Source organism: Microbacterium sp., from assembly GCF_040394595.1.
Classification (GTDB): Bacteria; Actinomycetota; Actinomycetes; order Actinomycetales; family Microbacteriaceae; genus Microbacterium.
Genome location: NZ_JBEBSA010000003.1, coordinates 1 through 55,227, shown reverse-complemented (window position 1 = coordinate 55,227; position 55,227 = coordinate 1). Strand labels below are relative to the sequence as shown.

Below are 55,227 nucleotides of genomic sequence, written 5' to 3'. Positions count from 1 at the left end.
GCTGCTCGTCGTACTCGCTGTAGGCGTCGACGATCCTGCCCACCAGCGAGTGCCGCACCACGTCGTCGCTCGTGAGCCGGCTGAAGTGGATGTCGTCGATGTCCTTCAGCACCCGTGTCACCAGCCGCAGCCCGGACGCCCCCTGCGGCAGGTCGATCTGGGTGATGTCGCCCGTGACCACCATCCTGGTGCCGAAGCCCAGACGGGTGAGGAACATCTTCATCTGCTCCGGCGTCGTGTTCTGCGCCTCGTCGAGCACGACGAACGAGTCGTTCAGCGTCCGCCCGCGCATGTAGGCGAGCGGGGCGACCTCGATCGTCCCCGTCGCCATCAGGCGCGGCACGATCTCGGGGTCCATCATCTCGTTCAGGGCGTCGTAGAGCGGGCGCAGATACGGGTCGATCTTGTCCGTCAGCGTGCCGGGCAGGAACCCCAGACGCTCCCCCGCCTCGACGGCGGGACGGGTGAGGATGATCCGTTCGACCTCTTTGCGCTGCAGGGCCTGGACGGCCTTAGCCATCGCCAGATACGTCTTCCCCGTTCCGGCGGGACCGATGCCGAACACGATCGTGTTCTCCTCGATCGCGTCGACGTACTCCTTCTGCCCGAGCGTCTTCGGGCGGATCACCTTCCCGCGGGTGGAGAGGATGGCCTCGCCGAGAACCTCGCTCGGACGCGGCCCCTCGTCGCTGCGGAGGATGCGGGCGGAGCGCTCGACATCGCCGGGCGCCAGATGGTGCCCGGCCTTCGTCATCGCGATCAGCTCGTCGACGAGCGACTTCGCGGCCGCGACGTCCGCCGCCGCGCCGGTCAGCGTGATCTCGTTCCCCCGCACCAGCACCTCGACGCCCGGATGCTGTTTCTCCAGCATCCGCAGCAGGCGGTCCTGCGGGCCGAGCAGCTGCACCATCGCGACGCCGTCGACGTAGACGCGCTCGGTGATCGATCCCTGCGATTCGTCAGAAGCCAACGAGCTTGTTCTCCTCGATGTCGCCGAGCACGTGCGCGTGGACGTGGAAGACCGACTGCGCAGCACTCGCTCCGTTGTTGAAGATGAGTCGGTACTCGCCGTTCGCATGATCGACGGCGATCTGCTTCGCCATCGCGACGACCTCGGCGAGCAGCGCCGGGTCGCCGGCGGCGAGCTCGGTGACGTCGCGGTACTGCTCGGTCTTCGGGATCACGAGCACGTGCAGCGGGGCCTGCGGGTTGATGTCGCGGATCGCGAAGACGCGCTCCGTCTCCGCGACGATCTCCCCGGGGATCTCCCCGTTCAGGATGCGGGTGAAGATGGAGGGTTCCGTCATGCTCATCAGTCTAGTGATCACGTCCGCCGCGGGCCTCGGAGGGAGGCGGCGTTCACCAGCGTCCGAGGATGCCCGACAGCACCGCGATCGCGGCGGGACCGGCCGTCGACGTGCGCAGCACCGTGTCGCCGAGGCGCACGCGCTCGGCGCCGGCCTCCACCAGCCGGGCGATCTCCTCCGGGGCGAACCCGCCCTCCGGCCCGACGACGAGCACGAGATCGCGGGAGTCCGCCGTCAGCTCGGTGAGACGGGTCTCCGCAGACGGGTCGAGGAGCAGCATCCGCGCCGTCGCCGCCCGTCTCGCCAGCTGTCCGGTCGTCTCGACCCCGGCGACCTCGGGGACCCAGGCCCGGTGCGCCTGCTTGGCGGCCTCCCGGACGATCGACGCCCAGCGCTCCCTGCCCTTCGCCGCCTTCGCGCCCTCCCAGCGGGAGACACTGCGTGCGGCCTGCCAGGGAACGACCTCGTCCACGCCCAGTTCGCACGCGGCCTGGACGGCGAGCTCGTCGCGATCGCCCTTCGCGAGCGCCTGGGCGAGCAGCATCCGCACCTCGGGGCGCGCATGCACGACGCGCTTCAGGATGCGCACCCGCACCTCGGCGGCGGAGACGTCGCTCGCCTCGCCTTCCAGCCAGACGCCCGCACCGTCGCCGATCGTGATGGTCTCGCCCACGCGCACCCGGCGCACGACGGCGGCGTGCTTGGCTTCGGCCCCGGTGAGCACGACGGTCTCGCCCTCACGCGCGTGGGTGGTGGTCGGACTGACGAAGTGGAGAGCCATCGCCGTGCCGATCAGTGACCGCGGAAGCGGTCGCGGAGCTTCGAGAAGAGCCCCTGCTGGAACTGCGTCAGCTTCGGCCCCGGTGCCTTCGCGCGCTTCGCGAAGTCCTCGATGAGCGTCCGCTGGGCCGAGTCGAGCTTGGTCGGGGTGACCACCTGCACGCCGACCCGGAGGTCGCCGCGCTGGCTTCCGCGCAGCGGGGTGATCCCGCGGCCGGCGATCGTCAGCACGTCGCCGGACTGCACACCGGGGCGGATCTCCAGGTCGACGGCGCCGTCGAGCCCGTCGATCGTGGTGCTGGCGCCGAGGATCGCGTCGGTCATCGATACCTCGAGGGTCGCGAGCAGATCGTCGCCGTCGCGGCTGAACGCCGCATGGGGCGCCACCGTCACCTCCACGTAGAGGTCGCCGTTCGGACCGCCGGCCCTGCCGACCTCGCCCGACCCGGGGAGCTGCAGCCGCAGCCCCGTCTCGACCCCCGCGGGGATGTCGAGCGACACCGTCCGGCGGGAGCGCACCCGCCCCTGGCCCGCGCAGGCTGCGCAGGGGTAGGGGATGGTGGTGCCGTAGCCCTCGCACGCCCCGCAGGGCTGGGTCGTCACGACGTTGCCGAGCAGGCTGCGCACCTGGCGCTGCACGTGCCCCGAGCCGCCGCACACGTCGCAGGTCACCGGCGACGTGCCCTCCTGACAGCAGGAGCCCTTGCAGGTCTCGCAGAGCACCGCGGTGTCGACCTCGATGTCGCGATGCGCGCCGAAGACGACGTCGCCGAGGTCGAGCGTGACCCGCACCAGCGCGTCCTGTCCGCGTTCCCGGCGCGACCGCGGACGCGCGTTGCGCGCCCCGCCCGCCGCGCCGAAGAACGTCTCGAAGATGTCGCCGAACCCTCCGAAACCGCCGAACCCGCCGTTCTCGTCGCCGCCCATGTCGTAGCGGCGCCGGGACTCCTCGTCGCTGAGCACGTCGTAGGCGTGCGTGACGAGCTTGAAGCGCTCGGCCGCGTCCTCGCCCGGATTCACATCCGGGTGCAGCTGCCGCGCCAGTCGGCGATAGGCCTTCTTGATCTCGTCCTGTGAGGCGTCGCGAGACACCCCGAGGACCTCGTAGTGGTCGGCCACAGTCACCTTTCCGTGTGCGTTCGTGCGCGGACGGCCTCAGCGGCCCGCGTCGTCCTCTTCGAGCATCCGCGAGAGGTAGCGGGCCACGGCCCGCGCCGCTGCGAGGTTGCTCGGGTAGTCCATGCGCGTCGGGCCCATGATGCCGACGCGCGCCGTGCCGCCGGGAGCGACGTAGTCGCTCGCGACGATCGACGCCTCGCCGAGGCCGAACGGCGCGTTCTCATTGCCGATGCTCGCCGCGAGACCGTGCTCGTCGACGACCATCTCGCTCATCAGCCGCAGCAGCGTCACCTGTTCCTCGATCGCCTCGAGCAGCGGATGGATGCTGCCGCGGAAGTCCTGTTCCCGTCGAGCCAGGGTCGCGGCGCCCGCCATCACGAGCTTCTCCTGACGGAACTCCTCGAGCTCCTCCCCGATCACCACGGCGAGGGCCGCCAGCGCGGGGTCCTGCCGCACCCCGACCGGTTCGTGCAGCGCGCGCACGCGGTCGAGCGCTTCCGCGACCGACCGCGCGACGATGAGCGCGGAGAGCCGCGCGCGCAGCACGGCCACGTCTCCCTCGTCCACGTCGACGGGAAGCCCGGCGATGCGCTGAGAGACTCCGCCCGCGTCGGTGACGAGCACGACCAGCAGACGGTTCGACGCGATCGCGACCAGCTCGATGTGCGTGATGCTGGCGCGGGCGAACGACGGGTACTGCGCGAGCGCGACCTGCCCGGTGAGCTGGGTGAGCACGCGCACGGTGCGGGCCATCAGGTCGTCGAGATCGGCGGGATCGGCGAGGAAGGTCTCGATCGCGGAGCGCTGTGCGGTCGACAGCGGGCGCACCTGAGCGAGGTGGTTCACGAAGACGCGGTAGCCCTTGTCGGTCGGCACGCGGCCGGACGACGTGTGCGGGGCCGCGATCAGCTCCTCGTCCTCCAGCTGCGCCATGTCGTTGCGGATCGTCGCCGCGGACACCCCGAAGGCGTGCCGCTCGACGATCGACCTGCTGCCGACCGGCTCGTGCGTGGCGACGTAGTCCTGCACGATCGCACGGAGCACCTGGAGCCCTCGTTCCGAGACCATGACGCTCCCTTCGATCTGGCACTCACCTGTACTGAGTGCCAATTCTACTCGCGGCCCGCGCGGATCGCCCTCAGGCGACCCTCGTCGCGTCGCACACCCTACGATGACCGGTATGGACAGGTCACCGCGGATCACGACCGGCTCGGGCATCGTCGAAGGCTCCGCCGATGGCGGCATCCGTCGTTTCCTCGGCATCCCGTACGCCGCTCCGCCGTTCGGCGGCGACAGGTTCCGCGAACCGCAGCCGGTGCGCCCCTGGGACGGGGTGCGCCCGGCGTCCGCGTTCGGGCCGACCGCACCCCAGGTGCCGTACGGCGCCGCGATCGGCGCGCTCCTCGGGCACGTCATCATCGACGGCGAGGACATCCTCACCGCGAACATCTGGACGCCCGAGAACGCCGCGGACGCCCCCGTCGTGCTGTGGATCCATGGCGGAGCCCTGGAGCGCGGTGCGGCGGCGCTCCCCGGGTACGACGGCTCCTCCTTCGCCCGTGACGGCATCGTCTTCGTATCGGTCAACTACCGTCTCGGCGCCGAGGGATTCTCCGTGCTCGACGGCGCGCCCCGCAACCTCGGCCTGCGCGACGTCGTCGCTGCGCTCGAGTGGACCAGACGAGAGATCTCCGCGTTCGGCGGCGATCCCGCGCGCATCACCGTCATGGGCGAGTCCGCCGGCGGCGCCCTGGTGGCCGCACTGCTCGCCCGCGACGACACGCGCCCGATGATCGCGCGGGCGATCATCCAGTCGGGCCCGCTGAACGCGCAGGACGCGAAGAAGGGGGGACGCGTCACGGCGCAGACCGCGAAGCTGCTCGGCGTCGCAACGGACCGCGACTCCTTCGCCGCCCTGACGCCGGCACAGCTGCTCGACGCCCGCGCCCGGCAGTCGGCGGGATCCTCCCCGCTCGGCGGCGCACCCGGATACCAGCTGGTGATCGATCCCGACTCCCTGCCGCGTTCGCCCCACGAGGTGCTCGGCGAGGTCGGCACTCCGCTGATCATCGGGACGAACACCGACGAGTACCGCCTCTGGTTCGCGCCGGAAGCCCTCGCCGCCATCCGTCCGCTCACGCTCCTCCTCGCCCGGCTCGCCCTGCACATCCCCGGTCGGGCGGTACGCGCCTATCGCGAGGACGAGCCGGGCGCCTCGACCGGTGAGGTCTTCGGACGGCTCGCGACCGACGTGATGCTGCGCTCCCCCGCGACCCGTGTCGCGGCCGGCCGTTCGGCGCCGGCCCACGTCTACGAGTTCGCCTGGCACAGCCCGGTGCGGGATCTCCGGGCCGCCCACGCGGTCGAGCTCGGATTCGTGTTCGACACGCTCGGCGACGGCGGCTGGGAGACGCTCGTCGGCGATCAACCGCCCTCCGCACTGGCGCAGGAGATGCACGCCGCCTGGTCGGCGTTCATCCGGGACGGCGACCCCGGCTGGCCCGTCTACGGCTCGGAACGGCTCACCCGGGTGTTCGACCTGACGAGCACCACGGTGCCGCAGCGGAGGACGGAGGGACTGGACCTGCTCCCCTGACGGGGCGTCTCAGTCGGTCAGGGCGCGCACGACGGCGTCCGCGAGCAGCCGCCCCTGCAGCGTCAACCGCAGGCGCCTCTCCCGCAGCGCCGAGGCCCCGTCGACGAGGCCGTCGGCGATGAGCCCCGCGACGACGTCCCTGTTGTCGACGGGCAGGTCGTCGAGGGCGATGCCCTCCGAGAGCCGGCTGCGCAGGAGCACCTGCTCGAGCACCCGCGCCTGCTCATCGGGGCGCTCACGACCCGCTGCCGGAGACTCCCCCGCCGCCAGACGCTGCGCATAGGCGGCCGGGTGCTTCACGTTCCACCAGCGGAGGCCCGCCACGTGACTGTGCGCGCCCGGTCCGAAGCCCCACCAGTCCGATCCCCGCCAGTACGCGAGGTTGTGCCGCGATCGGTGCTCCTCGCCGCGCGCCCAGTTGCTGACCTCGTACCACCCGTAGCCCGCGGCCGCGAGCCTCTCGTCCGCGAGCTCGTACATGTCGGCCTGGAGATCGTCGTCCGGCCCGGGCACCTCGCCGCGGCGGATCTGGCGGGCGAGCTTGGTGCCGTCCTCGATGATCAGCGCATATGCGGAGATGTGATCCGGTTCGAGCGCGAGGGCGGCGTCGAGGGAGGCCTCCCAGTCGGCGAGCGACTCGCCGGGGGCACCGTAGATCAGGTCGACGCTCACATCCAATCCGGCCCCGCGCGCCGCGCCGACCGCGGTGCGCACGTTCTCCGGCCGGTGCGTGCGGTCCAGAGCGGCCAGGACGTGCGGGACCGCCGACTGCATGCCGATCGAGAAGCGCGTCACCCCGGCGCGCGCCAGGTCGTCCGCGACCTCTGCGGTCACGGTGTCGGGGTTCGCCTCGACGGTCACCTCCGCGCCGTCGACGATCCCGAACGCCGCGACGGTCTCGGCGAGCATGCGCGCCAGGTCGCCGGCCGGCAGCAGCGTCGGCGTCCCTCCCCCGAAGAACACGGTGTGCAGCGGGCGGACGCCCCCCGCCGCCGTCAGCACCTCACGGGCGAGACCGACCTCCGCGGTCAGCGTGGACGCGTAGTCCTCTTGTCGCGCTCCGCGCAGCTCCGTGGCGGTGTAGGTGTTGAAGTCGCAGTACCCGCACCGCACCCGGCAGAAGGGCACGTGGAGGTAGGCGGAGAACGGCGTCGCGGGATCGACGGCCAGGTCAGCGGGGAGACGGCCGTCCGCGGGCGCGGGGTCGCCGAGCGGCAGCGGTCCCGCCATCAGATCGGGGTCGCGTACAGCGGGGAGATCGCGCGCAGGTAGCGGGCGAACAGCTCTTTGCGACGCGCCTTCACCAGCGCGGGGATCGTGCGGTACAGCATCGCCACCGGGGCGTCGAAGGCACGCACGGTGAACCAGACCTCGTCGTTGTCCTCGCGCCACTCCAGGTCGAACGACTCCTCGCCGCTCACGACGGAGTCGCCGACCGTGCCCAGGACGAAGCCGATCCGCCGGGGCTGCTCGGTGACGGCGATGACGCGCAGCTCGGCGTCGACGCTGAGCAGGCCTTTCACCCTGCCGTGCACGCGCAGGGTCATCCCCGCTCCCGCGTACGGCGTCCCCTCGGCGTCGAAACGCTGCTCCTGCTCGTGCTTTCCCGGGGCCACGGCGTTGCCCTCGGCATCGAAGCTGACACCGGCATAGCTCGGGCCCGCCGCCGGGCGCACATCCTCCAGGGACAGACCCGCCGCGCGCTGGGCAGTCCACGAGAGCAGGGCGTCGCCCGCAGTGCGGAAGCGGTCCTCCCCGCTGCCGATCCGCCACGACTCCTCGGCGGGGAGGCTCCGCTCCGGTGGATACTGCATCAGGTCGGGCGCATGAGTCGCCCCGACCGCGGCATAGTCCACCGTGCCTTCTCGGAATGTCCCGCGACGCATGGCGTCAAGCCTACGGGACCCGCCTGGACGGGTCCTGCGCGGCTCGCCCTACTTCTTGTCCTTGCCCTCGACATCTCCCGACAGCGCGGCGATGAACGCCTCCTGGGGGACCTCGACACGTCCGACCATCTTCATGCGCTTCTTCCCCTCCTTCTGCTTCTCGAGGAGCTTGCGCTTGCGGGTGATGTCGCCGCCGTAGCACTTGGCGAGCACGTCCTTGCGGATCGCCCGGATCGTCTCGCGCGCGATGATCCTCGCGCCGATCGCCGCCTGGATCGGCACCTCGAACTGCTGGCGCGGGATCAGCTTGCGCAGCCGCTCGGCCATCATCGTGCCGTAGGCGTAGGCCTTGTCACGATGCACGATCGAACTGAAGGCGTCGACCTTCTCACCCTGGAGGAGGATGTCCACCTTCACCAGGTCGGCCTCCTGCGAGCCGTTGGGCTCGTAGTCCAGCGACGCATACCCCTGGGTCTTCGACTTGAGCTGGTCGAAGAAGTCGAAGACGATCTCGCCGAGCGGGATGTTGTACCGCAGCTCGACGCGCTCCTCCGAGAAGTACTCCATTCCCAGGAGGGAGCCGCGGCGCGACTGACAGAGCTCCATCACCGTGCCGACGTAGTCCTTCGGCAGCAGGATGGCCGCCTTGACCATCGGCTCCGACACCGACCCGATGCGCCCGTCCGGGTACTCGCTGGGGTTGGTGACCGTGACGGTCTCGCCGGTGTCCGAGGTCAGCACCTCGTAGATCACGCTCGGGGCGGTGGTGATGAGGTCGAGACCGAACTCGCGGGACAGGCGCTCGGTGATGATCTCGAGGTGCAGCAGCCCGAGGAAGCCGCAGCGGAAGCCGAAGCCCAGCGCGACCGAGGTCTCCGGCTCGTACTGCAGCGACGCGTCGGACAGCTTCAGCTTGTCGAGGGCCTCGCGCAGCTCCGCGTAGTCGCTGCCGTCGATCGGGTAGATGCCGGAGAACACCATCGGCTTCGGATCCGTGTACCCGGCGAGGGCCTCCGTCGCGGGCTTCCGCGCGGTGGTCACGGTGTCACCGACCTTGGACTGGCGCACGTCCTTCACGCCGGTGATGAGGTAGCCGACCTCGCCGACGCCGAGGCCCTTGGTGGGGGTCGGCTCCGGGCTCGACACGCCGATCTCGAGCAGCTCGTGCGTGGCGCCGGTCGACATCATCTGGATCCGCTCGCGCGGGGAGAGGCTGCCGTCGACCATCCGGACGTAGGTGACCACGCCGCGATACGCGTCGTAGACCGAGTCGAAGATCATCGCGCGGGCCGGGGCATCCGCCGCGCCGGTCGGCGCCGGGATCTCCTGCACCAGCCGGTCGAGCAGGTCTTCGACGCCGGCTCCGGTCTTCCCCGAGACGCGCAGCACGTCCTCGGGGCGTCCGCCGATGAGGTCGGCCAGCTCCTTCGCGTACTTCTCCGGCTCGGCCGCCGGGAGGTCGATCTTGTTCAGCACCGGGATGATCGTCAGATCGTTCTCGAGCGCGAGGTAGAGGTTCGCCAGCGTCTGCGCCTCGATGCCCTGCGCCGCGTCGACGAGCAGGATCGCGCCCTCGCACGCCGCGAGCGAGCGGGAGACCTCATAGGTGAAGTCGACGTGCCCGGGGGTGTCGATCATGTTGAGGGCGAACGTCTCGCCCTCGATCTGCCAGGGCATGCGGACCGCCTGGCTCTTGATCGTGATGCCGCGCTCGCGCTCGATGTCCATCCGATCGAGGTACTGGGCGCGCATGTCGCGATCGGCGACGACGCCGGTGATCTGCAGCATGCGGTCGGCGAGCGTCGACTTGCCGTGGTCGATGTGGGCGATGATGCAGAAGTTGCGGATCTGCGCAGGCGGCGTCGAGGCCGGCTGAAGCGGGGTGAGGGCACGAGGTGACATGTCCGCTCGATTCTACGGGGAGCGGACGGGATACCCGATTCCGGAAAGGTCGGTGATAGTCTCGCCCAGTTGCCCCGGGGGCTCCGGTGAGACCGGATGCCACGAAGGGGAAGACTCCGTAACAGCCCGCACTCGTCGAGTTGCTTCGCATCACTGGTCGGATGATGCTTGAATGAATCCGACTCAGCGCTGCGTCGGCAGATCCCGTGCGCGCCTGTAAAGAGAAAGAATCATCACCTTGATCAAGTATCTCGTGCGCCGGACAATCGGCTGGCTGCTCATGATCGTGGTCGCGACCAACCTGACGTACTTCCTGGCCTGGGGCTTCCTCGATCCCCGCAGCAACTACGTGGGCAGGAAGCCGCCGCTCTCCCCCGAGCAGATCGACCATCTCCTCGCGCCGCGCAACCTCAGCGACACCACCCCTCTCCTCGAGCGCTGGTGGAACTGGTTCAGCGGCATCATCCTCCGGTGGGACTGGGGGGTGAGCCCCACCGGCGCGTCGGTGAACAGCGAGGTCGCCTACCGCATGTGGGTGAGCGCGGAGCTCGTGTTCGGCGCCACGGTGATCATGACGGTGCTCGGCATCTGGCTCGGCGTCTACACCGCCTCGCGCCAGTACAAGCTCGCCGACCGCATCGGCCAGGCGACGTCGATCATCACGATGAACATCAACATCATCGTCGCGGCGCTCGGCGTGGTGCTGCTCGCGATCAACTTCAACCAGTGGGTCGGCACCCGCGTCTTCTTCGTGACCGGATCGGCCAGCAAGGACGTCGAAGGCTTCTTCCCGGTGTTGATAGACGCCCTGCAGCATCTCATCCTCCCGACCGTCGCCCTGGTGATCATCGGCTATGCGCAGCTGCACTTCCTGCAGCGCTCGCTGCTGCTGGACAACATCAAGGCCGACTACGTGCGCACCGCACGGGCGAAGGGCCTCACCAAGGAGCAGGCGATCCGCAAGCACGCGCTGCGCACCTCGCTCATCCCGGTCGCCGCGCAGGTGGCCTTCACGATTCCGACGGTCTTCACCGGCGCCGTCCTCACCGAGCGCATCTTCGCGTGGCACGGCATGGGCAGCTACTTCCTGGAGACCATCAACGCCAACGACATCCACGGAGTCGTCGCCACCGCCGCCTTCGGATCGGTGCTGACGGCGATCGGCGCACTGCTCGCCGACGTCTCCGTCGTGATCCTCGACCCGCGAGTGAGGGTGAGCTGAAATGACCGACTCGATGATCGACCCCGCGGTCCAGCCGCCCGTCGGCCCCGACACCACCGCCGAGCGCACGGTGGGCAAACCGCTCTCGAAGTGGACCCTCTACCGTCGCCGCTTCATGCGGAACAGGCCGGCGGTCGCCGGAATCGTCATCTTCGTGCTGCTGGTGCTGTTCGCCATCATCGCGCCGATGCTGTCCCCCTACTCCCCCAGCGACCTCGACTTCCTGAACCTCAACACCGGCCCGAACGCCGACCACTGGTTCGGAACGAACAACGCGGGCAACGACACCTTCACGCAGACCGCCGTCGGCCTGCAGCGCTCGCTGATGATCGCCGTCACCGTCTCGGTGGGCACGACGATCATCTCGGCGCTCGTGGGCACCGCGGCCGCCTACTTCGGCGGGTGGACCGAGCGGATCATCCTGCTCGTCATCCACTTCATGATGGTCGTCCCCAGCTTCCTGCTGCTCTCGATCATGTCGAACGACGCGGGCGGCGACTGGCGCGTGATCTCCCTCGTGATGATCTTCGTCGTCGGCTGGTACTTCCCGGCCCGCGTGATCTGGACGATGGCCCTCTCCCTGCGCGAGCGGGAGTACGTGCAGGCGGCCCGCTACATGGGTGTCCCCGGCTTCAAGATCGTCGTCCGGCACCTTCTTCCCAACATCGGGTCGCTCCTGGTGATCAACTTCACCCTCGGCGTCGTCAACGCGGTGATGTCCGAGACCGGCCTGTCGTTCATCGGCTTCGGTGTGAAGATCCCCGACGTGTCGCTCGGCTCGCTCATCGGCGAGGGCAGCGGCTCGATCAGCAGCGCCTGGTGGCTGTTCGTCTTCCCCGCTCTCGCGCTGACCCTGCTGACCGTCTCGATGGCCCTCGTCGCCGACGGCCTGCGCGACGCCCTCGATCCCACTTCGGCGGCAGGAGGCCGCGCATGAGCACCGTACTCTCCGTCCGAGACCTCAAGGTCAGCTTCGCCTCCGAGGCCGGCCGCGTCGACGCCGTCCGCGGCGTCTCCTTCGACCTGGAGGCCGGCCGCACGCTCGGCATCGTCGGCGAGTCCGGCTCCGGCAAGTCCGTCACCTCGCTGGCCATCATGGGCCTGCTCGACGACAACGCCAAGGTCACCGGCTCGATCGTGTTCGACGGCCAGGAGCTGCTGGGCAAGAGCGACAAGCAGATGTCGGTCATCCGCGGCAACGGCATGGCGATGGTCTTCCAGGACCCGCTGACGTCGCTGACCCCGGTCTACACGATCGGCGACCAGCTCATCGAGGCGCTCACCGTGCACCGCAAGCTCTCCGACGAGGAGGCGACCGCCCGGGCCATCGAGCTCATGCGCCTGGTGGGCATCAGCAGCCCCGAGAAGCGGATGAAGTCGTTCCCGCACGAGTTCTCCGGCGGTATGCGCCAGCGCATCGTCATCGCGATCGCGATGGCGAACAACCCCAAGCTCATCATCTGCGACGAGCCGACGACCGCGCTCGACGTCACGATCCAGGCGCAGATCCTCGATCTGATCGAGAAGGCCCAGGACGAGACGGGCGCGGCGGTCATCATGATCACGCACGACATGGGCGTGGTCGCACGCACCGCGGACGACGTGATGGTGATGTACGCCGGCCGTCCTGTCGAGCATGCGTCGGCGGACGAGCTGTTCCACCGCACGCGGATGCCGTACTCGATCGGCCTGCTCGGCGCGATCCCGCGCGTCGACAAGGCGGTCAAGGAGCCGCTGGTGCCGATCAAGGGCAACCCGCCGCTCCTGATCGATCTCCCGGACGCCTGCCCCTTCGCCTCCCGCTGCCCGATCGCGATCGACGCGTGCCGCACGCGCGAGCCCGACCTCGTCGACATCGCCACCGGCAGCGGCGAGTTCCACCAGGCCGCCTGCATCCGCGCCGATCAGATCGACAACGACGGCCTCATCGGCGGCCTTCCGGTCTATCCGGTGCGCGAGCTCCCCGAGAGCTCGCTGACGAAGACGCCCCGCGAGGAGCGCCCGGTGACCCTCGAGGTCAGGAACATGGTCAAGACGTTCCCGATGCTCAAGGGCGCGCTGTTCAAGCGCAAGGTCGGCGAGGTGCAGGCCGTCAAGGGCATCAGCTTCGACGTCCGCGAGGGCGAGACGATGGCCATCGTCGGCGAGTCCGGCAGCGGCAAGACCACGACCCTGCTGCAGATCATGGACTTCGTCACGCAGGAGGACGGCGACATCATCATCGGCGGCACCAGTGTCGCCGACATCCGCAACATGCGCGCCGAGCGCGCGCTGCGCCGCGACATCCAGATCGTGTTCCAGGACCCGATGGGCGCGCTCGACCCGCGTCTGACCGTCGCGGACATCATCGCGGAGCCGCTGCGCACGATCGGCAAGACGAAGGCGGAGGCCCAGGCCCGCGTCGAGGAGCTCATGGAGCTCGTCGGCCTCAACCCGGCGCACCGCGACCGCTTCCCCGGCGCGTTCTCCGGCGGTCAGCGGCAGCGCATCGGCATCGCCCGCGCGCTGTCGACCAACCCCAAGATCGTCGTGCTCGACGAGCCGGTGTCCGCGCTCGACGTGTCGATCCAGGCGGGCGTCATCAACCTGCTCGACGAACTGAAGGTGAAGCTGGGACTGTCGTACCTCTTCGTCGCGCACGACCTCTCCGTCGTGCGGCACATCGCCGACCGCGTCGCGGTCATGTACCTCGGCGAGTTCGTCGAGCACGGCGATGTGGACGACGTCTTCGACAATCCGCAGCACCCCTACACCCAGGCGCTGCTCTCGGCGATCCCCGTTCCGGACCCGAGCATCGAGCGCACCCGGCAGCGTGTGGAGTTCGACCCGGCGACCATGTCCACGAGGCCGGTCTCGATCTGAGGAAGCCGCGGGTCACCGTCCGATAACAGTTGGGCGGCATTGACCCGCGGAGTCCCCACCGCGGGGAACTCCGCAACTATTCTCCCTAATGACACGCCGCAAGGCGAAAGGAGCACCATGAAGCAGCAGAAGCTGATCGGGACGCTGGCGATCACCAGCGTCCTCGCACTCGCCCTGGGCGGGTGTGCTGCCACCGGCGACAACGGTGGCGGCGACAAGGGTAACGGCGGAGACAAGGGTCCTGAGACCAAGGCCGCCGACTACAACCCGCAGCCCCGTGAGAACCTCAAAGAGGGCGGCAAGGTCAACTTCCCGATCAACCAGATCCCGGAGCAGCTGAACGCCTTCAACAGCGATGCCACTGCCGACACCGCTCGCATCGCCGCCTGGTACATGCCCCAGGTCATGCTGATGAAGCCCGACGGCACGCCGTACAAGAACGACGCGTACCTCGACGAGTGGAAGCAGGAGGTCAAGGACGGCAAGACCGTGCTGACCTTCACCTTCACCAAGGACGCGCACTGGAACGACGGCACGGACATGGACTGGACGGCCATCGACGCGACGTGGAAGGCCAACCGCTCTTCGGAGGACGGCTTCAACCCGAACGCGACCGACGGCTACGCCGACATCGAGTCCGTCAAGCAGGGTGACACCGCGAAGACCGCCATCGTCACCTTCAAGAGCGAGTTCGCCTGGCCGCAGATGCCGTTCCTCACGGGCGTCATCCACCCGAAGCTCGCCGAGGTGAAGAACTTCAACGAGGCGATGATCAAGAACCCGCACCCGGAGTGGGGCGCCGGTCCGTACACGATCAACAAGTTCGACGCGAACGCGCAGTTCGTCTCGTTCAAGCCGAACCCCGAGTGGTGGGGCGACAAGCCGCTGCTCGACGAGGTCACCTTCACGGGCATGGACGCCCAGGCCTCGATCAACGCCTTCAAGAACGGCGAGATCGACACCGTCGGCGCCAACACCAAGGACCGCCTCGCACAGCTCGCGGACGTCAAGGACACCGTGACCTACCGCGCTCAGCAGACCGCGAAGACGATCATGATGATCGACTCGAAGAAGCCGAACCTCAGCGACGTCAAGGTGCGCGCGGCGTTCGTCAAGGCGATCGACGTCGAGCAGCAGAAGAAGATCGCGTGGAACGGCCTCGACTACAGCGAGGCGCCCACCGGCTCGCTGTCGCTCTACCCGTTCCAGGACGGCTACAAGGACTCCTTCAAGACCGCCGGGTTCGTGCACGACCCCGCCGAGGCGAAGAAGCTCCTCGACGAGGCCGGCTGGAAGGAAGGCAAGGACGGCTACCGCGAGAAGGACGGCAAGACGCTCGAGATCGTCTACCCGGTCTTCAGCGACGACCCGACCCAGTCCGCCCTCGCGAAGGCGCTGCAGGCCCAGGAGAAGGAGGTCGGCATCAAGCTGACCATCGACGTCCGGCCCTCCGCGAAGTTCGCCGATGACCTGAACACCAAGAACTGGGACGTCATCGGCCTCCGCCTGACCGACTCCGACCCGTTCGGCGTCGCGTGGTTCTGCCAGATCTACTGCTCGGACTCGGGCCTGAACACCTCCGGTGTCGGCACCCCTGAGTTCGACAAGAAGATCAAGGAGATCCAGGCGATCAGCGACCCGAAGAAGCAGATCGAGGCCGCGATGGAGTACGAGCCGACGATCCTCAAGCAGTGGGGCATCATCGCGCTGTACAGCGGACCGTCGATCACGGTCGCGAAGAAGGGTCTCGCCAACCTGACCCCGGAGCCCTACGTGGGCCTCGACCTCTTCGGCGTCCAGCCGGTGGAGAACGTGGGCTGGGAGAAGTAAGAACTCCTCGTTCTGATCCTCAGCGGGGTCGGTGGTTCGCCACCGGCCCCGCTGTCGTCGTCCTGGGGAGCACGCGGGGGAACGGCGATTACCCTGGGAGCATGACCCCCCACGTCGTCCTCGTGCACGGCATCCGCACCTCGGCGACCATGTGGCGAGCCCAGCAGGAGCATCTCGGCGCGATCGGCGTACCGGTCACCGCGGTCGACCTCCCCGGCCACGGGTCGAGGATGGCCGAGGACTTCACCCTGCACGAGGCGCTGCACACCATCGATGCGGCGGTGCGCACGGCGGCCGCATCGGCACCTGTGCTCCTCGTCGGGCACTCGATGGGCGGCCTGCTCTCGCTCGCGATCACGGGCGGTGAGAAGCCTCCGCCCGTCGCCGCCCTCATCGCGGCCTCCTGCACCGCGCTCCCCCGCGGTGCAGCACTGGCCGCCTACCGTCTGATCGCCGGGGCGATGGACGCGCTACCGGATCGCGGCGCCTGGATCGCGGAGCGGATCCTCACCGCCACCATCCCCGAGGACACCAGGGCCGACTTCGGGATGGGGGGCTTCGCCCTCGACGCGCAGGATCCGGCGCTGCGGAGTCTCTCCGCCCTCGACCTGGAGTCGTCCGTCGCCCGCATCGACGTCCCCCTGTGGTTCGTCAACGGGCAGTACGACCAGCTCCGCGTGAACGAGGGGCTGTTCCGTCGGCTCGCCCCGCACGCGGAGCTCATCGTGGTCCCCCGAACGACCCACCTCGTGACCGCGATGCGTCCGCGGGTGTTCAACGCCGTGCTGGACCTCGCGCTCGCGACCATGCGGGTCCCGGAAGAGATGGCGTCACGGACGCGGACGCGCGACACCGGTGAGCAGTCCGCCGGCGACTGAGAGCACCGCCGCCGCCGCCCAGACCAGCCAGAACCCGCCGACCAGCGCGACGAACGCCGCTCCGAGCATCGGTCCGATCAGCTGGCCGAGCGCCGCGGTCACGTTGACGATGCCGAGATCGCGGGCGTGATCCTGCTCATCGGGAAGCAGATCGGTCGCGAACGCGAGTCCGACCGTGGAGAAGGCCCCGTACCCCACCCCCATCAGCGCGGCCGCCACCATGGTCATCTCGAAGGTCGGCACGAGCACGATGGCGAGACCAGACGCCGCCTGCACGAACGCGGCGACGACCGTCAGGCCACGGCGCCGTCCCGTACGGTCCGACACGATGCCGGTGACCACGGACGCCGCGACGACGAACACCGTGTAGACGACGATGAGCAGCAGGAGGTTGTCCTGCGCGACGTCCTTCGGCTGCCCGAGTCCGTGCCAGAGGAAGAAGAGGAAGAGCCCGGTGCCGAGCGCGTTGCCGATGTTGGCGACGAGACGGCCGGAGAGCATCCAGGCGAAGTCGCGGTCCCGCAGCGAGGCGAGGCGGGGGCGCCCGGCCTTCGGCACGTCGATCTTCTCGGCCGGTGGATCGGGCAGCATCAGCGCGGTGGCGGTGCCGATCACGGCGATGATCCCGGCCAGCATGAGGTAGCCTTCGAGCACCGCGAGCCCCAGCAGCACCACCAGCCCCACTCCGAGCACGATGCCAACGGCCTGACTGGAGCCGACGGCCGAGGAGGCCGCTCCGCGCTGCGACGGCGGGAGCTGGTCGGCGATGAGCGCGGTGAACGATGCGGAGGCCACCGCGATGCCGACGGAGACGCCCACCCAGGCGGCGCCGACCGCCCAGGGCCCCTCCGCGAAGCCCGTCAGCACCAGGCAGACCGCGGTGAGCCAGACGCCGATGAGCGCCCACGGGCGCCTGCGGCTCCGCCCTTCGCCCGCGCGGTCGGAGAGCGCGCCCGAGAGCGGTCCGGCGACGATGCCCGCCAGCCCGCCGATCCCCAGCACGAGCCCGGAGGACACGACGCCGCGGATCCAGTCGTCGTGCCCGGTGTCGAGCTGCTCGGGCAGCAGCAGCTGCACCGGGGTGAGCTGCACCGTCCAGAGGGCGAGCCAGGCCAGGGTGAAGAGGATCATCCAGCGCGCACCGACGCGCGTCGTGGCGGTCACGCGGTGACCTCCGCCGCGCGACGGGCATCGGTGATGAGGTTCCGGTACCAGTCGTAGGAGGCCTTCGGCGTGCGCTCCCCCGTCGCGAAGTCGACGTGCACGAGTCCGAACCTCTGGGTGTATCCGTCGGCCCACTCGAAGTTGTCCAGGAGCGACCAGACCGTGTACTCCTCGACGTCCACGCCGTGGTCGATCGCCTCGGCCACGGCGGCGATGTGTCCGGCGAGGTAGGAGATCCGGTCGTCGTCCTCCACCCGGCCCGCCTCGTCCGGCTCCGGGAAGGACGCGCCGTTCTCACCGATGATCACCGGTGGCAGCCCCGGATGGCGTCCGGCGAGATCGATCAGGAAGTCCCTCAGCGCCCCCGGCATGATCGGCCACTCGGGTCCGAACCCGGTGAAGGGCACGCCCGGCGTCGGCACGATGTCGAACGGGATCTCCCCCGCCGACGCGGTGACGGTGGTCGGGTTGTAGAAGTTGATCCCGTAGAAGTCGATCGACGACGAGATCGCTTCGAGGTCGCCGGGATGCACGGGCATCGCAGGGAGCCCGAGCGCATCGAGGTCGGGATAGACGCCCGCGAGCAGGGGCTCGCTGAACACCCTGTTGTGCACGAGGTCGTACAGCGCCACCGCCTGGTGGTCCTCGGGCGTGTCGTTCAGGGGCAGCACGCGGGTGTGGTTGTTCACCAGCCCGACTCGGCCGGCTCCCCGGGCCCGGAGCGCCTCGGCGGCCAGCGCGTGCGCGAGGAGCTGATGGTGCACGGTCGGCAGGGCGCCGAACAGCAGCTGCCTCCCCGGTGCGAGCTCGCCGGTGCCGTACCCCTGCAGCGTCGTCATCGCCGGCTCGTTGAGCGTGTACCAGTCGACCACCCGGTCGCCGAGGTGGTCGCCGACGATCGCGGCGTAGTCCGCGAAACGCTGGGCGGTGTCGCGGGAGAGCCAGCCCCCCGCCGCTTCGATCGCACTCGGCATCTCCCAGTGGTAGAGCGTCGGGAAGGGCGTCACGCCACTCGCCAGCAGGTCGTCCACGAATCGCGAGTAGTGATCGAGGCCCGCCCGGTTGAGCGGCCCGGAGCCGTCCGGCTGGATGCGCACCCACGGGATGGAGAAGCGGTAGCGATCGACGCCGAGCCCCGAGGCCAGCGCGACATCGTCCGCCGTGCGGCGATAGCTGTCGCACGAGGGCTCGGCGTCGGAGCCGTCCTTCACAGCGCCGGGAGCGTCCACGAAGTCGTCCCAGATCGATCTCCCGCGCCCTTCCGCGGTGCGGGCCCCCTCGATCTGGAAGGCCGAAGTAGCGGTCGACCAGCGGAAACCCGCGGGAAAGGGGCGGGTCGTAAGCTCGGGTCGCATGCGTCCTCCTCGACGTCTCTGTCGGCGATATTCTCGATTGTGCACCGAGTACCGCCCGTGGCGCGACGGAGTGCCATGGATTCCCCGAAGATTCCTCCGTGCACGGCGCGTTTCGCGGCGGATGCCCCGGTGCTGGTAGACTCTCTTCTTGGCTTGCGTGTGGGTTCTTCCCTCACGACCGCCGCTCGGGCCCCTCTTCCCCGACGGCACTCCATCACTCATCCGAAAGAAAGCACCCGCACGTGGCAAACATCAAGTCGCAGATCAAGCGCAACAAGACCAACCTGAAGGCGCAGGAGCGCAACAAGGCCGTCAAGAGCGAGCTGAAGACCCTCGTCCGCAAGACCCGCGAGGCCGTCGTCGCCGGCGACAAGGAGGCCGCGGAGGCCGCCCTCAGCGCCGCGTCCGTCAAGCTCGACAAGGCCGTCAGCAAGGGCGTCGTGCACAAGAACCAGGCGAACAACCGCAAGTCGGCCATCGCCAAGCAGGTCGCGTCGCTCTGAGCGAAGACTTCTCCGGAAGCCCGTCCCGATCATCGGGGCGGGCTTTCGTCTTTCCCGTTGCTGTGCTCAGCCGCCGAAGGGCTCGCGGGTCGCGACGACCGAGATCATCCGCTCCAGGGCGAACACGGGATCGCGCGACGCGCCCTTCACCTCGGCGTCCGCGCGCGCGGTGGCCTGGATCGCCATTCCGAGCGAGCGCTCGTTCCATCCCGCGAGGTCGCGCCGTGCGCGATCGATCTGCCAGTCCTTCATGCCGAGCCGGGACGCCAGTTCACGGCTCGACCCCCGGAGGCCGGCGACCTTCGCCATGGTGCGGAGTTTCATCGCGAACGCCGCGACCAGCGGCACCGGATCGGCACCGGAGGCCAGCGCATGCCGCAGGGCGATGAGCGCCTCGCCGTAGCGTCCGGCGATCGCCGTGTCGGCCACCACGAAGGCGGACACCTCGACGCGGCCTCCGTAGTACTTCGCCACGACCTCGTCGGTGACGTCGCCCTCGACGTCGCCGATCAGCTGCTGGCAGGCCGCCGCGAGCTCGGTCAGATCGTCGGCGAAGGCCGACACCAGGGTGCGGAGCGCGGTCGGGGCGATCCTCTTCTTCGCCGCGCGGAACTCGCCCGCCGCGAAGTCGACACGGTCGCCGTCGCGCTTCACCGCGGGGCACGGGATCTCGATGCCGTCGCCCTGACCTGCGCGCACGGCGTCGAGGAGCTTCTTCCCCCGTACGCTCGCGCCCGTGTGCCTCAGCACGACCGTGGCGCCCTCCTGAGGAACGGAGAGGTAGGAGACGGCTTCCTGGATGAACGCATCGGTGGCCTTCTCCACGCCCGCGACGCGCACGAGACGGGGCTCCCCGAACAGCGAAGGCGACGTGAGAGCCAGCAGGGTGCCCGCCGCATAGTCGTCGGCGCGGACATCGCTGACCTCGAGAGCGGGGTCCTCGGCGCGCAGGTAGTCGCGCACCCCGGCGATCGCCCGCTCGGCGCAGATCTCCTCCGGGCCGGAGACCAGCACGATCGGTGCCGGGCGCGGTTCGCGCCAGGAGACCTGCGTGATCTTCACGCCCTTCGCCGCCGCTCCGGAGCCACGGGCGGAGGAACGGGGAGCAGCCATGCTCTCAGCCTAGCGGCGGCCGCCGACAGACCGCCCGCTCCCCGCCCCCTCGATGCTCAGCCCGCGAGCGACGCCAGCTTCCGCCAGGCCAGGGTCGCCAGCGCGGCCGCCTGATCGCCCAGGACCTCATCGTCGAAGAGCACTCTCGGCGAGTGGTTGAACTCCGCGGTGGCGAGGTCCACGTCCGGCGGCGTGGTCGCGAGCATGATGAAGGTCCCGGGGACCTCGTTCAGCACGAAGGAGAAGTCCTCCGACCCCATGCCGGGGTCGGGCAACGTCTGCACGCGCTGATCGCCGAACTCCTCGCCGAGCCAGGCGAGCGTCTCCTCCGTCGCCCCGGGGTCGTTCAGCGTCACCGGGTAGAGCACGTCGAACTCGACCTCCGCGGTCTGGCCGTGCGCGGCGGCGATGTGCTCGGCGAGCCTCGGAGCCTCCTCCTGCACGCGACGGAGGGACTTCTCCGACAGCGTCCGCACTGTGGCGCGGAGCGTCGCGGTCTCGGGGATCACGTTGACGGCGTCGCTGCCTTCGAGCTGCGTCACCGAGAGGATGATCGGGTCGAAGGCGTCGAAGCGCCGCGTGACGAACGTCTGCAGAGCGAGGATGATCTCCGCGGCGACGGGCACCGGGTCGAGCACCTGGTGCGGCTGAGAGCCGTGACCGCCCCGCCCGCGCACCGTGACCGTGAGCTGGTTCGAGCCGGCCGCGACCGCTCCGGGTCGCGTGACGAACATCCCGCGCGGGCCAGGGGCGACGTGGATCCCGTAGGCCGCGACGGGTCTGCTCCCCGAGGCGTCGAGCAGCCCCTCGTCGATCATGACCTTCGCACCGCCGTACCCCTCCTCACCGGGCTGGAACATGAAGATCACATCGCCCGCCAGCTCCTCCCGGTGAGCGGCGAGCAAGCGCGCCGCGCCGACGAGCCCCGCGGTGTGCAGATCGTGGCCACAGGCGTGCATGCGCCCGTTGGCCGAGGCGTAGGCCAGTCCGGTCTGCTCGACCACCGGCAGCGCGTCCATGTCCCCCCGCAACAGCACGGACGAGCCGGGCCGCCCTCCGTGCAGCACGGCGACGATCGACGTGAGGCCCTCCCCCGTCGTGATCTCGAGTCCGAGCGGCTCGAGATCACGCAGCACCCGCTGCTGCGTCTCGGGCAGCTGCAGGCCGAGCTCGGGGTTCGCGTGGAGATCGCGCCGCAGGGTCTGCAGCTCCGGCAGGATCGCGGTCGCCTCGGCGGCGAAGGCGGGAGTGGTCATGGTTTCTCCTCTTCGATGGTTCGGGTCAGTGGGCGGCGGCGGCCGCGGTCTCCGGCGCGTCGGCCGCCGAGTCTCCGCGCGGCAGGAACAGCAGCGCGAGGAAGCAGACGACGAACGCCGCTCCGCAGAAGGTCCAGATGGCGATGTACCCGCCGATCGACGAATGCGTCGTACCGGGCACCAGGGCCGCACCGAGCATCGCGGCGAAGATCGCGCCCGCGAGCGAGCCGCCGAGCGTGCGCAGGGAGTTGTACACCCCCGTCGCGATACCGGTGGAGTCTGCGGGCGCCAGCTCCGCGAGGCGGGCCGGGAGCGCGCCGAGCAGCAGTCCGTAGCCGAGGCCCTGCACCACCGCGGCGACGAGGTATCCGGCGAGCGATCCGTGGAGCGGCAGCACGAGGAAGTTCCCCACCGCGGACAGGACGGCACCCGAGAGCAGCACGGTCCGGATGCCGATCCTCGCCGCCAAGAAGCTGAAGATCGCCGCGCCGACCGTGGCGAGGATCGTGATCGACCCGATCACGAGCGAGATCACGCCGGCGCTGGCCGAGAAGCCGTAGCCCTCGACCTCGGTCCGGGAGCCGAGGAACGTGGAGATCGGCGCCTGGGCACCGAACATCACCATGCCGAAGCACAGCGCCGCGAGGTAGATCGGCCCGACGCGACGGGATACGACCAGCCGCACATCCACCGCCGGAGCGGCCGAGCGGAGCTCCCAGACCACCCAGAGTGCGAACACCACGACGGCGACCCCGAGCAGCACCAGCGTGGAGGGCGCGAGGAAGCCGGCGGTCCCGGCGTTGCGGAGACCGATCAGCGCCGCGATCATGAACACCGCGATGCCCGCGAAGCCGAGGTAGTCGATCCTGGTCGCGGTGCGCGATGACGACTCGGGGACCTTGAAGAACACGGCGTAGGCGGACACCAGCACGAGGACGACCGGCGCGAGCATGGTGATGGTGATGTCGGGCGAGATCAGCGAGATGCCGCCCGCGGCGAAGGTGCCGAGGATCGCGCCGCCGGTGAGGAAGGTGACGAGGAACCCGATCGCCTTGCGGGCCTGGTCGCCGGTGATGCGATTGTGCACGAGCGCGATCTCCAGCGGCAGCCAGACCGCCAGCGGTCCGACGAGCACGCGGCCTGCCAGAACGACCGGATAGCTGGGCACGAGCGCCGTGATCAGCGTGCCGACGAGCACGGACACGATCGCGATCCGGAGCAGTCGGCGGTGCCCGAAGATGTCCCCGAGCTTGGAGAGCAGCGGCACGCACACGGCGGCCGCGAGCGTCTGCACCGTGAGGAACCAGGTGATGTCGGCGTCGGTGACGCCGAGGTGGATCGCGAAGTCCTTCAGCAGGGGCGGGTAGAACCCCTGCGTGAAGCCGCTGGCGAGCTCGCAGAAGATGAGGAAGCCCACGACGCTGCGGGCTCGGGTGCCGGCGATGGGCATGCCGGTCGTTTTCGGGTTGTTCACGGTGGGTCAGGTCTCCGGGGTCGGGTGGAGCGGCGGGGTGCGGATGAGCGCGTCGATGACCGCACGGTAGTGCCCGGCGGTGACGCGGTGGCCCTTCACTGTCTGGTGGTACAGGGTGAGGCCTGCGACGGTGTCCAGGATGATGTCCAGCGCCGCATCGGAGGGGAGCTCCCCGCGGGCGATCGCCCGTTCGAGGATGCGGACACCGGCGTCGCGCCGGTGCGAGAGGAAGCGCTCCCAGATGAGCGGGAACACCTCGGGGTCGAAGAGCACGAGGCCGATCGCGCGGCTCTCGGACGAGGACTGTGTCTCCTGGTTCTGCTGCGCGTGCAGGAGGAGGTCCTCGCGGACGGAACCCGTGTCGGGGACCTCGCCGAGAGCGGCCACGTGGACGATGGCGGCGGCGACCAGGGACGCCTTGTCGGGGTGGCGGCGGTAGACCGCGGACTTGCCACACCCCACGGCACGGACGATGCGGTCGATCTTCAGACCCGCGTAGCCGTCGCGCACCAGCTGCGTGCGCGTCTCGGTGAGGATGCGCTCGGTGAGCTCCTCATCCGTCGGACGCCCCATTGCCTCACGATTCTGAGCCATACGGGGAACTTATGGGACGAACCGTCCGTATGTCAAGGAATCGGCGGCGAAGAACCGACCTCGCCGCGCTCGGCCCAGACGGCGAGCCCCTCCGGGCGGATCCCGACGAGGACACGCCCGTGCAGATCGGTACGGAGCACCGGGATCCCCTCCGCGGCCAGGAAGGCGAGGGTCTCGCTCCTCGGGTGCCCGTAGCGGTTCCCCTCGCCCACCCCGATCAGTGCGAGCCGAGCGTGGAGTGCGGCGTAGAGACGCGGATCCTGGTCGCGACTGCCGTGGTGGGAGACCTTGACCACCGCGTACGACCCCCGGACCCGCCCGCTCGCGAGGAGCGGCGCCTGCGACGCCGCCGACAGATCGGCGAGGAAGAGGGAGCGCGGAACACCGCCTCCCGAGAACTCGACGACCACTCCTGCGTCGTTGCCGGGCGGGAAGGCCGAGGAGGCTGCGGAGGGCCAGAGCACCCGCCAGGACGCGCCGCCCAGCTCACCGTGGACACCCGCCGCGCCGAGGACGATCCGCGCGCCGCCGCCGGCGAGCTTCCCCAGCAGACGGAGGTCGTCCTGACCGGATTCCGGACCGTGGAGCACGGTGGACACCCTCCCCTCCAGCGCGGCGGCCCCGCCGGCGTGATCGAGGTCGAAGTGGGTGAGCACGAGCAGATCCACCCGGCCGACCCCGAGCCCGGACAGGCAGGAGGCGAGCGCGGCGGGCTCCGGTCCGGTGTCGATCACCGCGATGCGTCCCTCCGACCTCACGACGAACGCGTCGCCCTGGCCGACGTCGCATCCGGCGATCGCCCAGTCGCCCGGCGCCGTCATGCCCGCCAGCGGGCCGCCCAGGAGGACGCGCGCTCCGGCGAGGGCGAGGAGGACGCTCATCGTCAGTGCCGCGGAGAGCCGGAGCCACCGGCGCCGAGGCCGGATGATCAGGACGGCGACGGCGGTGTCCAGCGCCGCGATCACGAGCGCCGTCACAGGACCCACCGGCACCGCCGCGGTCGCCCCGGGCCACGACGACGTGGTCGTCGCCGTGGCGGCGATCCATGCCGAGGGCAGCCAGGCCACCGCGGCGAGCAGGTCGGCGAGGGGCGGCAGTGGTGCCGCGAGACAGGCGAGCAGCCCGATCACCGTTGCGACCGGCGCGGCGGGCTCGGCCAGCAGGTTCGCCGCCACCCCGATCACGGACTGCTGCGCCGAGAACAGCGCGATGATCGGCCCGCAGACGAGCTGCGCGGACAGCGGGACGGCGAGGAGGAACGCCGGGGTCCGCGGCATCCAGCGCGACAGGCCGGTCGCGAGCGGACGCGACAGCAGGAGGAGCGCAGCGGTCGCCGCGGCGGAGAGCGCGAACCCCGGAGAGGTCGCCAACCACGGATCGGCGAGCAGGATCACCGAGACGGCGAGGGCCAGCATCGCGACCCCCGCCCGGGGGCGACCGAGGAGGAGGGTGATCATCGCGAAGGCAGACATGACCGCGGCGCGGACGACGCTCGGCTCCGGCGTGACGAGCACGACGAAGGCGGCGAGGGCGGCCAGCGAGACGACGACCCTCGTCCGGCGCCCGCCCCCGCAGATCGCGACCAGCCAGAACGCCGCCGCCACGACGATCGCGCAGTTGGCTCCGCTGACTGTAACTTTCAGTGGTGGGTCGAATAGTTCCTGATCAGCTGTGTTTTACGTGGCTGCGGGGCCCCAGTTTGGACCCTACTCAAGCACTTCGACGCCGACCATGCGGAGCGCCTCGAGCGTGGCTGCGGTCAGATCGACGCTCGTCAGCTCACCACTTGGCGCGACACTCTCCCCGAGGATGAGCGCTGGACCATTGATCGTGTCGTCGGGGTAAAGACCGGCATGGAGGCGATGAGCGATCTTCGTTGCGAGCAGGTTCGTTGCAAGCCCCTTGCTCTTGCCGGACTCGTCGATCCACAGCACCGATTCTCCGTCGAGGTCGAGTGCCTGGATCATTGCCCCATCGAGCACGCCGCTGATTCCAACCGGAGCACCGACTGCGATGAGACGCAACGTAGCGACGGTGTCCCCTGGAGTGATCAAGAGTCCGCGAACGACCTCCGGCTTCGACGTACTCATTGCTTCATCCTCGCACCTTGTCTTACCCCAGTCGTGCGCCCGTGTCGCGGCTACGCACCAACCCGGAAGTGATCAGCAGACCATCACGTAACGTAAGGGTCTCGCCACGCGTGCCAGAACGAGTCTTCACCCCGTGCGTGGTAGCAAGAGGCATGGTGCAGATTGTCGCAACGAAGCGCACGACCCTCTATCGGATGCTAGATGGATGCACGCTCGAGACCGGGCTCACTCCGTCGCGCCGGGAATCGGACGACAACTTCGAAGTCACCGATCTCAAGGTTGACGGGCGGTCGGCGCGGCTTGTGGCCGGGTCGATTACTACGAACACGAAGTGGGCGACCGATTTGAAGCTCCTCACCGGGAAGTCAGTCCAGCTCACGAACCGCTCCCCCGGTGCCGCGTTGCTGATCGAAGACGACAACCAAACGATCTGGGCCGTCACCTGGGGTACGGGGTTTCATTTCCTAGACCAGGATCAAATAGATTTCGGCTTCGGCTCAGGCATCGTTGCCAGGTCCGCGCTCCCGTCTGAAGTGAAGTCTCTGACGAAGACCATCCTCGACCACCGAGCACGCGTGGATCGCAGCTCGATGCCCAACGGAAGTACGATCCGGGATCTGGGCGTCGACGGCTACGGCGAGGTCGTCAGCAGAATCGAAGCGAAGGCGAAGATCAGCGCGTTGAGCGTGGGCGACAAGGTCGTGCAGCTGAGCGCCGCCGACTCACTGAAAGTTCCACTCGCAAAGTCGGCGCGGAATCTACTTTCCGACCTCAACGTTCTAGATGAGCTTTCACGTCTGCCCATCCTTCCAGGTCTCGAAAGTCTCGAACAGCTCGTCGCGTTGAAGACCAGGGACAGCCGTGTTGCCGCGCTCGACGACAAGCTTGCCGATGCACTTCACAGCGGCTTGACGCATCGCCTAGGCGTCTCCTGGCCGCACGAGCGCCTCGATAGTCACGGCCCCGCTATGAGCGTCAAGGTCAACGGACTCGGAGACCGGAAGCGGCGATTCTTCGATCAGGCTCCAGACATTACCGAAGTCGTCGAGTGGTTCAGAGCGGTTCCACGCGAGGCGATCCTCGATCGCCTCAAGTCGGTGAAGCTCGAACTCCATAGCGAGGCGGAACCACAAGGACACACGCTCGTCTCAACCCCCGTGTCGCTGCGGCGATGGCTAGCCTTCGAAGTCGAAGAAGATGGCCAGCGGTTCTGCCTACACGATGGCAACTGGTATCGCATGGATGACCAGTACCTTGCCCGTATCGACGAGCGCGTACGAGAGATTCTGGCTGAGCCGCCCTCTCTGACGCTGCCGCCTTGGGGCGACGAGCACGAGGCTGTCTACAACCAGCGGGCTGCTGCTGCTCTCTCCGGCATCTGCATGGACAGGAAGCTGATCACCACACCGCTGCATTCGCGCGGTGGGATCGAACCGTGCGACATCTTCGTCTCCCCGGGAACGTTGATTCACGTGAAGCGGGGCCGTGGATCGGCGGACCTCAGCCACCTTCTCGCGCAAGGTCTAGTTTCGACGGATGCGTTGGCGCGTGACGAGAATGCCCGCCTGGCTTGGAAAGCTCGCATTGCGGAAGAGAGCGGCGGAGCGGTCTCGTCTGCCGAGCTCAATGAAGTCATACTCGCAATCGGCTCTGACAAGCCCGTGACGGTAGACACGCTATTCACGTTCACGAAGGTGAACTTGGTGAAGCAGTTCGACGCACTTCGCTATCTCAACGTGAAGGTACATGTGGCGACGATCGGTCGCCCCTCATAGTACGAGGCCGGCCACGACATTGACGACACTGACCGCGCCAAATATGGCGTGTGAGGTGGCTAGCATCGAAGCCATGCCGGCCAACCATGACCCGCGATTCCACGCCGCTGATGATCCTCTGCTCGCGCGCGAGTACCTACGAGTGTCGCAGGACCGCTCAGGCATCCAGCGGTCACCCAACGAGCAGCACGACGACATGGCGGCCTTGGCTGAACGTCGGGGCTGGAAGCTCGACCCTCGTCAGTACCGCGATCCTGACCGCAGCGCGAGTCGCTACGCCCGGAAAGAGCGCGAGGGCTTCACGGCGCTCATGGAAGACCTCGAGAGCGGCGCATTCGACGCTGATCTGCTGGCCATGTGGGAGTCGTCGCGCGGTACCCGCAAGACGTCGGAGATGATCGAGCTCGCCGAGCTTTGCGCAAAGCGCGGCGTGCGTATCTGGGTATACACCCACGACCGCATCTACGACCCGCAGAACTCACGTGACCGCAGGTCACTGCGCGAAGACGCATCTGACTCCGAGTACGAGAGCGACAAGAACAGCGCTCGTGCACTCCGGTCTGCGCGTGCAAACGCCTATGACGGGCGGCCGCATGGGAAGAATCTCTACGGCTACAAGCGGGTGTACGACGACGTCACGAAGAGACTCGTGAAGGTGAAGAAGCATCGCGCACAGGCCGCCATCGTCAAGGAAGCCGCGAATCGGGTACTCGCGGGCGAGTCGTTCTACGCGATCGCCGCTGATTTCAACAAGCGGGGCATCGAACCGCGCCGGCCGAAGCGCAGCGAGAAGACCAAGGATAAGGGCTGGACCGCTGTCGCCGTGAAACAGATGTTGACGATGCCGGCGTACGCGGGGCTCCGTCAGCACCAGGGCGAGATCCTCGACAAGGTCGAGGTGACGTGGAAGCCGATCATCAAGCCAGAGAAATGGCACAAGCTGCAGGCTGTGATGCAGTCACGCGGCCGTAGACGCACGAACGACTGGCCGGCGGCACATCTGCTCTCGGGGATCGCCATCTGCGGCGTGTGCGGCGCTGGGATGATCGTCGGGAAGCAGAACGCTGGACGGAAGCAGTACGACGAAGATGGTGCGCTCCTCCCCCGCAAGACCTACACGACGTACGTGTGCCGTGGCACGCCTGGGAAGACCGGCTTCCACGTCGCGATGCGCGAGGCACATCTTGATCTCGCGGTCTCCGAGGCGGTGTTCGCGCGGCTCGGCATGCCCGACTTCCTGGCCCGCATCAACCAGGCGGAGGGGCACGTCGATGACGAGCGTGCGGAGCTGCTCGAGACCATCCGGAAGCATCGCGAGTACCTTGACCAGGTCCGTGAACGGGCGTCGGAGGAGATGAACCTGACCCTGCTGTTCGATCAGGAGGCGCGCGTGAAGCCGAAGATCGACGCCGCGCAGCAGAAGCTCGAAGCTCTGGCTGCCACCGACCCTCTCGTTGTCAGGCTCGCGGATTCGGATGACATCGAGGCCACGTGGAAGACGTTCTCGCTGCCCGAGCAGCGCCAAGTAGTACGGAACCTCGTCGTCGTGGAGATCGACCGCGTGAGCCCCGAGGACAAGGGCAAGAAGGGTCTCAACCTGGAGCGGCTGCGCTTCACCTGGCTCTGAGGTCCCTATGCGTTCTCCGAACACTGCCGGGGGCGGTCAATCGTGGGGGTGCGGGAGCTCCGATGGAGCGGTCGACGGAGTTGAGCGCCGGTGCCTGGCTCAGATCGGCCTCCGGCCGACGATGTCAGGCGGTGGGGCGTGAGGGCTGGGAAGCGAGTGCTGCAGCGCCACGTCAGCCAATAGGCGTGTGCACGCTCTTGCGTGTCTGACGCAGTCCTCGGGGAGCCGAGCATGAAGCCGGCCAGCGCAGCGGCCGGATCAGGCAGGCACCGGGCTCCGCCCGGCCGCCCATGTCAGCCAAGGAGGCGGGATGAGGGGGCGCTGGGTGTGTGTTCCACGGTTCCAAGGCACCGGTGGAACATGCGAAATCCCTGCTCAGAAGCTGATTCACATATCCTGTTCCACTGTTCCACCCTTTTCTCAAATTAAGATATGGAATATATACGTCTTCCTCCCACGTGCACGCATATATCTAAAGTGAGAAAAGGGTGGAACACTGGCCCAGCCTAGCTAAACTGTCAGCTGACCAGGGATTTTATATGTTCCAAGGCGTGGAACATCCGTGGAACACCCCTCCGATCCACCCCTCACTGAGCGCCTCGCGCCGCCTCCAGCGCCTTGATCCGCCGCTCGATCGCCCTCTGCGATGCCCGCGACTCGTCGAGATCCTGCCGCGCCTGCATCTGACGCTGGTACTCCATCGAGAGATCTCGCTGCAGCTCACCGATCTCCTCATCGACGGCGTCACCGACAGGCAACAGCTCGATGCCGATCTTCAGCACTTCGGCGATAGCGACAGCTTCGTTGAGCCTGACCGCCCGATCCCCTGTCTCGATCTTCGTGATGGCCGTCGGTGAAAGCTGTTCTCGCAACGCGACCGAAACAGCTTGAGCGAGCGACGCTTGGCTGATGCCGAGCCGCTTGCGCGCCTCTCTCATCCGCAATGCGAACGCTTGCTCGGGCGTCGAGGTCGGACCTGCCTGCTGATCTCTCATACTTCTAATCTCTCATATTTTGCTCAACTTGCGCTTTTCGCAACACCTCGATAGGCTTGAGTTATCAGGCACCGAACGTGAGTAGGTGCCGACACCCCACGGGATCGCAGGATCCGTCGTGAGGCGACCGGATCAGATTCGGGCTGAGCTCCACCTCGAGGTAGTGGAGACACCATCTCGATCTCCGGGAGCCCGACATGGATCACCCCACGGCATTCACTTCCGCCGACGCCACACCTTGCACCGCTGAAGCCAGCGCTTCACCCGCCACCTCTGCGTCCGGCGATTTTCCTCTCGAGCGCCTCTACGCACTGAGCGACCTCGCCGAGTACGGCTACGGCTCCGCACAGAACCTGCGCCTGCGGATCCTTGCTGGCAAGCTGCCCGGCGTGCGCGTCGGGTCAGTGTACAAGATCCGTGAGAGCGACCTGCACCTTCTTGCTGTGCCGGTTGTCCCGAACGTCGAGGCCGCCTGATGGGTGCCTCGGCTCGCAAGCTCCGTCCTGTCGTGCTCACGCGCACGACCCGTGGTGACGTCGACCTCAAGCAGTGGGCACGCGGTATCGCCGCCAGCGCCTCACCCATGAGCGACGACCGGTTCGCGCAGGTCTCTGCGCCGTTCCTCAGTGCTGCTCGCGCGCAGCGGCAGAACGTCACCAAGGCCGCATAAGCGGCTCTCCCCCACACATACAAGAAACCCCCGGCGAACCGGGGGCTTCTTAAAACTCAGGCCGGTTGCAGCCGGTGACTGAAAAGAAAGGACGTGAAAACCTTCATGTCTATCGTACCCGAAAACCAGCATAATCTCGACGCCGATAGCGTCGATGATGACCTTATTCCTGAATTCGACGGTGAAGCCGCGGATGCATTCTTCGGCACCGGCAAGTCGGATGATTCGGAAGCCACTCAGGCCAAGGCCTCTGGCCTCACCGCAACGCAGGTCGTGCTCCACGAGCTGCAGCTGTACTTCGACAGTCAGCGTGACGGCATGGTGGCAGCTTCACACAACGAGATCATCGCCCGCTGTACCCGGGCGTACCTCGCGGCACTCGACGTTGAGAACCCGCCCGCGCCAAACATGCTCGAGCAGCAGCTGCTCGACATCACCAACGCGACCATCAAGCAGGAGAACCAGAAGATCGCCAAGGAGGATGGACGCGCCGGTCGACTCCGACAGCTGACCTACTGGCAGGTCGCCCAGGTACTCCTCAAGCTGCACCACGTCGTGCGAATCGCACCCAGCAGTGCGAACACCGACCGCGAGTACGACGTGCTCGGATTTTACGTCAACGAGGGATCTGACAACGGAACTTACAGCACGAGCGAGGATGACGTTCGCACCGTGGCCCGCAGGTACAACACCGCGCTCACGCTGAACGAGTTCAAGGAAGTTCTGGCTGTGCTCCGTGAAGACGCACCTCGCGTGCACAAGTGCTCGCACCCCGACCTCGTAGCTGTCAACAACGGCGTCGTGTTCTACGGCGTGACAGACGCTGAGATCGAGGTCGGAGGAAAGCAGTTCTCGTTCAACGCGAAGCGGCTGCATCCGTTCGATCCGGCAATGATCTTCACGTCCAAGGCGCGTGTCGACTATGTCGAAGACGCACCGGAGCAGATCATCACCCACCCTGACACTGGCGAGAAGTGGGACGTTGTCTCGTGGGTCAATGACCTCTCGGATGATGAGGGCGTACCGGAGCTCCTGTGGGAGATCCTCGGTGCGATCGTGAGACCGCATGTGCGCTGGAACAAGTCGGCTTGGTTCTACTCCGATCGTGGCAACAACGGCAAGGGTACGCTCTGCTCGCTCGCTCGTGATCTTCTTGGCGGGGCGTCTGCAAGCATTCCACTGGCGTTGTTCAACAAGAACTTCGCGCTCGAGCCCTTGCTGCACTCGAACGCCATCATCGTCGACGAGAACCCTGTGGGCTCGTTCATCGACCAGGCTGCTGAGCTCAAGGCTGTTGTGACCGGAGACCTGATCCAGATCGACCGCAAGCACCGTACGCCGGTGGCATTCCAGTTCTCGGGCTTCGTGATTCAGTGCCTGAACGATCTCCCGCGCGCCAAGGACAAGTCCGACTCGTTCTATCGCCGGCAGCTGTTCGTGCCGTTCAAGAAGTGGTTTGGCGGCGGCGCAGAGAAGAAGTACATCAAGGGTGACTATCTCAAGCGCCGCGAGGTGCTCGAGTACGCCCTCTGGTACGTCATCAACCGCGCAGGTGCGGCGACGCCCGGCAATTACTACGAGTTGTCAGAGCCGCCAGCAACAAAGGCCCTCGGCGAGGAGTACAAGGAAGCGAACGACCCAGTGCTCACGTTCTGGAACGAGTTCCGCGAGGAATTCGAGTGGGACCTTCTGCCGTTCGTATTCCTCTACGACTTGTACAAGAGCTGGTTCCAGCAGATGTCGCCGAATGGCAAGTGCTTGAGTTCACAGGTGTTCATCGGTGATCTGATGACGGTCCTGCGCGACGACAACACGTGGGAGTGCCCCGACAAGACCGCGAAGCAGCGCCCAGGACAGCGGATGTCTCGCGGCGAGCCGTTGATCGCCGAGTACAACCTCGACCAGTGGAAGGACCCGACCTACACGGGCAAGGATCGCCACCTGATCGGCCGTCCGTTGCTCAAGGCTGCGTATCGCGGCGTGCAGCGCCGCCCGAACGCACCTGCGGCAGGTACCTGGGTTGCCGTTACCACCCCCACCGACACCGAGCACGAAGGAGCCCTCTGATGTGGGGCTGGAAGAAGATGCGTACGCCGGATCCCGCCACCAAGATCGACCAGCGGGCTGTGCGCGCAATTGATCGCGACATCGACACCTATGAGGGCTTCCTTGAGGAAGACCTCCAGATGTTGCGATTGGCGCAGCTGGCCTGGTCGATCGACGCTGATGATCCCGCTGTCGCAGACGCACTGGTCGAGGTGATCGAGTCCCAGGAATCCAACGTCACGCGCAACGAGGCTCGAATTGAGGCGTTGAAGCGCATGCGTTGCTTGGCGACAGATCCCGAGATCTCCCGTCGCCTCAGCGATGACGCAGCGTTCGACCAGCTGATCGAAGAGGCCACACAGAGCACCACGACCGATGATGAAGAGGAGCCAGACGATGCTCACCACCCCTGACACCTACACCCGTCTGAGTTGCTGGGCTGCTGGATCGCTCACCGACACGGCTGCTGTCGAACTGCTCGGCAGCGCTCTCGGCGGCCGGCTGCTCAATGGCCCGTGGATCCGCCACGACGAGCACGGCAACGCCTGGTTCGACCCGCAGAGCGCTGTTGCTGACTCTGGCTACCTCAGCGGCGGTGAACGTCGCGTGCTCGCCATTGCGGCAAGCCTCATCGCTCCTGACTCCCCCGTCGACCTCGGCGACGCGATCACCGGCATCGACTCTGACACCGCGCAGCACGTCCTGCACACCCTGGCCCTCGCGGCTGGGCTCCCCACCCCTGACACCACTACCGACGAGGAGCACTGATCATGCGAAAGAAGAAGGGCGAGTCAGATCTGACTCTGAAGCCGAAGAACCCAGTCTGGGTGCTGCTGGTCGTTCTCGTCTCGGTGCTCATCGCGGTCGCGTTTGCCGCGTCGTTTTGGGCCATGTACGAGATGGCGCTTCTCGCTGGTACTCATCCGGGGCTCGCGTGGTGGCTTCCGGTGCTCATCGACGGCACGATCATCGTGACGATCTTCGGTGGTGCCGAGATGAGCAAGCGGAGCGGCAAGAACAAGTGGTTCGTTTGGCTCGTGTTCGGCTTCTGCACCGTCATGTCGATGGTCTTGAACGGCATCCACTCGGGGATCAACCACGATCCTGACTCGGGCTTCGCCCCGGGATTCACCGTCATCATCGGCATGCTCCCGCCGACGTTGATGCTCATGCTGACTCGCGTGCTGGAACTCGCGACGATCGGTGCGTCACAGTCAAGCGACGCAGCTGACGGTGCTGAAGCAGTCACCAGTCTCGACGTCGAAGCGGCTGGTCCAGCGCACGCTGACTCGGTCACGTCACTTCGTGACGCTGACCTTGTGACTGACCTCGCGACCGCAGCTCGTGCTGATGCAGTCATCGATGGGGTGACGCAGCCCCAGTCAAGTCAAGCGGTTTCGCATCACGACGTGACTGACCACATCACCAGCAACCCCGTCATTGACGAGACGTCAGTGTCATCGGCGCTGACTGATTCGCGTGACTTCACCCGTGACTTCGGCGGAATCACGCCGAAGTCAGGCTCAGTCATGAGTCCCGCAGTCATCGAGTCACACGCTGATGACTCGGGCTCTTCGCCTCACGTGACTGACGCAGAACTGATGACGAACGTCAGTCATGACGGTGACGGCGTGACTCTGCTGCCTCACGAAGCGCCCGTGACTGAAGCCCCTCTCGCAGTCATGACTCCGCCCGACCAGGCCGGCCGTCACAGTCACGAGGCTGAGGATGACGTCGCTGCAGCTCCCGCCGTCATGACCTCGGTACCTCGCCTTCACGCAGTCATCACCATCCCTGATGACGCTGAGGGTCAGGTGACCTGGATTGCCAGCCGCGCTCGAGCAGGTCACGACGTCACGAAGAAGACGCTGCTGCAGGTGTTCGCTGACGCTGGCTTGGACGTCAGCGACAGCACGATGCAGCGCCGCCTGCGTGCCGCCAAGGATCTCGATCCCGAGGCATTCGCTGCAGCCTGACCGACTCCCTATCCCACCACTGACAAGGAGAACCCTGATGACAGTCAACCCGTTTGACACCCCGACGTTCACGGAATGGATGCTGACCCACCATCCCGACATCGTCGCCGACTACCACTGCGAGATCATCGAGGCGAGCGCTGGGGTGGTGGCCTCAATCGCTCGCTCTGGAGGTCTCACCCCAGCGGATGACACCAGCGCACCCGTGCCGTTCCCCAGCGACTACGACGCGCAGATCGACTGGATCATCGCGGAGTACCGCGCAGGCCGGAAGATCAGCGTGGGCGAGCTGATGCTGCTCGGACACATGGCCCGTCGCACCGCCTACAAGCGTCTGGAAGTTGCGCGTGAACGCGATCCCGACGCATTCGCCGCCTGACACTCCCCTCCCTCCACCACCTGACATGAACCCCGGTCGCCTCGCGGCCGGGGTTCCTTCGTTGTGCTGCACCGACATCGCCGTTGCGCTCCTGGCTCCTTGCTTCGCGGCGTCACTGGCGTCGCTCCACGGCAACACCTGACGGCCCCCGCCTGGCTCCTTGCTCCTTGCTGCGCGGCGTCACGGCGTCGCTGGCGTTGGGGACCAGCAACAGCGGTGCGGCTGAGCCCTCACTCCTGGCTCCTTGTTCCTTGCTTCGCGGCGTCACTGGCGTCGCGGCGTCGGGAGGGCAACAGATCGTGAAACGCGATACTGGGTCGCACCTGCAGCACCCAGTATCGCGTCGCCGAAACGGGTCGAACTCGATACTGGCTTTCGCCCAGTATCGCGCCTTCCAGCACCGTGCTCGAGGGTGGAACTCGATACTGGAAACTACCCAGTATCGCGTCGGCTGAGCACCATCGTTGGTGGTCAGAACCACGCCTCAAGGGGTGAGCGTGCGGAGCACGCGAGGGGCTTCGCCCCTGGTCCGAACGACGAGCTTGCGAGGAGTGAGGCAAGCAGCCTGACAATCCCGCGAAGCGGGGCCCGAAGGGCTTGTTAACTTGTCAGACTGCTTGCCGTACTGCACTTTGTGTGGGAGAATTGCTACATCCCGACGACAGTTTCACTGTCTATATGACATGTAGGTGAACTGTGCGTTGGGAGGTGCTGTGTCATGGACGCAGCGAATGGTCGCGATTTCGGAGCTGGCAATCACGCCACCTCGTCGCAGCCCCAGCGGGCCGCGAAGGTCGACACGAAGCGCGCTGCTGTGGTCGGCGTCTCGTTCAAGTCGCACGAGCTCGCAGAGCTTGATCGCCAGCGTGATGCCCTCGGTGGGATCCCCCGCTCCAGCGCTCTGAAGCTGCTGTGGGAGCACGCCGGCGACGCCGCCGCGCAAGCGGCCAAGGAGCAGGCCGCCGAGGCGGCCCAGCAACAGGCTGCAGCGGCAGCCGTTGCCACTTCGTCGCAGCCGCTCATCGACTCGCTCGATGCAGCGACGAAGGCGTGGAATGATCGTGCGCACCAGCGTCGGATGATCGGTGCGAACGTCAACCAGATCACTCGCTACGCGAACACGTTGCGACTCATCGACACAGACATCGTCGATCAGCAGACGCTCGGCGACCTCGTCGCAGCGCTGCAGGGCATCGAGCGCCGGCTGGATCATCAGGCGGCATTGGAGCAGGTCGACGAGTACATCGTCATCGATGCACGCGCCATCATCGATCAGATTGAACGCGCGTGAGTACCGTCACGAAGGGCGGCATCGTCCGCACTGTACTTTCCGGTCGCTCGGCGATCGGGCTCTTGGCGTATGAGCGGAACCTCAAGGAGGGTCAGGAACCTCCCCTCTTCTCTGCATCCCGCCACTGCTCTGGCTCCTTCTCGATGCAGGTCCGAGAGTGGCAGGCGACGCGCGAGAAGCACGGCACCGACGGTGCCGTGCGCGCGGCGCGTGGTCGGAACGAGACGGTGGATCCCGAGACCGGGCTGCACGCCAACGGGCAGTTCGGTGACACGGTCGAGTACTTCGACGGCAAGCGCAACCGCACTCGTCCTGTGCGCGCCGGCGAGATGCCGACGCACCTCTACATCCCGCCGGCGGCGCTCACGGAGAAGCAGTCGGAGGCCGTGCACACGATCTATGCCGCCGGCATCGACTCCGTGAACCCCGAGAGCATCGAGGACTGCGAGCGGTTCTTCAAGGCCGTGCAGGCCGAGCGTGAGGAGCTCTACGCCGGGCTGCAGGAGAAGCTGTGGCTCGAGCGGAATGGCGAGTCTGGTCTTGTCCACGTGCACGTCGCATCGAACGCCACGATCTATCGCGACTTCACGCTCAACGGCGTGGAGTACAAGGCCGGTCAGAAGATGGCCGGCGACCTCACCAAGGTCAACGAAGTGCGCGGCCGTGGCGACCAGTTCCTGGACGAGCACCCCGAGCTCGGGTTCTCACAGCGCCTCGCTCGGGTTGGGTCACAGGAGTACTCCGACGCGCAGAAGCGCGACGGGCAGAAGTCGTACTGGGAGAAGCAGCGCGGTAAGGAGTCGAACCAAGACCGAGCTCGCCGCGAGATCTACGCGGCACTCGTCTCGGGCAGCGTTAGCGACCGCGACACATTCATTGCGGAGCTTGCGGCGCACGACGTGAAGGTCGTCGAGACGGGCCTGCGCCGCGGCAAGCCCGGTAAGAATCACGACTACAGCTACCTCGTCGGAGATGCCAAGCAGGGCATCCGAGGCACGACGCTCGGCGTCGAGTACAGCTACAACGCTGTCGGCGCGCAGCTCGACCTCAAGGCGCTCGGTCAGGAGATCGAGATGCCGGCGGGCAAGCAGCACGTCGGCGAGGCGAAGCCGCTGCCGTTTGAGGAGCGGCCGCTGTCGGACGCCGAACAGGCTGAGTATGACGAGATGGTTGGTGACGTCCAGGAGCTTGCACGTCAGGAACGCGAGGCGCAGGGCATCACCGTCGAGCAAGTCCAGGTGCAGCAACCAGTGACGCAGCAGCAGCCTGAGCCGGAGGCTGCGCCGAAACTCTCGGTCGAGGAGCAGATCGCAGCAGTGAAGGGCGACTACTCGCGGTTCGACATGGACATGTCGTGGATGGATGAGCACCGGCCGAAGCGGAATGCTCCGGCCGCAGCCGAGGTCGAAGAGCCCGCAGCTGTCGAGACAGCGCCGGTGGAGACGCTGAAGGCGCATCAGCCGGATCCGAAGATCGCCGCTGATGCACTGATGGCTGCCGCATGGGACGAGCACCCGGAGGAGATGGGCGAGCTCGAGGCCGGCATCATCGCCGAGCTGCGCGCAGTGGATCCCGAGATTGACCAAAAGGTCGCCGAGATCAAGGCAGACACTCGCCTCCGGACGCGCGCGTTCAATGGCGAGCTCAGCGCTGACATCAAGGCGGCTCGTGAGTCGCTGCAGGAGCGTGCCGAGCAGGCGCGTCAGGTCCGTGAGCAACAGCAGGCTGCTACACCCGAGCAGGACGCTTCTGCGCAGCAGAGCAACGGCACCGCCGAGGCTGAGTCGAAGACCGAGGCACGCGCTAATGACGCTGAGGCTCCGACGCCGCAGGCGAAGCGCCGCGAGCGTCAGCTCAAGCCGGGCCTGGACCGAGATGGTCGCGGCAAGGGTGTCGAACTCATCGCGGTCGTCATCGAGCGCCAGGATGGCGGCGCGCACGTGGACTACCAACTCGCCGCAGCGGATCCTGCCGCAAAGGACCAGGTGGGCCTGCACCTGTACGCCGAGGAACAAACGCGCCGGAACGCGAACGGGAGTGAGCGCACGATCACGCGGCGTGATCGTCAGCTGAAGCGCGCTGAGTATGAGCAGCTCAAGCTCGCTGCCGGCGACAACTCGGTAGAGAACGGCAAGTACAAGATCTACGGTCTGCGCGGCAACCTGCAGCGGTCGCTGAAAGACAACGGCTACACCGTGCCTCCGAACAGCTACCAGGGCTCGACACTGCCGAAGGTCCAGCCAGACGTGCTGCATCAGCAGCGCGTAGCGGAGAACAGTGCACGTGAGGACTCCGCAGCGGCGCACGAGGCCCTCAAGGCTCGTGTCAAGCAGTCCGCGGCTGAGATGCGCGAAGTCAACCAGCAGAACCGAGACCGTTCCATGTCGCACGACAGCGGCATGGGGATGTGACGAGAGGAGGTGACCATCATGACTGACTACACGCGCCGCATCGAGATGCTGGAGCGGCACGCGCGAGAGATCCGTGCGTTCGCGGATGAGCGCGAGGCTACCGCCATCGCGCGCATGAGCCCGCGCAGCCGCCCGTTCTGGGACACGATGCACGACGTCGAGCAGATGCGGCGGAAGGCCTCGGGGCTTGCTCGCGAGGCCATCCAGCTGCGGATCAAGTCGAAGCGCGCGGCTTAGCCCCCACCACCGATACCACCACCACCGAGAGGACCAAGATCATGGCCGACAAGAACATCGACACCGAGCGCTCCGAGCAGATGATGCGGTTGCTTGCCGACAAGGGCGAGGCCGCAGTGCGGCAGCGCTACGGCGAGCACGCGCTCAAGAGCGCCGAGTACCAGCAGGCGAAGCGGAACCTCGCAGCCCGCCAGGCGAACGCGCGCGGTCGCTACGATCAGGCGATGGCCGAGTCCGAGGGACAGGGAATGTCACAGCGTCGCGAGGCTGAGCTGGGTCAGGACCGGCAGGAGCGCGCTGAACAGCAGGCGCGGGAGCAGCAGGCACAGGAACAGCAGCAGGTCGACGAGCAGGCGCAGCAGCAGCGCCAGGAGGAGGCTCAGCAGGCTGAGCAGCAGGAAGCCGAGCAGGCCGAGGCTCAGGAGCAGGCTCAGGCCGCCGAACAGGCTGAGACGCAGGAGCAGGAGCAGCACCAGTCCCAGGGACAGGAGCGGCAGACGCCGAAGGCTCACCAGACTCAGAGCCAGAGTCAGGATCAGGCAGCATCCGCACCCGCTGCACAGAACAGCCAGCAGCGGTCGGGCAACGCGCAGGATGGTCAGCAGCGCCAGGGCGGTGCGCAGAGCACTGAGCAGCCCCACCAGCGTGCCCCGCGCCAGGCGCAGGCCGCGAGCGACAATAGCGCCGGCTCTAGCTCTGGCTCCGCGAAGCAGGCTGAGATGCGGGCGCGCATGGCTGCGGCTCGTGCTGACATCCGTGCGACGAACGCACACGTTCGTGCTCGTGCTCAGCAGCAGAGCCAGAACCAGAGCTCCGGCATGAGCATGTAGCTCACGCTGTACGCACGATAAAGGGGTGGGCTCCAGCTCGGCTGGACCCCACCCCTTTATCGTGCCCGCGCTACGCGGCGCGCAGGTTCGTCGCGTCGATGTCGGGGAGGTCGACGAGGATGCCGGGGCCACCATCGGTGAGCAACCTAGCCTGGCCGCGGCGACGTGGCAGCAGCTCTGCGGCTGTCTGCGCCTCGACGCGATCGTGCGCGTGCGAGACGTTCCCGACATTGTCGACGGACGACGTCGAGCGCTCCTCTTCGCCGGTGCTCCACGCTGCAGCCTCGAGCAGTTCCTTCTCCGCACCGCCGACACCGGGCATCAGCAGGTACGCCGGGAAGTTGTCGCGCAGCACCTTCATCTGCGCGCTCCCCCAACGAGGCTCGAACTGACTCGACGACTGGAGGCCCACGAGCAGACGGATTCCGAGACCACGGGCCTCGCCGACGATCTGCGGGAGGGCAGGAAGCGGCGCGCCGTTCGCGAGCTCGTCGAGCACCAGGAGCAACGGCTCGAGCTGGCCGACACGCTTACGCCAGTGGGTGATGCTCTGCATGATCACGGCGGTTGCAGCAGGCGCAGCCGAGCCGTCGAACGGCGCGACGATGTAGAGCGTCGCACCCCGCGCTTCGAGCATGCTCGGGTGGAACGGCGTACCGGTGCCGTCGCCAGCCACCGCTTCCATCGCCCACGGCGTAAGCGCCATCATGCAGTTGATGCCGATGCTGTCACGCTGCTTCGGGTCCATCTTCTTAGCTGCTCGCAGCGCCTGTGCGTGGCGGGAGCCAAGCAACCCGTTCGCGCGGAAGTAGGCCGAGTCCCAGTTCGGCGAGTCCATGTCCTCGTCGGCTTCAGCAGCAGCCGAGGCATTGATGTCGTCTCCGATGTCGAGCGTCGCATCCTGCGCCCAGAGCACGCCACCGCCCCACACCGGGTCGCCGTCGGGGTCCTCGAAGTTCGGCAGCCAGCCGCCAGCGCGCAGGAACGCCGCAAGGGGCCTGGTCGCGAGCGCCTTCCACTGGGCGCTGTCATCGCTCGAGTTGCCAGTGCCGCCAGCGCCGAGCGTGCCCACGGCGTGCAGCAGGCTCGCCATGTTCATCGCGTTGTCGTCGGTGTCGGCGAACGCGCAGGGGTCGGAGATCACGCGAGTGACGGGCACGTTCTTCAGCTCCGACTCGCGGACCTCGCCGGAGAGATCGAGCAGGTAGACCGGCCCGTTCTTCGCGCGCTGGCGGATCGTCAGCTCCGCGAGGTCGCCCTTCGACGCCATGACGATCGCCGGGCGGTCGCCCCACATCACCGCAGCAGGCGCGAGCACCGAGCGGGTCTTGGACGAACCGGTCTTGCCAACGACAGCGAGGTGCGGAGCGCTCAGCGCCAACTCCCCCGCCTGCTTGCCCGCGTTGGTGTTCATGCGGCTGCCGTCGTCTGCGGGCTGGTTCTCTGCGACAAGGCCGGCGTACGGCAGATCAGAGCGTGCTTGTGGGGCTGCAGGAGCCGCCTTCTTCTTGATGAGGGACATGACAGTCCTCGCTTTCGGAGTTCGTCGTTCACGAGGCATCGGGGATCCGTGCCTCGGTGTACGCCGTTCGTGGCGATTACGCCCCGTCAGTTTCGGGGTCGGCAGCCGTGCTGCCTTCGGGTCTCTTGGGCCGCCCTGCTCCGGGGCGGTAGCCGCCGTGAGCTACTTCAGGTGCTGCGGCGGCAATGCGATCGGCGAGCTGGGGATCAGCGTCAGCGCTCCGGATCGCGGCGCGGACCCAGCGCGAACGCGACAGGTCAGCGTCTTTGGCCAGCCGCGTGAGCGCGGCGGCGTCGGGATTCGGAATGTCGATCTGCATGTAATTAATCATGTCACGATACTTGATTATATTCAAGACTCGTGACATGATTATTTGTACCGGAGCAATCCTTGATCGCTCGCAATCGCACTTGTTTCCATCCAGGTGCCTGCGCGAGCGTGCGAGCTCCCGGGTACCGCACCTGAAGGGCAGTACCCAATGGGCGTCTTCGCATTCAAGGCCATCGGCCTCTTCGTCGTGATCCTCGTGATCTTCATCCTCGGCTTCGTCGCCGGTGGCGCGTTCGCTAGCGGCATGGCTGTTGAACAGTTCCAGTCGTGCCTCCCCGCGGTCGACATCGCAGCGCTTGAGCCGTGCATGGACGGGGCTGCATCATGATCGCGCAGCGCTGGGAGAAGGAGCGCGGCGTCTGGGTGCTGCACCGGTCGAGGCCGGGTACGAGCGCACGTCGTCGCGCAGAGCTCCTCAAGCAGCGCGCCAGCCGCATCAGTCGTGCTGGCGTCACGGGCGTCGCCGAGTCGGCACGCCATGAGGACATCACCCCCTCGCTGTTCCGTCGCATGCTCGCGACGAACGACGGGGCGAAGGAACAGATGGCGAGGCTCATCTGGGTGCCGCTGATTTTCCTCATGATCGGTCTCGCTGTCGGTCCTGCGATGCTCCTCGCCGCGGCGATCTACGCAGGACTGTGGTGGCACTCCCCCAAGATCGGCCGACTCTGGGACTGGCCTTGGTACATCGCCGGCGGCGTTGTCGCCACGGTGCTGTTCCTCGTGGGCACGTTCATGGAGGCTACGCCGACCTTCACGCAGATCTGGGGATGGATTCAGCTGCCGCTCGGGCTGCTGTTCGTGGGGCTCCACATCCAGCGTTGCGGCTGGGCGGCAGTCCGGCCTCTTGCGGGCGCTGGCAAGACGGGGCCGAAGAAGAACGCCGACGGCTCGTTCAAGCGCATCGCTGACGAAGACGTCGTGCAGCTCACCCCCTTCACCGATGACTCGTCGGAGAAGTACCGGGACGCACCGGCTGCACCCATTGCGCCAGTCGTTCCCTCGATCCCCCTCGGCGTGCTCGCCCCTGAGCCCGACACCGACCCCGACGAGCCGGACGACGAGGACTGGCCCATCTTCGACGATGACGAGCTCTTCGACGAGCCCGAGACCACCAACTAGACCCCTCACACCTCCAAGGAGCACACCATGACTGACACCACCACACCCCAGCCGACACCCGACGAGCAGCCGCAGCCAGAGAAGCCGCGGGTGCAGATGCCGACGGTGATCGAGAACCACATCAAGGTCGGCGACGGCCGCGCGTGGAGCATCCTCGTGACGCTCCTCCTCGTCGCGGGTGTCACCGTCCTCGCGTACCAGCTGTCGCTCTCCGGCCTCGCTGATCTCGCGGCATCGGCCATCACGTTCTTCGTCTTCACGCTCGTCAAGAGCATGTTCAGTGCGGGCATTCTCCGGATGCCCGAGGCTGAGGCCGGCGAAGACGACTTCGCGTTCACGAAGAGCGCGCTGCGGAAGATCAGCGACGAGTTCAAGCTCGCCATCGCGAAGTCGAGCCTGCTGCGGCTGGTGCTCATCTCTGCGGCAATCACAGCGCTGTTCCTGCTCGCACGTATGGCTGCAGGAGCACTCATCGGGCTCATGACGTCGATGTGGATCGCCATCGGCTTCGGCCTCATCCTCGGCGCGCTCATCGTCGCGCAGGACCAGATCCTCGCTTGGGCCCGCAAGGCGTGGGTCAAGAAGCAGAACCGCACCGCGTGAACGACACAGGAGACAACACCATGCTGATGCAGAACCCCACGAAGAAGATCGCCACCGGCACTGCAGTGCTCGCTGCTGCGGCGCTCACGCTCACCGGCTGCAGCCTGTTCCAGGCGGCCGAGCTCGACGTCAGTAAGGGTGCGTACGTGCACGCCCCTGCTGGCGACACCGCCGAGCTGTTCACGCTCACCGTCGACGGCTCGGACGTCGAAGTCACGCGCCTTGCATGCGACTCCGGCGCAAGCGCTATTGATCCGCGCGACACCGCGTTCGGCACCCTCGGAGAGGTCGCCGACGGCGCTGCACCGCTGAAGTGGCTTGAGCCCGGCGCGTTCGGCTCTGACAAGAAGGCGAAGCTCGAGGTGCTCTCGGACGGCGACATGCTGAAGATCGGCAAGTCGACGTTCTTCGCGAGCGAGGGCAGCCAGGGCGCGGCGCTGACCAAGCAGTTCGGCGACGACTGCAAGGCCGGCCCTGCGGAGGCTGACGACTCGAGCAAGCCGGGCAGCGGCGACGATAACCCCGACGACGCGACGAAGAGCAACCAGGTCAGCCTCGCGCCTGAGGCGGGTACGCAGTACCTCACCGCGGTGTCGGGCTTCTCGCCGCTTCTCGAGAGCTGGGTCGTCGACCAGGCCGCTGGCGTCGCGAGCTACACCCGTTACAGCTGCACCGGCGCAGTGGATTCCACGGGCACCGGTGCAATCGTCGAGGACGCCAAGGGCTACCAGATCACCTGGGACGGCGAGCCACCGCTGCTCTACGTCAAGGGCCAAACCGACACCCTCAACGTCACCGAGCGCTCGCTCCAGGCAGGAGGCCAGGTCGCGACCGCTGACGTGAACGCCGAGATGGCGAAGTTCACCGAGCTCTGCGGCAAGGCAGGCAAGGACGTCGCCGACTTCGTCTTCTGACGAACGCGACCCGAGACACGAGAGACAGGATGATCATGAACACGAAGAAGATCGCACAGGCGGTTGCCGCGGTTGCGGGCCTTACGCTCGCACTCACGGCTTGCACGGCAGCCGACATGGCGAAGATGAACGATGCCAAGGGCAAGTCGATCTCGACGAGCGAGACGAAGCCCAAGACTGAGACCGAGACTGGCACCGGCACACAGCCCGGCGCAGGCAGCGGCGCTGAGTCCGACAGTGACGACACCGCGATCGTCTACGACTTCGAGATGGCGAAGTCGCCCGACGGGATCTTCTCCTCGCAGGGCCTGCCGTTCAAGGTGCAGCCGAGCAAGGAGCTGCTCGCGGCGGTGCCCGACGGCAAGAAGCTCGCGGTCACGTCGTACACCGTCGAGACCACGCGCTACCCCACCGACGTCTGCCGCGTCGATGTCGGTGTGAAGTATGCCGAGGGCGGCCTCGAGGCCCTCAAGACGGCACCGGCCGAGCTGATCGAGAACACCGAGGCTGCAGCCGTCGTGTACCACCTCCTGGGTGACACCCTCAAGGCTCCGGAGCTGGCCACCGTCAAGCAGCTGCCGAGTGATGACGAGATCCAGGAGTACCGCACCTACATCACCGACGACTTCTCGAAGCTCACCTACGTCCGCTACTGCAGCAAGCGCGCGAACGACGACCTCGTGAGCGTCCGATTCCCGTACACCGAGCCTGAGGCCGGCGCGAGGTACTTCGCTCGTGCCGACATCACGGTGATGGGCAGCTCGGCCATGGTGATCGGCAAGACCGAGGCTGGACTCACGCCCGCCGGCAAGTGGGTGAAGGTCAGCGAGTAGACAGCGCCGGGTCACGAGACAGAAAGACACAGCCCCGCCCCAGCATCTGCTGGGGCGGGGCTGTTTGCATTGCGACGAGTAGAACTTGTTAGCCCTGTTCGTTCATGAGCTTGACGATCTCCGGCGCGACCTGGAAGCCAAGTGCCTGCTGGTAGCCGGAGACATCATCACGATAGACCGGCTCCATCGGCAGCGCGGCCGACTCCGGGAGGTCATCCTCGGCGACCATCCTCGCGACGGCCTTCCGGAACGGAGTCGTCCAGTTGTTCAGGCGTCGGTCCTGGTCGTAGCCAGCCAGCGCGTAGAGATCGCCACGGGAAATGTAGCCGTCCTGCTGTAGCGCCTGGTCGAAGGCAGCGAGTTGCACATCCTTGCGGCCAACCGCAAGCTCGCGGCGCAGCTGCTCGACATGATCGAGCGTCCAGCCGGTTGAGACGGCGTTGCGCCAATCGGGAAGCTCGACGTCCACGTGATCGGTGAGCTCCTGGTCAGCGGTGCGCAGGTCGGCGACAACCTGAGTGAGGTAGCCGACGGCTTCCGGGGACAGGCCAGAGATGTCGAAGGTAATCGTGTCGGTCATGATGTGAGAGCCTTTCGGTAGGTTCCTCCTGGCTCGCCGCTCGGTTCCAACGAAGACGAGCCAGGAGGAGCTGTTACCGGTGTTACACCGGATTACACATGACTATAGCGCGTTAACTGGACATTGCATACGCTAATGAGGTGAATCTTTCTCCCGCCTGTCACAGATTCTCACCCAGCCGACGCGCGGCGCAGGCCACGGGCAGAAGACAACAGCCCCGCCCCAGCAGATGCTGGGGCGGGGCTGTTGGTACGTAGAGAGCGATTAGCGAGCGAGCATAGCGCGGCGCTCGGCGACTACCCAGCGGATCGCAGCGACGACGCACACGACGCCGATGACAGCAAGTGCTGCGGGGAGAGCGAGAGCCAGGCCAGTCCACTGACGAGCAGCGAACTCGACGGCGACGAGAGCCGAGATGCCGAAGGCCATCGCTGCGTAGACGAACAGCATGAGTGCGGGGAACTTCTGCATGGCTTCTTCTCCTGGGATCTTGCTGGCGCGTGTGCGTGCCGGCGGCTCTGCTTCTTCACAGCAACTTCCGGCGCGGCTCTGCTGCGCCAACTCATTGGGAGATTCTGGCGTCCTAAAACCGACGGATCCGTCAGCCCGTGTACCCGATCACATCGCGGCGCACGACATCGATCACATCGGCTGGAATCTCGTCGACTGCAAGGCGATAGATGGTGTTCAACCGAGGGTTGAACACTGCGATGTGCGTCTGCGTCGCGAACTTCGGGAGGCCCGATGCCTTGCCCATCAGGAAGTACATCAGCAGTTGCAGCGTGTGGTCCTTCGTCGGCTTCGAGACCGACACCTTGAAGTCCCAGACAGTGTCGGCCGTGAGGAAGTCGCCATCGCCACCGTCGACGAGGTCCGTGTAGCCACCGCGCTCGCCAGCCGCGTACTGCTCTTCGCTCATGAACAGGAAGGTGTCGTCGACGACCGGGCCGCGTTCGTCGAACAGTCGACGGGCGCGCTCGACCATCGTCAGGATGTGACTCACCGTAACCTCGTCAGGTGCTCGCTCCGACGACTCGGGATTGTACATGAAGGTATTGCCACGCAAGCCCATGTCGTACGTCGAGAGCTTGCAGACGATGCGCACGGCTTCTTCGTCGATCACGAACCGCGCGGTGCCGTCGGGCTCTTCGACGACGCGCAACTCGTATGCAGCCTCAGCTGCGAGGACCTTCGCCGGAGGATAGACGCCGAGGTCCGTGATGCGCTCGGCACCCATCAGCGACGCCTGGAAGATGTCACGCACGTAGCCGATCGCTTCCTCCCCTTCGGCGATGCGCACGAGGTCTAACCTCGCGAGGTAGTCCACTGCCATACCGACAACGGACGCGTGAAGGTTCTCCTGCTTCTGATCCAGCGCCCCAAGACCGTCGTCGAGTTGCGTGACCTTCAGCAAGTTCGGGTTCACGAACCCGCCCCGCGGCTGCTTGACCTCGCTGTTGTACTGGGTGACTCGCTGCACGACTGTGACCATGGCACCACCATATTGGCTTGTGTCGAGCGAGTCAGAGCGAGGCGTAGTACCGCTGATACGCGAGCATCTTCGCGTGTAGGTCGTCGCCGAGCTCACCGAGCTTCTCCGACAACGCCATCCGTCGCTTGTACTCGGCCTGCGAAACCCAGTATCTGAGCTTCGTGCTGTAGAACTCACCCTGTTCGTCCGAATCGGCTATGTCCACGAACAGGTGAAGCCATTCCGAGGCGGCCTCTGCCAGGGTGTTGAGCTGCTCGCCCAGCTCGGAATCGTGAGCTCGCCGCTTGAGCGGCAGCTTCGAGAGGTCCTCAATCTGCGTGACCAGACGTCTCGGAATCTGGAGCGCGAAGAAGCTGACGAGTTCGGTGAGCGTGGCTTCATCTGACGCGTACGCATATATTCGCTGAGCAAGCTCGCGATCTTGCTCGCTGAGCGGAACCTTCGCTGCGGTCCTCTCGGCATCGCGATGCGCCTGTAGCTCCGCGTTTGCCGCCTGAGCCGCCTTCACGGCGACGGCAGTTTCCGAGCGTTGCCGGCCGATAGCCACCTCTGCGTCGGTGGTTACCTTGTCGATCGCTGCACGGTGCGCGTCAGCTACTTCTTGCGCGCGGGTGGCCGCGGCCGCTACTTCACCTTTCACAGCCTCAAGCCGCGCGGAGAGGTAGACGACCAGCAGAACCAGCAACCCCACCGCGAGCCAGAGCGCCCACGCGGCATTCTCGCTAATCCAGGTTCCGTATTGAAGCACCGGAGCGAAGATCGTCACGACCGACGCAAGCACCCCGCCGATGACAAGGACTCGGTTGAACGCGAGCTTTGGACTCTTCGAGGACATGGCCCGAGACTACTGGCGAGAGCGGGCTGCCCTTAGCCGACATTTCGATGGCGGCCACTACTCGCCCGCAACATCCTCGACTGGCAGGTATCGACTGGTGTTTTCCACGCCTTCGAGTCGCTTCGCTCGCTCCCGACGGTCGTAGCCGGCCGTCGTCTTCGGATCGACGTGGCCGAGCACCTTGCTGGCGGTCGACAGATCCGTCCCCGACTCCAGCAGATTGCCCGTGAACGTACGACGCAGGTCGTGCGGTGCGACATGGAGACCGAAGCGGCGTGCGACGACCTGCGCGACGGTCTGTGTCGAGAGCCGACGGTCGACCACAACCTGTCGCGGCTTCGTCCGTGTCATAGGCGCGAGGAGCGGGCCGGGGTGGTCGCCGCGAGCCTTCAGCCACGTTCGGATGGCGAGGCGCACGTTGGCCGAGAGCGGCACATCGCGCACGACGTTGCCCTTGCCGCGCACCGTCACGTACTCGTGATGCTCGGACAGGTGATCCAGGTCGATGCCCACAGCCTCATCGCGTCGCAGGCCGGCCCCAAGCAACAGCGCGATCAGAGCTGTGTCACGGCGTGCAGTGAGTGACGGATCCTGCGCGAGCTCATGAAGCACCCGCTTCACCTCAGTCTCAGAGACATGACCGCGAGACTGCTTCTCTTCGTCGCGAGGGAGCTTCTCAGGTACCACGGCGTTGAGCAGGGGTGTCGCACGATCATGCGTGAGCATTCCCGCCTTGAGCGACTCACGGATGACCGAGCGGACCGAGTCGCGCATCGCATTGCGACTCGCGGCGGAGTTCTTCCACGCCAGCTTGATGCCGGCATCGAGCGCCTCGAACACCTCGACGGGAAGAGCAGTCCAGTCTTGCTGCCACACCTGCGTCGGATCGGTGATCCGCGAGTCGGTCGTCATGACGACACGGGCGAGACGTTCAAGACGCAGGCGTGCGGTCGCCTCGGAGCTCCGAGCAACAGCTCGGGCGACAGAGCGATGCACGAGCGTCGGCATGGGCTGCTGTGCGTCTTCGACGGCAGCAGCGACGAGTGCAGCGGGGACCTTCGGGGGTGTTGCGGGTGGACGGTACAGCTCAATATCCATACCTCGACTCTATCAAAACGTATGTGCGATAAGGTACATTATCGCGATACGTTTTGAGCTCTGTATATGGAGGGCACAAGTACCAGCGATACTTGAGTCATGGCTCGCACACCCTCCCCTGCTGCAGCGCTCGTCGGCACGAATATCCGCGAGCTGCGCCAGCAGCGCAGCTACTCCCCCGATGACCTGGCGTCGATGACCAAGATCGACAGCTCGAACATCAGGGCGTACGAAGCAGGCCGGTCGCTGATCGGCCTCCACTCATTGGTGAAGGTCGCCACAGCGCTGGGCGTCGAGCCTGGCAGGCTCCTGGACGGGCTCGAGCTATCGATGTTCGAGAAGCAGAGCTAGGGTCGGCAACATGGGTGAGCAGCCGAGCGACGACGAGTACCGCACGTGTTCAACGTGCGGCCGCGACTGCAAGCCTGACGTGAGCATCACCTCCGACGAACACGGGGTGCGCATCGCCTTCGTCTGCCCGGAACACGGCGTGCAGAGCATCGTCGATCCGTTTGCGGATCAGCGATAGCAGCTCAGAATGTCCATCGTGGATGACACGATGAAGGCATGACCGCTCGTACAACCGTTGTGCTGCACCACCTCTACCGTCGGCCTGGCGATCTGCTGCCCTACTGCGGAGCTGTTCCGGGCCCCGACGCACTCACGGGCGACTGGCATACGGGGCACGACCGGGAGTTGCTGCTGGAGTGCCTGAAGTTCGGTCTCGTGTGCTGTGTCGCGTGTGTTTCGCCGGCCGCGTTGACCGACTTCACGCCGTTGATCATGGATGACGGCGAGGGCACGCCGGAGGCGTGACCACCTAGTTCCGATTGAGTCCGGTCTTCCGCGTATTGAGGATCTCCTTGAAGTGACTCTCGGCTTCATCGATCTCCCGAGTCGGTGTCGAGGGATCAAAGACCCGAAGCACTGAGTATCTGAACGTCGTCGGGTCGAGGTTCCTCAGCTCGACGTTGCCGCCGTGGCCGTTGGCAGCGTAGGCGCTCCAGCGCTGGCTGATGCTCTCAGCGCCGTCGGCCTTGCCGACGTATTGTCTGCCATCGCGGGTGTCGGTGATGAGATAGATCCCGACGACTGACGCCAATGCCGCGCGCCACGTGGCATAGCGGTGCTCACGCATGACGGCGATGAGCTTCGGACGATCGAGCACGAGCTTGTCGAAGCCTGGGAAGGCGACAGGCTGCGAGTCGGCAATCTCCATGACCGGATATGTCGCTCCTTTTCGACCGGTGACCCACCAGGAACGCGGTGCATTCCATCTGATGACCAGTCGTCCCCGAAGATCAAGCAGATGATCCGTATCGGCAACAGCGAACGTCCGGCGGGTACCGTCGTTCGACTCTTCGTGGAGATACTCGAGCACAGACCACAGCCTCGCGCGATCGCCGCCCTCCGGGAGGAAGACCACCCACAGCTTCGACGGAGAGCGAGGAAAGCTCCACGGACTCGACGACTGCTCGCGCGTATATTCAAGTATCTCCGCGTGCGTGGAGTCGATGTGAATCCCGGCCCGCCCAGTGTCGTGATGCTCCTTCACATAGGCGTGCCGCATGATCTGGGCTTCGGCTGGGTCGATGCCGGCATGATGCAGGATCGCGTCGAGTGTGAGTGTCAAGGTCGAAGCCTTCGTTGCGTCAGAATTCGTTGCCATTAGCGCTGACGACATACCAGCAGTAGCCGCCCCAGCCGATCGTCACGAACGACTCACCGTCGATCTCCATGGTCGAGACTTCTTCGGCTTCGTCGTCGTCGAAGACGCTGACGATAGACGGCAGATCAGTCGCGTCGTCCCAGCGGAAGCGAACTTCCTCTGGATCGGCATCCGCGTACAGCGCCTCGAAGTTCGACCGAGCCGCTCGCACGTCGTCAGGGCGGAAGTACGGGCATTCCCAACCATTCCAGCGATATTCGGGGAGCAACGCTGAGATGCCCACCCCCAGCGAGTCGAGCGTCACGGTCGCGGGAGCCAGGTCTGCCTTCGTGATCATGTGGCCATTCTCTCAGGCGGCTCGGACGCCGAAGCGGGTAGTTCGTCTATTCAACACCCGGTACGTGCGGCACCAGTTCGAAGACGCCCTCGGCGACTTTCACCAGGGGTGCATTGCGGGTCGCGACGGGTGCGAACTCGACCACCCAGATCACCGATTTGTCCACGACTTTGATCCCAAGCGGGATCACCCCGGATATGTTCATCGTCGCGGACGATGCTCTCACGGCCTGCTCGAGTTCATAGACAGCTCGCGCGATCTGCGGCAAATGGAACTGCTCGGTGCGGCCCTTGACCTCGGCGGACACCAGCCATTGCCCGTCGTCGGCCAGAAGGCTGAACGCAGCATCGCTCTCACCCTTGCCGAGCTTGATGTTGGTCTGCAGGAAGTTGACTTCGTGGACGTTTCTGGGCGGGACATTCCTGGGTGAGCACAGAGCAAAGAACGATGAGACGACGTTCAGCCGATCCGCCACCTGAGCATGCCATGTCTCTCCGGGACGGCCGAGCTCCTTCATAGCCTGGGGCATCGAAAGCGATTGAAGCTTGATCACCGGCAATTGACTGTTGAATACGATGCCGCTGACGTACGCAACCGCCTGACCCGCGGGTACCGGAACGAACATGAACACAGCGCCCTCGCCGTAGCCGATGGCGTCCGCGCCGACGAAACCGAGAGCGAAGACTGCAGGTGGCCAGTAGCGGTTGAGACTTGCATCACCGCCCCGAGTGATGTCCTTCCAGAAATTAGCTCGGTTCCCATCGAGCTTGAGCTTGGCACCCGTAATACGAATCGCTTCGTTGATGTCGTCCATCGTGACGACAGGATCGGTGAGGGTCGCAGTCGCGACGTCGTACTTCCTATGCAGGAATATCCACTCGATGACTTCGGGTTTCGCACTCTTGCGTGGCACGGGCTCAGACTAGCGGGAGGCCTCGTTCTGTCCGTCATCCCGCGCCGCTGCCGGACGACGCCGCGTCACTGCACGTGCCACGATTGAAGCCGCTTCCGCCGGCGAATCATGCTCCCAGAACCGGAGAACCACCCAACCCGCGTCGCGGAGCCGTGAGTCGGTGTCGCGATCCCGCTCGACGTTGCGGCGCAGCTTCTCTGCCCACCACTCCGAGTTGGCCTTCGGTGCGGAGCCGTGTTCAGGACACGCATGCCAGAAGCAGCCATCCACGAAAACGGCGACTTTCGCCGGGCCGAAGACCAGGTCGGCCCTGCGGTTGAGATCCTTCAGTGGGCGAGCATCGACTCGGTAACGAAATCCGGCTGCGTGAAGCACCCGACGCAGGGCAAGCTCAGGCGGAGTGTCGCGCGAGCGCGTGTTCCTCATCCGGCGCGAAACGAGCTCGCTCGAAGGTGCTGGATGAGGTTCCATGGTCAGATGTCGTCGGGGCTGGCCGCGAGATCGTATCCGCGGAGATCCTCGGCTGTGATCTCCTTCGCAGGCACCAGCTTGTAGTGGGCTTCACGACGGACGCGCACCTGGTCATCCTGAAGAGCGAGCTCAAACAAGGCGATGCGGCCGTCAGCAGCGAACTGCGCTGAGACTGGACGGCAGATCATGTCAGGCCACTTCTCAGCGCACACGGCGAGGTCTTGTTCCGTCTGGGTGATCCCGATCTCGTCGCTCCCGCCCTTCGCCTGGACGGGAAGGATGAACTGCCGGCCATGACGATCCACGGCGACATAAACCTCGTCCACCTCAACCTGCCCGACGCCCTTGGCTGTCGTGCGGAGGTGGTTCTGCAGCGAGTACGACGCGACTCCGAGGAAGATGTCGATCAAGCGGTTGTAGCGGACCAGAGCGAGCAGCGCCTGCTCATCGCCGAGTGCCGACGAGGCGATGATCTCCGGCGTCGCATCCGGGATCTTCGTCACGGTTAGCGCCAGATTCGGCTTGATGCGCACCTGGAATGGGATCAGATCGAAGGTGTACTTTGACCGGCCAGTCGACCGGATGACCCACTCCATGCCCTCGGGTGCGGCGTCGAGCATCACCTCAGGGAAGCTCGTCCGATACCGAATCGCGTACACGACGTCGCCCAGGTTCTTGGGGAGGTCGATGCCGAGGGCCGCAGCTGCTTCTTCCAGTTCATCGCGCACCCAAGGGACGTTCGTCGCACCCGGCGTGTAGTGCTTCTCGAAAACCCACCCTGCAAGCTGCTTGTAGCGGTTCTCCTTGGGTGCCTCAACCGGCTCGTCGGACGACAGATCGTCAACCACGTCAGCCGACCTTCCGGTCGCGCTGCGGGATGACGCGTTCTGTAAGCCCGAAGTGTTCGTGCGCCTGTCCGGCCGTCATATACAGAAGGTCCGTCGAGCCGAGTCGCACGGACTTGCTCCCCTTCGTGGGGGTGATGTCGTCTGCGGCGAGAATCGATGCGCCGACGGCGCGACCGAGCCTAGCAGGCACGGAATTGCCGATCTCACGGAACCCGTTCCACTTGGTGACGTGGAAACGGAACCAGTCGGGGTAACCGTGGAGGCGCGCAGCCTCACGAACGGTGATCACGCGCGGCAGCGTCGGGTGGATCGGACGAGGAGCCGTGTACGCGCCCCGGTCGGATGCAGTCCCGGCGCGCAGAGTGTTGCAAATGCCGTCAGGGTGCAGTCGGAGGAACCTGCTGACCGTCTCGGTCGTACCCGGCTCGGCTGCAGCGAAGCGGTCAATGGACTTCTTCGTGTGCACCGTGCGTGCAGACGACGTCAGTCCGCCGGCAATACGAGGGCGACCCCGGGAGAAGTCAGTGGGGTCAGCCTTCGAACCACGCAGACGCGCGGCGTATTCGCTCGCCCGCTTGTACGTGACGTTCTGGACGTTGTCATCGTGCAGGAGCTCTTCGAAGTCGTCGGCGTCAGGAAGATCCCCAAGGGCGTCGCTGACGCTCGGGCCGAGGGGCAGCTTCGGGTTCTGCGGGATCGCACCCTTGATGGTGCGAGGCGTGTGCGTCGCTTCGGGGTAGACGGGCAGCGTCACGTCCTTGCGAGCGCCGAGCAGGATCATGCGACGGCGCGACTGGGGTGAGCCGTAGTCCGCAGCCTGCAGCACCTTCACGGGCGTCACGACGTCGTAGTTCCCGCTTGCCTCGAACATCTCAACGACCTCATCGAGCAGCTGGCGGTGCTTGCCGACCATCAATCCTGCGACGTTCTCCATGAGGAAGTAGCGTGGCTTCAGCTCGAGGACGACCCGCACGAACTCCTTGAGCAGCGCGTTGCGAGGGTCGTCGATGGCGCGACGTCCGATCATCGAAATACCCTGGCACGGCGGGCCTCCGGCAACGAGGTGAACCTCACGGTCACCGATCTCGGAGTTTTCGCGGATGTAGTCACCCGTGATCTTCGACACATCCCGGCAGAAGGTCTTCCCTTGAGGGAAGTTGAACTCGTGTACGGCTGCGTGGATGGGATCGTATTCGACGGCGGCGGCGATTTCGTATCCGGCCTGTTCAAGCCCCAGCGAGAGGCCTCCAGCTCCAGCGAAAAGGTCGACAGCGAGAGGGCGAGTGAGGTCGAGAGCCATGGTTTCGAGGCTACATTTTTCGATCGATGTTCGCCCAATCGACACGCCGCCGGCGGACCTCGATTTCGATCGATGTTCGCCAATCATCGCATAGCCATCGAGGTCAGCGCCACACACCCCTGTTTGTAACTGTCAGCCCGCTCACCGCGGTCAGGTGCGAGAGACCCGAGGCCTTCATCGCGGCGTCGAGCG

The 55,227-nt window shown here is 66.4% G+C and carries 58 protein-coding genes (1 of these 58 only partly in view); 28 read left to right on the top strand and 30 right to left on the bottom strand.

Translation table 11 applies throughout. The features are described 5' to 3' along the window. The 5 genes in view from ABWO84_RS05395 to hrcA are tightly spaced (at most 52 nt apart) and all read right to left on the bottom strand, a layout consistent with a single transcriptional unit that may run on beyond the window. Positions 1-910 carry the 5' portion of a PhoH family protein gene (locus ABWO84_RS05395; protein WP_353113762.1) on the bottom strand. The gene continues 110 nt to the left of window position 1, outside the view, so 910 of the gene's 1,020 nt are visible here — the first part of the coding sequence; its start codon is at positions 908-910; its stop codon lies off the left edge, out of view. A 49-nt stretch (positions 911-959) separates the two neighbouring features. After that, on the bottom strand, positions 960-1,307 hold the full coding sequence (locus ABWO84_RS05390; RefSeq protein WP_353113323.1) for an HIT domain-containing protein: 348 nt from the start codon (positions 1,305-1,307) through the stop codon (positions 960-962). A 52-nt stretch (positions 1,308-1,359) separates the two neighbouring features. After that, complete coding sequence (locus ABWO84_RS05385; protein WP_353113321.1) at positions 1,360-2,088, bottom strand: 16S rRNA (uracil(1498)-N(3))-methyltransferase; 729 nt, start codon at positions 2,086-2,088, stop codon at positions 1,360-1,362. Between the two features lie 11 nt (positions 2,089-2,099). Further along, the gene (gene dnaJ / locus ABWO84_RS05380; RefSeq protein ID WP_353113761.1) at positions 2,100-3,206 is read right to left on the bottom strand and encodes a molecular chaperone DnaJ; all 1,107 of its coding nucleotides are present in this window, start codon (positions 3,204-3,206) and stop codon (positions 2,100-2,102) included. A 36-nt stretch (positions 3,207-3,242) separates the two neighbouring features. Further along, positions 3,243-4,274, bottom strand: coding sequence for a heat-inducible transcriptional repressor HrcA (gene hrcA / locus ABWO84_RS05375; RefSeq protein ID WP_353113319.1), 1,032 nt, complete (start codon positions 4,272-4,274; stop codon positions 3,243-3,245). Positions 4,275-4,386: 112 nt separating this feature from the next. On the opposite strand from hrcA, the gene ABWO84_RS05370 reads away from it, so the two are divergent. After that, a complete protein-coding gene (locus ABWO84_RS05370) occupies positions 4,387-5,802 on the top strand; it encodes a carboxylesterase/lipase family protein (protein ID WP_353113317.1) in 1,416 nt (471 codons plus the stop codon). Between the two features lie 9 nt (positions 5,803-5,811). On the opposite strand, the gene hemW is transcribed toward ABWO84_RS05370, so the two are convergent. Genes hemW through lepA form a run of 3 tightly spaced genes read right to left on the bottom strand, consistent with a single transcriptional unit; the run spans position 5,812 to position 9,590 of the window. Then, positions 5,812-7,032 carry a radical SAM family heme chaperone HemW gene (gene hemW, locus ABWO84_RS05365; RefSeq protein ID WP_353113315.1) on the bottom strand — a complete coding sequence of 407 codons (1,221 nt, stop codon included), beginning with the start codon at positions 7,030-7,032 and terminating at the stop codon, positions 5,812-5,814. Further along, positions 7,032-7,688, bottom strand: a complete 657-nt coding sequence (locus ABWO84_RS05360; protein ID WP_353113313.1) for a DUF1990 domain-containing protein — start codon at positions 7,686-7,688, stop codon at positions 7,032-7,034. Before ABWO84_RS05360 ends, hemW begins: the two co-directional genes overlap by 1 nt. A gap of 48 nt (positions 7,689-7,736) precedes the next feature. Beyond that, complete coding sequence (gene lepA, locus ABWO84_RS05355; RefSeq protein ID WP_353113311.1) at positions 7,737-9,590, bottom strand: translation elongation factor 4; 1,854 nt, start codon at positions 9,588-9,590, stop codon at positions 7,737-7,739. Between the two features lie 238 nt (positions 9,591-9,828). Here lepA and ABWO84_RS05350 point away from each other — a divergent pair, with 238 nt between their 5' ends. The 5 genes from ABWO84_RS05350 (at position 9,829) to ABWO84_RS05330 (ending at position 16,382) form a co-directional block, all read left to right on the top strand. Further along, positions 9,829-10,812 (top strand): ABC transporter permease, encoded by a 984-nt coding sequence (locus ABWO84_RS05350; RefSeq protein ID WP_353113309.1) that lies wholly within the window; start codon positions 9,829-9,831, stop codon positions 10,810-10,812. 1 nt (position 10,813) lies between these two features. Then, a complete protein-coding gene (locus ABWO84_RS05345; protein ID WP_353113307.1) occupies positions 10,814-11,749 on the top strand; it encodes an ABC transporter permease in 936 nt (311 codons plus the stop codon). After that, the gene (locus ABWO84_RS05340) at positions 11,746-13,674 is read left to right on the top strand and encodes an ABC transporter ATP-binding protein (RefSeq protein ID WP_353113305.1); all 1,929 of its coding nucleotides are present in this window, start codon (positions 11,746-11,748) and stop codon (positions 13,672-13,674) included. The genes ABWO84_RS05345 and ABWO84_RS05340 overlap by 4 nt, the downstream gene beginning before the upstream one ends. 117 nt (positions 13,675-13,791) lie before the next feature. Then, on the top strand, positions 13,792-15,504 hold the full coding sequence (locus tag ABWO84_RS05335; protein ID WP_353113303.1) for an ABC transporter family substrate-binding protein: 1,713 nt from the start codon (positions 13,792-13,794) through the stop codon (positions 15,502-15,504). Positions 15,505-15,605: 101 nt separating this feature from the next. Next, positions 15,606-16,382, top strand: a complete 777-nt coding sequence (locus ABWO84_RS05330; RefSeq protein WP_353113301.1) for an alpha/beta fold hydrolase — start codon at positions 15,606-15,608, stop codon at positions 16,380-16,382. On the opposite strand, the gene ABWO84_RS05325 is transcribed toward ABWO84_RS05330, so the two are convergent. Together ABWO84_RS05325 and ABWO84_RS05320 are read right to left on the bottom strand one after the other, a co-directional pair. Beyond that, a complete protein-coding gene (locus ABWO84_RS05325; RefSeq protein WP_353113299.1) occupies positions 16,335-17,546 on the bottom strand; it encodes an MFS transporter in 1,212 nt (403 codons plus the stop codon). The genes ABWO84_RS05330 and ABWO84_RS05325 overlap by 48 nt on opposite strands. Beyond that, the gene (locus ABWO84_RS05320) at positions 17,543-18,901 is read right to left on the bottom strand and encodes a GH1 family beta-glucosidase (protein WP_353113297.1); all 1,359 of its coding nucleotides are present in this window, start codon (positions 18,899-18,901) and stop codon (positions 17,543-17,545) included. Before ABWO84_RS05320 ends, ABWO84_RS05325 begins: the two co-directional genes overlap by 4 nt. A 242-nt stretch (positions 18,902-19,143) precedes the next feature. Between ABWO84_RS05320 and rpsT the strand changes: the two genes are divergently transcribed. Further along, positions 19,144-19,404, top strand: coding sequence for a 30S ribosomal protein S20 (gene rpsT, locus ABWO84_RS05315; RefSeq protein WP_353113295.1), 261 nt, complete (start codon positions 19,144-19,146; stop codon positions 19,402-19,404). Between the two features lie 66 nt (positions 19,405-19,470). Here the strand turns inward: rpsT and holA are convergent, their stop codons facing one another. The 6 genes from holA to ABWO84_RS05285 form a co-directional block, all read right to left on the bottom strand. Beyond that, positions 19,471-20,517: a DNA polymerase III subunit delta gene (gene holA / locus ABWO84_RS05310; RefSeq protein WP_353113293.1), complete on the bottom strand. Its 1,047-nt coding sequence runs from the start codon at positions 20,515-20,517 to the stop codon at positions 19,471-19,473. A gap of 56 nt (positions 20,518-20,573) precedes the next feature. Next, positions 20,574-21,773 carry a M20 metallopeptidase family protein gene (locus ABWO84_RS05305; RefSeq protein WP_353113291.1) on the bottom strand — a complete coding sequence of 400 codons (1,200 nt, stop codon included), beginning with the start codon at positions 21,771-21,773 and terminating at the stop codon, positions 20,574-20,576. 25 nt (positions 21,774-21,798) lie between these two features. Further along, the gene (locus tag ABWO84_RS05300) at positions 21,799-23,223 is read right to left on the bottom strand and encodes an MFS transporter (protein ID WP_353113289.1); all 1,425 of its coding nucleotides are present in this window, start codon (positions 23,221-23,223) and stop codon (positions 21,799-21,801) included. A gap of 30 nt (positions 23,224-23,253) precedes the next feature. Continuing rightward, entirely contained in the window at positions 23,254-23,820 is a 567-nt protein-coding gene (locus ABWO84_RS05295; protein WP_353113287.1) for a TetR/AcrR family transcriptional regulator, read from the bottom strand. Between the two features lie 53 nt (positions 23,821-23,873). Beyond that, complete coding sequence (locus tag ABWO84_RS05290; protein ID WP_353113760.1) at positions 23,874-25,484, bottom strand: ComEC/Rec2 family competence protein; 1,611 nt, start codon at positions 25,482-25,484, stop codon at positions 23,874-23,876. 63 nt (positions 25,485-25,547) lie between these two features. Next, positions 25,548-25,931 (bottom strand): hypothetical protein, encoded by a 384-nt coding sequence (locus ABWO84_RS05285; RefSeq protein WP_353113285.1) that lies wholly within the window; start codon positions 25,929-25,931, stop codon positions 25,548-25,550. A gap of 152 nt (positions 25,932-26,083) precedes the next feature. Between ABWO84_RS05285 and ABWO84_RS05280 the strand changes: the two genes are divergently transcribed. Together ABWO84_RS05280 and ABWO84_RS05275 are read left to right on the top strand one after the other, a co-directional pair. Further along, positions 26,084-27,706, top strand: coding sequence for a DUF6119 family protein (locus ABWO84_RS05280; RefSeq protein WP_353113283.1), 1,623 nt, complete (start codon positions 26,084-26,086; stop codon positions 27,704-27,706). Positions 27,707-27,779: 73 nt separating this feature from the next. Then, on the top strand, positions 27,780-29,333 hold the full coding sequence (locus tag ABWO84_RS05275) for a recombinase family protein (RefSeq protein WP_353113282.1): 1,554 nt from the start codon (positions 27,780-27,782) through the stop codon (positions 29,331-29,333). 587 nt (positions 29,334-29,920) lie between these two features. Here ABWO84_RS05275 and ABWO84_RS05270 read toward each other — a convergent pair. Further along, entirely contained in the window at positions 29,921-30,328 is a 408-nt protein-coding gene (locus ABWO84_RS05270) for a helix-turn-helix transcriptional regulator (RefSeq protein ID WP_353113281.1), read from the bottom strand. A 197-nt stretch (positions 30,329-30,525) separates the two neighbouring features. On the opposite strand from ABWO84_RS05270, the gene ABWO84_RS05265 reads away from it, so the two are divergent. The 11 genes from ABWO84_RS05265 to ABWO84_RS05215 all read left to right on the top strand — a co-directional run bounded on the left by ABWO84_RS05265 (position 30,526) and on the right by ABWO84_RS05215 (position 40,168). Then, complete coding sequence (locus ABWO84_RS05265; protein WP_353113280.1) at positions 30,526-30,804, top strand: hypothetical protein; 279 nt, start codon at positions 30,526-30,528, stop codon at positions 30,802-30,804. Further along, positions 30,804-30,998, top strand: coding sequence for a hypothetical protein (locus ABWO84_RS05260; protein ID WP_353113278.1), 195 nt, complete (start codon positions 30,804-30,806; stop codon positions 30,996-30,998). Before ABWO84_RS05265 ends, ABWO84_RS05260 begins: the two co-directional genes overlap by 1 nt. A gap of 93 nt (positions 30,999-31,091) precedes the next feature. After that, a complete protein-coding gene (locus ABWO84_RS05255) occupies positions 31,092-33,065 on the top strand; it encodes a DNA primase family protein (protein WP_353113276.1) in 1,974 nt (657 codons plus the stop codon). Continuing rightward, positions 33,065-33,457 carry a hypothetical protein gene (locus tag ABWO84_RS05250; protein WP_353113274.1) on the top strand — a complete coding sequence of 131 codons (393 nt, stop codon included), beginning with the start codon at positions 33,065-33,067 and terminating at the stop codon, positions 33,455-33,457. The genes ABWO84_RS05255 and ABWO84_RS05250 overlap by 1 nt, the downstream gene beginning before the upstream one ends. Then, positions 33,441-33,812: a P-loop NTPase family protein gene (locus ABWO84_RS05245; RefSeq protein ID WP_353113272.1), complete on the top strand. Its 372-nt coding sequence runs from the start codon at positions 33,441-33,443 to the stop codon at positions 33,810-33,812. Before ABWO84_RS05250 ends, ABWO84_RS05245 begins: the two co-directional genes overlap by 17 nt. A 2-nt stretch (positions 33,813-33,814) precedes the next feature. Further along, positions 33,815-35,020 (top strand): DUF2637 domain-containing protein, encoded by a 1,206-nt coding sequence (locus ABWO84_RS05240; protein ID WP_353113270.1) that lies wholly within the window; start codon positions 33,815-33,817, stop codon positions 35,018-35,020. A gap of 37 nt (positions 35,021-35,057) precedes the next feature. Beyond that, on the top strand, positions 35,058-35,399 hold the full coding sequence (locus tag ABWO84_RS05235; protein ID WP_353113268.1) for a hypothetical protein: 342 nt from the start codon (positions 35,058-35,060) through the stop codon (positions 35,397-35,399). A gap of 718 nt (positions 35,400-36,117) precedes the next feature. Beyond that, the gene (mobC, locus tag ABWO84_RS05230) at positions 36,118-36,690 is read left to right on the top strand and encodes a plasmid mobilization relaxosome protein MobC (protein ID WP_353113266.1); all 573 of its coding nucleotides are present in this window, start codon (positions 36,118-36,120) and stop codon (positions 36,688-36,690) included. Beyond that, complete coding sequence (locus ABWO84_RS05225) at positions 36,687-39,101, top strand: hypothetical protein (RefSeq protein ID WP_353113264.1); 2,415 nt, start codon at positions 36,687-36,689, stop codon at positions 39,099-39,101. The genes mobC and ABWO84_RS05225 overlap by 4 nt, the downstream gene beginning before the upstream one ends. 18 nt (positions 39,102-39,119) lie before the next feature. Continuing rightward, the gene (locus tag ABWO84_RS05220; RefSeq protein ID WP_353113262.1) at positions 39,120-39,338 is read left to right on the top strand and encodes a hypothetical protein; all 219 of its coding nucleotides are present in this window, start codon (positions 39,120-39,122) and stop codon (positions 39,336-39,338) included. A gap of 41 nt (positions 39,339-39,379) precedes the next feature. After that, positions 39,380-40,168: a hypothetical protein gene (locus ABWO84_RS05215; protein WP_353113260.1), complete on the top strand. Its 789-nt coding sequence runs from the start codon at positions 39,380-39,382 to the stop codon at positions 40,166-40,168. Positions 40,169-40,238: 70 nt separating this feature from the next. Here ABWO84_RS05215 and ABWO84_RS05210 read toward each other — a convergent pair whose 3' ends face one another. Both ABWO84_RS05210 and ABWO84_RS05205 read right to left on the bottom strand, forming a co-directional pair. Next, positions 40,239-41,690, bottom strand: coding sequence for a type IV secretory system conjugative DNA transfer family protein (locus tag ABWO84_RS05210; protein ID WP_353113258.1), 1,452 nt, complete (start codon positions 41,688-41,690; stop codon positions 40,239-40,241). A gap of 76 nt (positions 41,691-41,766) precedes the next feature. Continuing rightward, positions 41,767-42,021, bottom strand: coding sequence for a hypothetical protein (locus ABWO84_RS05205; protein ID WP_353113256.1), 255 nt, complete (start codon positions 42,019-42,021; stop codon positions 41,767-41,769). A gap of 147 nt (positions 42,022-42,168) precedes the next feature. On the opposite strand from ABWO84_RS05205, the gene ABWO84_RS05200 reads away from it, so the two are divergent. Genes ABWO84_RS05200 through ABWO84_RS05180 form a run of 5 tightly spaced genes read left to right on the top strand, consistent with a single transcriptional unit; the run spans position 42,169 to position 45,492 of the window. After that, positions 42,169-42,348 carry a hypothetical protein gene (locus tag ABWO84_RS05200; protein ID WP_353113254.1) on the top strand — a complete coding sequence of 60 codons (180 nt, stop codon included), beginning with the start codon at positions 42,169-42,171 and terminating at the stop codon, positions 42,346-42,348. Continuing rightward, the gene (locus ABWO84_RS05195) at positions 42,345-43,142 is read left to right on the top strand and encodes a hypothetical protein (RefSeq protein ID WP_353113252.1); all 798 of its coding nucleotides are present in this window, start codon (positions 42,345-42,347) and stop codon (positions 43,140-43,142) included. The genes ABWO84_RS05200 and ABWO84_RS05195 overlap by 4 nt, the downstream gene beginning before the upstream one ends. A gap of 27 nt (positions 43,143-43,169) precedes the next feature. Further along, positions 43,170-43,745, top strand: coding sequence for a hypothetical protein (locus ABWO84_RS05190; protein ID WP_353113250.1), 576 nt, complete (start codon positions 43,170-43,172; stop codon positions 43,743-43,745). Continuing rightward, the gene (locus ABWO84_RS05185; protein ID WP_353113248.1) at positions 43,742-44,659 is read left to right on the top strand and encodes a hypothetical protein; all 918 of its coding nucleotides are present in this window, start codon (positions 43,742-43,744) and stop codon (positions 44,657-44,659) included. Before ABWO84_RS05190 ends, ABWO84_RS05185 begins: the two co-directional genes overlap by 4 nt. Before the next feature lie 35 nt (positions 44,660-44,694). Next, positions 44,695-45,492 (top strand): hypothetical protein, encoded by a 798-nt coding sequence (locus tag ABWO84_RS05180; protein ID WP_353113246.1) that lies wholly within the window; start codon positions 44,695-44,697, stop codon positions 45,490-45,492. Positions 45,493-45,580: 88 nt separating this feature from the next. Here the strand turns inward: ABWO84_RS05180 and ABWO84_RS05175 are convergent, their stop codons facing one another. From ABWO84_RS05175 to ABWO84_RS05155, 5 genes are all read right to left on the bottom strand, one after another. Continuing rightward, on the bottom strand, positions 45,581-46,072 hold the full coding sequence (locus ABWO84_RS05175; protein ID WP_353113244.1) for a hypothetical protein: 492 nt from the start codon (positions 46,070-46,072) through the stop codon (positions 45,581-45,583). 264 nt (positions 46,073-46,336) lie between these two features. Continuing rightward, complete coding sequence (locus ABWO84_RS05170) at positions 46,337-46,543, bottom strand: hypothetical protein (RefSeq protein ID WP_353113242.1); 207 nt, start codon at positions 46,541-46,543, stop codon at positions 46,337-46,339. A gap of 130 nt (positions 46,544-46,673) precedes the next feature. Further along, positions 46,674-47,564, bottom strand: coding sequence for a hypothetical protein (locus ABWO84_RS05165; RefSeq protein ID WP_353113240.1), 891 nt, complete (start codon positions 47,562-47,564; stop codon positions 46,674-46,676). Between the two features lie 31 nt (positions 47,565-47,595). Next, positions 47,596-48,399 carry a hypothetical protein gene (locus ABWO84_RS05160; protein ID WP_353113238.1) on the bottom strand — a complete coding sequence of 268 codons (804 nt, stop codon included), beginning with the start codon at positions 48,397-48,399 and terminating at the stop codon, positions 47,596-47,598. A gap of 57 nt (positions 48,400-48,456) precedes the next feature. Next, the gene (locus ABWO84_RS05155; RefSeq protein ID WP_353113236.1) at positions 48,457-49,497 is read right to left on the bottom strand and encodes a tyrosine-type recombinase/integrase; all 1,041 of its coding nucleotides are present in this window, start codon (positions 49,495-49,497) and stop codon (positions 48,457-48,459) included. 99 nt (positions 49,498-49,596) lie between these two features. Here ABWO84_RS05155 and ABWO84_RS05150 point away from each other — a divergent pair, with 99 nt between their 5' ends. From ABWO84_RS05150 to ABWO84_RS05140, 3 genes are read left to right on the top strand one after another with little or no spacing between them, the layout of a single operon-like run. Beyond that, positions 49,597-49,848, top strand: a complete 252-nt coding sequence (locus tag ABWO84_RS05150; protein WP_353113234.1) for a helix-turn-helix domain-containing protein — start codon at positions 49,597-49,599, stop codon at positions 49,846-49,848. A 10-nt stretch (positions 49,849-49,858) separates the two neighbouring features. Next, positions 49,859-50,026, top strand: coding sequence for a hypothetical protein (locus ABWO84_RS05145; protein WP_353113232.1), 168 nt, complete (start codon positions 49,859-49,861; stop codon positions 50,024-50,026). A 38-nt stretch (positions 50,027-50,064) separates the two neighbouring features. Next, positions 50,065-50,313 (top strand): hypothetical protein, encoded by a 249-nt coding sequence (locus ABWO84_RS05140; RefSeq protein ID WP_353113230.1) that lies wholly within the window; start codon positions 50,065-50,067, stop codon positions 50,311-50,313. Positions 50,314-50,317: 4 nt separating this feature from the next. Here the strand turns inward: ABWO84_RS05140 and ABWO84_RS05135 are convergent, their stop codons facing one another. Genes ABWO84_RS05135 through ABWO84_RS05110 form a run of 6 tightly spaced genes read right to left on the bottom strand, consistent with a single transcriptional unit; the run spans position 50,318 to position 55,035 of the window. Continuing rightward, entirely contained in the window at positions 50,318-51,130 is an 813-nt protein-coding gene (locus ABWO84_RS05135; protein ID WP_353113228.1) for a GIY-YIG nuclease family protein, read from the bottom strand. A 19-nt stretch (positions 51,131-51,149) separates the two neighbouring features. Beyond that, complete coding sequence (locus ABWO84_RS05130) at positions 51,150-51,503, bottom strand: hypothetical protein (protein WP_353113226.1); 354 nt, start codon at positions 51,501-51,503, stop codon at positions 51,150-51,152. 46 nt (positions 51,504-51,549) lie between these two features. Next, positions 51,550-52,416, bottom strand: a complete 867-nt coding sequence (locus ABWO84_RS05125) for a hypothetical protein (protein ID WP_353113224.1) — start codon at positions 52,414-52,416, stop codon at positions 51,550-51,552. Positions 52,417-52,425: 9 nt separating this feature from the next. Beyond that, the gene (locus ABWO84_RS05120; protein ID WP_353113222.1) at positions 52,426-52,887 is read right to left on the bottom strand and encodes a very short patch repair endonuclease; all 462 of its coding nucleotides are present in this window, start codon (positions 52,885-52,887) and stop codon (positions 52,426-52,428) included. Positions 52,888-52,889: 2 nt separating this feature from the next. Then, positions 52,890-53,735 (bottom strand): endonuclease, encoded by an 846-nt coding sequence (locus ABWO84_RS05115; RefSeq protein ID WP_353113220.1) that lies wholly within the window; start codon positions 53,733-53,735, stop codon positions 52,890-52,892. A 1-nt stretch (position 53,736) separates the two neighbouring features. After that, positions 53,737-55,035, bottom strand: a complete 1,299-nt coding sequence (locus ABWO84_RS05110; RefSeq protein WP_353113218.1) for a DNA cytosine methyltransferase — start codon at positions 55,033-55,035, stop codon at positions 53,737-53,739. Between the last annotated feature and the right edge of the window lie 192 nt (positions 55,036-55,227).

Bases quoted from the DNA above. Each gene is read 5' to 3' on its own strand.
- ABWO84_RS05390 (WP_353113323.1), bottom strand. From the start codon at position 1,307: ATGACGGAACCCTCCATCTTCACCCGCATCCTGAACGGGGAGATCCCC.
- ABWO84_RS05385 (WP_353113321.1), bottom strand. From the start codon at position 2,088: ATGGCTCTCCACTTCGTCAGTCCGACCACCACCCACGCGCGTGAGGGC.
- hrcA (WP_353113319.1), bottom strand. From the start codon at position 4,274: ATGGTCTCGGAACGAGGGCTCCAGGTGCTCCGTGCGATCGTGCAGGAC.
- ABWO84_RS05370 (WP_353113317.1), top strand. From the start codon at position 4,387: ATGGACAGGTCACCGCGGATCACGACCGGCTCGGGCATCGTCGAAGGC.
- hemW (WP_353113315.1), bottom strand. From the start codon at position 7,032: ATGGCGGGACCGCTGCCGCTCGGCGACCCCGCGCCCGCGGACGGCCGT.
- ABWO84_RS05360 (WP_353113313.1), bottom strand. From the start codon at position 7,688: ATGCGTCGCGGGACATTCCGAGAAGGCACGGTGGACTATGCCGCGGTC.
- lepA (WP_353113311.1), bottom strand. From the start codon at position 9,590: ATGTCACCTCGTGCCCTCACCCCGCTTCAGCCGGCCTCGACGCCGCCT.
- ABWO84_RS05345 (WP_353113307.1), top strand. From the start codon at position 10,814: ATGACCGACTCGATGATCGACCCCGCGGTCCAGCCGCCCGTCGGCCCC.
- ABWO84_RS05340 (WP_353113305.1), top strand. From the start codon at position 11,746: ATGAGCACCGTACTCTCCGTCCGAGACCTCAAGGTCAGCTTCGCCTCC.
- ABWO84_RS05335 (WP_353113303.1), top strand. From the start codon at position 13,792: ATGAAGCAGCAGAAGCTGATCGGGACGCTGGCGATCACCAGCGTCCTC.
- ABWO84_RS05330 (WP_353113301.1), top strand. From the start codon at position 15,606: ATGACCCCCCACGTCGTCCTCGTGCACGGCATCCGCACCTCGGCGACC.
- ABWO84_RS05320 (WP_353113297.1), bottom strand. From the start codon at position 18,901: ATGCGACCCGAGCTTACGACCCGCCCCTTTCCCGCGGGTTTCCGCTGG.
- holA (WP_353113293.1), bottom strand. From the start codon at position 20,517: ATGGCTGCTCCCCGTTCCTCCGCCCGTGGCTCCGGAGCGGCGGCGAAG.
- ABWO84_RS05305 (WP_353113291.1), bottom strand. From the start codon at position 21,773: ATGACCACTCCCGCCTTCGCCGCCGAGGCGACCGCGATCCTGCCGGAG.
- ABWO84_RS05300 (WP_353113289.1), bottom strand. From the start codon at position 23,223: ATGCCCATCGCCGGCACCCGAGCCCGCAGCGTCGTGGGCTTCCTCATC.
- ABWO84_RS05295 (WP_353113287.1), bottom strand. From the start codon at position 23,820: ATGGGGCGTCCGACGGATGAGGAGCTCACCGAGCGCATCCTCACCGAG.
- ABWO84_RS05285 (WP_353113285.1), bottom strand. From the start codon at position 25,931: ATGAGTACGTCGAAGCCGGAGGTCGTTCGCGGACTCTTGATCACTCCA.
- ABWO84_RS05280 (WP_353113283.1), top strand. From the start codon at position 26,084: ATGGTGCAGATTGTCGCAACGAAGCGCACGACCCTCTATCGGATGCTA.
- ABWO84_RS05275 (WP_353113282.1), top strand. From the start codon at position 27,780: ATGCCGGCCAACCATGACCCGCGATTCCACGCCGCTGATGATCCTCTG.
- ABWO84_RS05270 (WP_353113281.1), bottom strand. From the start codon at position 30,328: ATGAGAGATCAGCAGGCAGGTCCGACCTCGACGCCCGAGCAAGCGTTC.
- ABWO84_RS05265 (WP_353113280.1), top strand. From the start codon at position 30,526: ATGGATCACCCCACGGCATTCACTTCCGCCGACGCCACACCTTGCACC.
- ABWO84_RS05260 (WP_353113278.1), top strand. From the start codon at position 30,804: ATGGGTGCCTCGGCTCGCAAGCTCCGTCCTGTCGTGCTCACGCGCACG.
- ABWO84_RS05250 (WP_353113274.1), top strand. From the start codon at position 33,065: ATGTGGGGCTGGAAGAAGATGCGTACGCCGGATCCCGCCACCAAGATC.
- ABWO84_RS05245 (WP_353113272.1), top strand. From the start codon at position 33,441: ATGCTCACCACCCCTGACACCTACACCCGTCTGAGTTGCTGGGCTGCT.
- ABWO84_RS05240 (WP_353113270.1), top strand. From the start codon at position 33,815: ATGCGAAAGAAGAAGGGCGAGTCAGATCTGACTCTGAAGCCGAAGAAC.
- ABWO84_RS05235 (WP_353113268.1), top strand. From the start codon at position 35,058: ATGACAGTCAACCCGTTTGACACCCCGACGTTCACGGAATGGATGCTG.
- mobC (WP_353113266.1), top strand. From the start codon at position 36,118: ATGGACGCAGCGAATGGTCGCGATTTCGGAGCTGGCAATCACGCCACC.
- ABWO84_RS05220 (WP_353113262.1), top strand. From the start codon at position 39,120: ATGACTGACTACACGCGCCGCATCGAGATGCTGGAGCGGCACGCGCGA.
- ABWO84_RS05215 (WP_353113260.1), top strand. From the start codon at position 39,380: ATGGCCGACAAGAACATCGACACCGAGCGCTCCGAGCAGATGATGCGG.
- ABWO84_RS05210 (WP_353113258.1), bottom strand. From the start codon at position 41,690: ATGTCCCTCATCAAGAAGAAGGCGGCTCCTGCAGCCCCACAAGCACGC.
- ABWO84_RS05205 (WP_353113256.1), bottom strand. From the start codon at position 42,021: ATGATTAATTACATGCAGATCGACATTCCGAATCCCGACGCCGCCGCG.
- ABWO84_RS05200 (WP_353113254.1), top strand. From the start codon at position 42,169: ATGGGCGTCTTCGCATTCAAGGCCATCGGCCTCTTCGTCGTGATCCTC.
- ABWO84_RS05195 (WP_353113252.1), top strand. From the start codon at position 42,345: ATGATCGCGCAGCGCTGGGAGAAGGAGCGCGGCGTCTGGGTGCTGCAC.
- ABWO84_RS05190 (WP_353113250.1), top strand. From the start codon at position 43,170: ATGACTGACACCACCACACCCCAGCCGACACCCGACGAGCAGCCGCAG.
- ABWO84_RS05180 (WP_353113246.1), top strand. From the start codon at position 44,695: ATGAACACGAAGAAGATCGCACAGGCGGTTGCCGCGGTTGCGGGCCTT.
- ABWO84_RS05175 (WP_353113244.1), bottom strand. From the start codon at position 46,072: ATGACCGACACGATTACCTTCGACATCTCTGGCCTGTCCCCGGAAGCC.
- ABWO84_RS05170 (WP_353113242.1), bottom strand. From the start codon at position 46,543: ATGCAGAAGTTCCCCGCACTCATGCTGTTCGTCTACGCAGCGATGGCC.
- ABWO84_RS05165 (WP_353113240.1), bottom strand. From the start codon at position 47,564: ATGGTCACAGTCGTGCAGCGAGTCACCCAGTACAACAGCGAGGTCAAG.
- ABWO84_RS05160 (WP_353113238.1), bottom strand. From the start codon at position 48,399: ATGTCCTCGAAGAGTCCAAAGCTCGCGTTCAACCGAGTCCTTGTCATC.
- ABWO84_RS05155 (WP_353113236.1), bottom strand. From the start codon at position 49,497: ATGGATATTGAGCTGTACCGTCCACCCGCAACACCCCCGAAGGTCCCC.
- ABWO84_RS05150 (WP_353113234.1), top strand. From the start codon at position 49,597: ATGGCTCGCACACCCTCCCCTGCTGCAGCGCTCGTCGGCACGAATATC.
- ABWO84_RS05145 (WP_353113232.1), top strand. From the start codon at position 49,859: ATGGGTGAGCAGCCGAGCGACGACGAGTACCGCACGTGTTCAACGTGC.
- ABWO84_RS05140 (WP_353113230.1), top strand. From the start codon at position 50,065: ATGACCGCTCGTACAACCGTTGTGCTGCACCACCTCTACCGTCGGCCT.
- ABWO84_RS05130 (WP_353113226.1), bottom strand. From the start codon at position 51,503: ATGATCACGAAGGCAGACCTGGCTCCCGCGACCGTGACGCTCGACTCG.
- ABWO84_RS05120 (WP_353113222.1), bottom strand. From the start codon at position 52,887: ATGGAACCTCATCCAGCACCTTCGAGCGAGCTCGTTTCGCGCCGGATG.
- ABWO84_RS05110 (WP_353113218.1), bottom strand. From the start codon at position 55,035: ATGGCTCTCGACCTCACTCGCCCTCTCGCTGTCGACCTTTTCGCTGGA.